Source organism: Vibrio sp. HS-50-1 (assembly GCF_024747315.1).
GTDB lineage: Bacteria > Pseudomonadota > Gammaproteobacteria > Enterobacterales > Vibrionaceae > Vibrio > Vibrio diabolicus.
The window spans coordinates 57,672-111,256 of record NZ_JAMPZF010000002.1 but is presented as its reverse complement, the minus strand read 5'-3'; the positions used below and the strand labels follow the sequence as shown (position 1 = coordinate 111,256).

54 protein-coding genes, 1 tRNA gene and 1 rRNA gene (1 of these 56 only partly in view) are annotated in these 53,585 nt (G+C 43.9%); 27 read left to right on the top strand and 29 right to left on the bottom strand.

Going from position 1 to position 53,585, the window contains the following annotated elements:
- From NDJ01_RS02375 to NDJ01_RS02340, 8 genes are all read right to left on the bottom strand, one after another.
- Positions 1–78, bottom strand: a 16S ribosomal RNA gene (locus NDJ01_RS02375); the annotation flags it as partial.
- Between the two features lie 486 nt (positions 79–564).
- Positions 565–1,818 carry an HD-GYP domain-containing protein gene (locus tag NDJ01_RS02370; protein ID WP_054868202.1) on the bottom strand — a complete coding sequence of 418 codons (1,254 nt, stop codon included), beginning with the start codon at positions 1,816–1,818 and terminating at the stop codon, positions 565–567.
- 128 nt (positions 1,819–1,946) lie between these two features.
- On the bottom strand, positions 1,947–2,945 hold the full coding sequence (locus tag NDJ01_RS02365; RefSeq protein ID WP_046873620.1) for a LacI family DNA-binding transcriptional regulator: 999 nt from the start codon (positions 2,943–2,945) through the stop codon (positions 1,947–1,949).
- A gap of 105 nt (positions 2,946–3,050) precedes the next feature.
- Entirely contained in the window at positions 3,051–3,806 is a 756-nt protein-coding gene (gene chbG, locus NDJ01_RS02360; protein ID WP_006742368.1) for a chitin disaccharide deacetylase, read from the bottom strand.
- A gap of 18 nt (positions 3,807–3,824) precedes the next feature.
- Positions 3,825–5,147 carry a 6-phospho-beta-glucosidase gene (locus NDJ01_RS02355; RefSeq protein WP_005397437.1) on the bottom strand — a complete coding sequence of 441 codons (1,323 nt, stop codon included), beginning with the start codon at positions 5,145–5,147 and terminating at the stop codon, positions 3,825–3,827.
- A gap of 10 nt (positions 5,148–5,157) precedes the next feature.
- Positions 5,158–5,469: a PTS lactose/cellobiose transporter subunit IIA gene (locus tag NDJ01_RS02350; protein WP_031780628.1), complete on the bottom strand. Its 312-nt coding sequence runs from the start codon at positions 5,467–5,469 to the stop codon at positions 5,158–5,160.
- A gap of 51 nt (positions 5,470–5,520) precedes the next feature.
- Positions 5,521–6,855, bottom strand: coding sequence for a PTS sugar transporter subunit IIC (locus NDJ01_RS02345; RefSeq protein ID WP_005397441.1), 1,335 nt, complete (start codon positions 6,853–6,855; stop codon positions 5,521–5,523).
- A gap of 88 nt (positions 6,856–6,943) precedes the next feature.
- Positions 6,944–7,249, bottom strand: coding sequence for a PTS sugar transporter subunit IIB (locus NDJ01_RS02340; RefSeq protein WP_025767645.1), 306 nt, complete (start codon positions 7,247–7,249; stop codon positions 6,944–6,946).
- 247 nt (positions 7,250–7,496) lie between these two features.
- Here NDJ01_RS02340 and NDJ01_RS02335 point away from each other — a divergent pair, with 247 nt between their 5' ends.
- The gene (locus tag NDJ01_RS02335; protein WP_065646884.1) at positions 7,497–8,780 is read left to right on the top strand and encodes a carbohydrate-binding protein; all 1,284 of its coding nucleotides are present in this window, start codon (positions 7,497–7,499) and stop codon (positions 8,778–8,780) included.
- Between the two features lie 329 nt (positions 8,781–9,109).
- Here NDJ01_RS02335 and NDJ01_RS02330 read toward each other — a convergent pair.
- Positions 9,110–9,194, bottom strand: a tRNA-Leu gene (locus tag NDJ01_RS02330).
- A gap of 190 nt (positions 9,195–9,384) precedes the next feature.
- Complete coding sequence (locus tag NDJ01_RS02325) at positions 9,385–10,050, bottom strand: SDR family NAD(P)-dependent oxidoreductase (RefSeq protein ID WP_258586183.1); 666 nt, start codon at positions 10,048–10,050, stop codon at positions 9,385–9,387.
- 227 nt (positions 10,051–10,277) lie between these two features.
- On the opposite strand from NDJ01_RS02325, the gene NDJ01_RS02320 reads away from it, so the two are divergent.
- The gene (locus NDJ01_RS02320; RefSeq protein ID WP_048626860.1) at positions 10,278–11,546 is read left to right on the top strand and encodes a DUF2254 domain-containing protein; all 1,269 of its coding nucleotides are present in this window, start codon (positions 10,278–10,280) and stop codon (positions 11,544–11,546) included.
- Between the two features lie 184 nt (positions 11,547–11,730).
- Complete coding sequence (locus NDJ01_RS02315) at positions 11,731–12,210, top strand: RDD family protein (protein ID WP_005397453.1); 480 nt, start codon at positions 11,731–11,733, stop codon at positions 12,208–12,210.
- Positions 12,211–12,297: 87 nt separating this feature from the next.
- On the opposite strand, the gene lptG is transcribed toward NDJ01_RS02315, so the two are convergent.
- Together lptG and lptF are read right to left on the bottom strand one after the other, a co-directional pair.
- Entirely contained in the window at positions 12,298–13,368 is a 1,071-nt protein-coding gene (gene lptG, locus NDJ01_RS02310) for an LPS export ABC transporter permease LptG (RefSeq protein ID WP_258586182.1), read from the bottom strand.
- 3 nt (positions 13,369–13,371) lie between these two features.
- Positions 13,372–14,472, bottom strand: a complete 1,101-nt coding sequence (gene lptF / locus NDJ01_RS02305) for an LPS export ABC transporter permease LptF (RefSeq protein WP_006742363.1) — start codon at positions 14,470–14,472, stop codon at positions 13,372–13,374.
- A 200-nt stretch (positions 14,473–14,672) separates the two neighbouring features.
- Here lptF and pepA point away from each other — a divergent pair, with 200 nt between their 5' ends.
- The 5 genes from pepA to NDJ01_RS02280 all read left to right on the top strand — a co-directional run bounded on the left by pepA (position 14,673) and on the right by NDJ01_RS02280 (position 21,329).
- On the top strand, positions 14,673–16,181 hold the full coding sequence (pepA, locus tag NDJ01_RS02300) for a leucyl aminopeptidase (RefSeq protein WP_005397459.1): 1,509 nt from the start codon (positions 14,673–14,675) through the stop codon (positions 16,179–16,181).
- Positions 16,182–16,296: 115 nt separating this feature from the next.
- Positions 16,297–16,746: a DNA polymerase III subunit chi gene (locus NDJ01_RS02295; protein WP_258459760.1), complete on the top strand. Its 450-nt coding sequence runs from the start codon at positions 16,297–16,299 to the stop codon at positions 16,744–16,746.
- A gap of 96 nt (positions 16,747–16,842) precedes the next feature.
- Positions 16,843–19,701, top strand: coding sequence for a valine--tRNA ligase (locus tag NDJ01_RS02290; protein ID WP_258586181.1), 2,859 nt, complete (start codon positions 16,843–16,845; stop codon positions 19,699–19,701).
- A gap of 202 nt (positions 19,702–19,903) precedes the next feature.
- Entirely contained in the window at positions 19,904–20,308 is a 405-nt protein-coding gene (locus tag NDJ01_RS02285; RefSeq protein WP_005397464.1) for a DUF2061 domain-containing protein, read from the top strand.
- Between the two features lie 115 nt (positions 20,309–20,423).
- Positions 20,424–21,329, top strand: a complete 906-nt coding sequence (locus tag NDJ01_RS02280) for a bifunctional helix-turn-helix transcriptional regulator/GNAT family N-acetyltransferase (protein ID WP_258586180.1) — start codon at positions 20,424–20,426, stop codon at positions 21,327–21,329.
- Positions 21,330–21,348: 19 nt separating this feature from the next.
- Here NDJ01_RS02280 and NDJ01_RS02275 read toward each other — a convergent pair whose 3' ends face one another.
- Entirely contained in the window at positions 21,349–22,149 is an 801-nt protein-coding gene (locus NDJ01_RS02275; protein WP_046873612.1) for a glycosyl hydrolase 2 galactose-binding domain-containing protein, read from the bottom strand.
- A 578-nt stretch (positions 22,150–22,727) separates the two neighbouring features.
- Here NDJ01_RS02275 and NDJ01_RS02270 point away from each other — a divergent pair.
- Positions 22,728–24,251: an SIR2 family protein gene (locus tag NDJ01_RS02270; protein WP_258586179.1), complete on the top strand. Its 1,524-nt coding sequence runs from the start codon at positions 22,728–22,730 to the stop codon at positions 24,249–24,251.
- 69 nt (positions 24,252–24,320) lie between these two features.
- Here NDJ01_RS02270 and NDJ01_RS02265 read toward each other — a convergent pair whose 3' ends face one another.
- The 3 genes from NDJ01_RS02265 to NDJ01_RS02255 form a co-directional block, all read right to left on the bottom strand.
- Positions 24,321–25,376 carry a hypothetical protein gene (locus NDJ01_RS02265; protein ID WP_258586178.1) on the bottom strand — a complete coding sequence of 352 codons (1,056 nt, stop codon included), beginning with the start codon at positions 25,374–25,376 and terminating at the stop codon, positions 24,321–24,323.
- A 593-nt stretch (positions 25,377–25,969) separates the two neighbouring features.
- Positions 25,970–26,185, bottom strand: coding sequence for a hypothetical protein (locus NDJ01_RS02260; RefSeq protein ID WP_025607576.1), 216 nt, complete (start codon positions 26,183–26,185; stop codon positions 25,970–25,972).
- Entirely contained in the window at positions 26,182–26,535 is a 354-nt protein-coding gene (locus NDJ01_RS02255) for a hypothetical protein (RefSeq protein ID WP_258586177.1), read from the bottom strand. Before NDJ01_RS02255 ends, NDJ01_RS02260 begins: the two co-directional genes overlap by 4 nt.
- Before the next feature lie 577 nt (positions 26,536–27,112).
- Here NDJ01_RS02255 and NDJ01_RS02250 point away from each other — a divergent pair.
- The gene (locus NDJ01_RS02250) at positions 27,113–27,289 is read left to right on the top strand and encodes a hypothetical protein (protein WP_258586176.1); all 177 of its coding nucleotides are present in this window, start codon (positions 27,113–27,115) and stop codon (positions 27,287–27,289) included.
- A 74-nt stretch (positions 27,290–27,363) separates the two neighbouring features.
- On the opposite strand, the gene NDJ01_RS02245 is transcribed toward NDJ01_RS02250, so the two are convergent.
- From NDJ01_RS02245 to rraB, 5 genes are all read right to left on the bottom strand, one after another.
- A complete protein-coding gene (locus tag NDJ01_RS02245; RefSeq protein WP_258586175.1) occupies positions 27,364–28,038 on the bottom strand; it encodes a hypothetical protein in 675 nt (224 codons plus the stop codon).
- Positions 28,039–28,055: 17 nt separating this feature from the next.
- Positions 28,056–30,074, bottom strand: a complete 2,019-nt coding sequence (locus NDJ01_RS02240) for a hypothetical protein (protein ID WP_258586174.1) — start codon at positions 30,072–30,074, stop codon at positions 28,056–28,058.
- Positions 30,071–31,915, bottom strand: a complete 1,845-nt coding sequence (locus tag NDJ01_RS02235) for a hypothetical protein (protein WP_258586173.1) — start codon at positions 31,913–31,915, stop codon at positions 30,071–30,073. The genes NDJ01_RS02240 and NDJ01_RS02235 overlap by 4 nt, the downstream gene beginning before the upstream one ends.
- Positions 31,912–33,546: a site-specific integrase gene (locus tag NDJ01_RS02230; RefSeq protein WP_258586172.1), complete on the bottom strand. Its 1,635-nt coding sequence runs from the start codon at positions 33,544–33,546 to the stop codon at positions 31,912–31,914. Before NDJ01_RS02230 ends, NDJ01_RS02235 begins: the two co-directional genes overlap by 4 nt.
- 141 nt (positions 33,547–33,687) lie before the next feature.
- On the bottom strand, positions 33,688–34,110 hold the full coding sequence (gene rraB / locus NDJ01_RS02225) for a ribonuclease E inhibitor RraB (RefSeq protein ID WP_053809368.1): 423 nt from the start codon (positions 34,108–34,110) through the stop codon (positions 33,688–33,690).
- Between the two features lie 583 nt (positions 34,111–34,693).
- Here rraB and arcA point away from each other — a divergent pair.
- The 6 genes from arcA (at position 34,694) to NDJ01_RS02195 (ending at position 39,282) form a co-directional block, all read left to right on the top strand.
- Positions 34,694–35,914, top strand: a complete 1,221-nt coding sequence (arcA, locus tag NDJ01_RS02220) for an arginine deiminase (RefSeq protein ID WP_006742359.1) — start codon at positions 34,694–34,696, stop codon at positions 35,912–35,914.
- 156 nt (positions 35,915–36,070) lie between these two features.
- Complete coding sequence (locus NDJ01_RS02215; protein ID WP_012841385.1) at positions 36,071–37,075, top strand: ornithine carbamoyltransferase; 1,005 nt, start codon at positions 36,071–36,073, stop codon at positions 37,073–37,075.
- Positions 37,076–37,174: 99 nt separating this feature from the next.
- A complete protein-coding gene (locus tag NDJ01_RS02210) occupies positions 37,175–37,270 on the top strand; it encodes a hypothetical protein (protein ID WP_031780631.1) in 96 nt (31 codons plus the stop codon).
- 87 nt (positions 37,271–37,357) lie between these two features.
- Positions 37,358–38,287, top strand: coding sequence for an aspartate carbamoyltransferase (pyrB, locus tag NDJ01_RS02205; protein ID WP_005397473.1), 930 nt, complete (start codon positions 37,358–37,360; stop codon positions 38,285–38,287).
- 15 nt (positions 38,288–38,302) lie between these two features.
- A complete protein-coding gene (pyrI, locus tag NDJ01_RS02200) occupies positions 38,303–38,764 on the top strand; it encodes an aspartate carbamoyltransferase regulatory subunit (RefSeq protein WP_145473469.1) in 462 nt (153 codons plus the stop codon).
- Positions 38,765–38,892: 128 nt separating this feature from the next.
- A complete protein-coding gene (locus tag NDJ01_RS02195; RefSeq protein ID WP_005381087.1) occupies positions 38,893–39,282 on the top strand; it encodes a RidA family protein in 390 nt (129 codons plus the stop codon).
- Positions 39,283–39,366: 84 nt separating this feature from the next.
- Here the strand turns inward: NDJ01_RS02195 and NDJ01_RS02190 are convergent, their stop codons facing one another.
- From NDJ01_RS02190 to mlaF, 8 genes are all read right to left on the bottom strand, one after another.
- Positions 39,367–40,092 carry a 1-acylglycerol-3-phosphate O-acyltransferase gene (locus NDJ01_RS02190; protein WP_005381088.1) on the bottom strand — a complete coding sequence of 242 codons (726 nt, stop codon included), beginning with the start codon at positions 40,090–40,092 and terminating at the stop codon, positions 39,367–39,369.
- A 146-nt stretch (positions 40,093–40,238) separates the two neighbouring features.
- Positions 40,239–41,504, bottom strand: coding sequence for a UDP-N-acetylglucosamine 1-carboxyvinyltransferase (murA, locus tag NDJ01_RS02185; protein ID WP_046873610.1), 1,266 nt, complete (start codon positions 41,502–41,504; stop codon positions 40,239–40,241).
- Positions 41,505–41,513: 9 nt separating this feature from the next.
- A complete protein-coding gene (gene ibaG, locus NDJ01_RS02180) occupies positions 41,514–41,768 on the bottom strand; it encodes a BolA family iron metabolism protein IbaG (RefSeq protein WP_005396230.1) in 255 nt (84 codons plus the stop codon).
- Positions 41,769–41,771: 3 nt separating this feature from the next.
- A complete protein-coding gene (locus tag NDJ01_RS02175; protein ID WP_258586171.1) occupies positions 41,772–42,092 on the bottom strand; it encodes a lipid asymmetry maintenance protein MlaB in 321 nt (106 codons plus the stop codon).
- Positions 42,092–42,730, bottom strand: coding sequence for a phospholipid-binding protein MlaC (mlaC, locus tag NDJ01_RS02170; RefSeq protein ID WP_258586170.1), 639 nt, complete (start codon positions 42,728–42,730; stop codon positions 42,092–42,094). The genes NDJ01_RS02175 and mlaC overlap by 1 nt, the downstream gene beginning before the upstream one ends.
- A 2-nt stretch (positions 42,731–42,732) precedes the next feature.
- A complete protein-coding gene (gene mlaD, locus NDJ01_RS02165) occupies positions 42,733–43,221 on the bottom strand; it encodes an outer membrane lipid asymmetry maintenance protein MlaD (protein WP_012841383.1) in 489 nt (162 codons plus the stop codon).
- Positions 43,222–43,223: 2 nt separating this feature from the next.
- Positions 43,224–44,015, bottom strand: coding sequence for a lipid asymmetry maintenance ABC transporter permease subunit MlaE (mlaE, locus tag NDJ01_RS02160; RefSeq protein ID WP_258586169.1), 792 nt, complete (start codon positions 44,013–44,015; stop codon positions 43,224–43,226).
- On the bottom strand, positions 44,005–44,808 hold the full coding sequence (gene mlaF / locus NDJ01_RS02155) for a phospholipid ABC transporter ATP-binding protein MlaF (RefSeq protein WP_005396235.1): 804 nt from the start codon (positions 44,806–44,808) through the stop codon (positions 44,005–44,007). Before mlaF ends, mlaE begins: the two co-directional genes overlap by 11 nt.
- Positions 44,809–45,182: 374 nt before the next feature.
- Here mlaF and NDJ01_RS02150 point away from each other — a divergent pair, with 374 nt between their 5' ends.
- From NDJ01_RS02150 to mgtE, 11 genes are all read left to right on the top strand, one after another.
- Positions 45,183–46,148 carry a calcium/sodium antiporter gene (locus NDJ01_RS02150; RefSeq protein WP_258586168.1) on the top strand — a complete coding sequence of 322 codons (966 nt, stop codon included), beginning with the start codon at positions 45,183–45,185 and terminating at the stop codon, positions 46,146–46,148.
- Positions 46,149–46,177: 29 nt separating this feature from the next.
- On the top strand, positions 46,178–47,149 hold the full coding sequence (kdsD, locus tag NDJ01_RS02145; protein WP_005396237.1) for an arabinose-5-phosphate isomerase KdsD: 972 nt from the start codon (positions 46,178–46,180) through the stop codon (positions 47,147–47,149).
- Between the two features lie 86 nt (positions 47,150–47,235).
- A complete protein-coding gene (gene lptC, locus NDJ01_RS02140) occupies positions 47,236–47,799 on the top strand; it encodes an LPS export ABC transporter periplasmic protein LptC (protein ID WP_005396238.1) in 564 nt (187 codons plus the stop codon).
- Positions 47,780–48,274 carry a lipopolysaccharide transport periplasmic protein LptA gene (lptA, locus tag NDJ01_RS02135; RefSeq protein WP_005396239.1) on the top strand — a complete coding sequence of 165 codons (495 nt, stop codon included), beginning with the start codon at positions 47,780–47,782 and terminating at the stop codon, positions 48,272–48,274. The genes lptC and lptA overlap by 20 nt, the downstream gene beginning before the upstream one ends.
- A 1-nt stretch (position 48,275) precedes the next feature.
- Positions 48,276–49,001, top strand: coding sequence for an LPS export ABC transporter ATP-binding protein (gene lptB, locus NDJ01_RS02130; RefSeq protein ID WP_005396240.1), 726 nt, complete (start codon positions 48,276–48,278; stop codon positions 48,999–49,001).
- Between the two features lie 50 nt (positions 49,002–49,051).
- Positions 49,052–50,521, top strand: a complete 1,470-nt coding sequence (locus tag NDJ01_RS02125; RefSeq protein WP_005396241.1) for an RNA polymerase factor sigma-54 — start codon at positions 49,052–49,054, stop codon at positions 50,519–50,521.
- Positions 50,522–50,545: 24 nt separating this feature from the next.
- Complete coding sequence (gene hpf / locus NDJ01_RS02120; protein WP_005381114.1) at positions 50,546–50,833, top strand: ribosome hibernation promoting factor; 288 nt, start codon at positions 50,546–50,548, stop codon at positions 50,831–50,833.
- A gap of 2 nt (positions 50,834–50,835) precedes the next feature.
- Positions 50,836–51,282 carry a PTS IIA-like nitrogen regulatory protein PtsN gene (ptsN, locus tag NDJ01_RS02115; RefSeq protein WP_005381116.1) on the top strand — a complete coding sequence of 149 codons (447 nt, stop codon included), beginning with the start codon at positions 50,836–50,838 and terminating at the stop codon, positions 51,280–51,282.
- A 14-nt stretch (positions 51,283–51,296) separates the two neighbouring features.
- Complete coding sequence (rapZ, locus tag NDJ01_RS02110; RefSeq protein ID WP_258586167.1) at positions 51,297–52,160, top strand: RNase adapter RapZ; 864 nt, start codon at positions 51,297–51,299, stop codon at positions 52,158–52,160.
- Positions 52,161–52,162: 2 nt separating this feature from the next.
- The gene (locus NDJ01_RS02105) at positions 52,163–52,438 is read left to right on the top strand and encodes an HPr family phosphocarrier protein (protein WP_005396244.1); all 276 of its coding nucleotides are present in this window, start codon (positions 52,163–52,165) and stop codon (positions 52,436–52,438) included.
- Positions 52,439–52,586: 148 nt separating this feature from the next.
- Positions 52,587–53,585, top strand: the 5' portion of a protein-coding gene (mgtE, locus tag NDJ01_RS02100; RefSeq protein WP_006742352.1) for a magnesium transporter. 360 nt of this gene lie beyond the right edge of the window; only the first 999 of its 1,359 coding nucleotides appear in the window; the start codon lies at positions 52,587–52,589; its stop codon lies beyond the right edge, outside the window.

Here is a 53,585-nt window from a genome sequence, read left to right as displayed (position 1 = left end):
AACTCGTTTCCGCTCGACTTGCATGTGTTAGGCCTGCCGCCAGCGTTCAATCTGAGCCATGATCAAACTCTTCAATTTAAGATTTTGTTCGGCTCAATGAATACTGAACATTACATAAGTAATGTTTGAATTGACTGTGCTGAATCCGAAGATTCAATGGTCACTTCGTTTCATTGAAACCTAATTTGAAACCGAAGTTTCTAATTGGATTATCATCAACGAGTGCCCACACAGATTGATAGGTCTATATTGTTAAAGAGCTTGCTTTGCGATAACTTTTTCTCTCAAAGCGGAGGTGCATTCTAGCGATTTGGTAGTTAGTGTCAAACACTTTTTTCAACTAATTTTTCGTAGAACCTTTTTACCTCTTCGGCATTGCTGAAGCCTTGTGGTGTCTGCCGTGTCGATGGATGCGCATTATAGGGAGAAGATTTTCTTTGGCAATACTAAAAGTACATTTTTTCTAAAAAAACATGCCAAGTGGATACTTTCCATCCAACCCAAAAATTACCCCGAAATAACACTCAAGATTTCTACAGCTTACCCACAAAAACCTGTGGATAACTACTCATCACTATCGAAGAAGTAAGAAATGCGTGAACGCGGATTAAGATACTCTTTGATTTTCTCCGGCAATTTAGACGGATGAATCGCGTTAACTATCTTTATATCCTTTGATGCAAGATCAATGATTGGCGCCTGCGTCCTTGGCACTGATGGGTCGTAAACCAATACATTTGGGAATAATAGATGCGATGCATTCACTGAGATAACCAAGCCCACCATATTATTGGAAAGCTGAACCACAGTGCCTGGAGGAAACACGCCCATAAACTTAATCAGGATATTCAGGTTTTCTTCTTTATATAGGTGTTTACAGTTCTTATATAAATGAGAGAGTGCGGTATAAGGAATTTTTTGATCTGAGACTATAGGTGTATGACACAAGTTATCAAATGCGTTAGCTACAGCAATAATTTGAGCAAACTCGTTGATCTCATCTCCTTTCAGACCTTTGGGATAGCCAGACCCATCTCTTAGTTCATGGTGCTGTGCAATCACAACTCTTGCAACTTCGGGAAAACCTTCTATTTGGCTCGCAAGGTCTACTCCATATTTGGTGTGCAACTTTAAGTAGTTAGTTTCTGGTTCCGTCAGCGGTGCTTGCTTTCTTAATATTGCGGTAGGAATTTTTATTTTCCCGATATCGTGGAATAGCGCTGAGAATGAAAGCTCTTTCAACTGCGCAGCTGAGTACCCCTTAGCACGGCCAATCATCATGGCGATAACAGCAACGTTCAACGAATGGAAATAAATATCTTCAAACTCATTTTTACCGTTCATCAGGTGTAGAGTGACATTATCATCACACATTAACTTCTCGACGATATCTTCAATAAGAAGCTTCGCTTCATCAACGGCAGCTGTTGGCCGATTACGAATTTTCGTCATGACCGAGCGCATACGCGCAAGAGAGCGCTCAAACTCTTTTTCGCACTGGATAACGCGTCGACGATACGCACTTAACTTTTCTATGCGGTTTTGTTTTTCTTGCCAAAGTTTTTGAGTTTCATGATCTAGCGACGCTTCATTCGTTACTCTATCAGCTTGTATCTGGTCGACTGGAAGTGGTGCGGCATCACTTTGCTCTGGATTAAAGTAAACGAACTTTACACCGAGGTGACGGATCATCTCGACTTGTTCTTGATCTTTAATCTTAAAACTATTGAGTAGAAAAGGGTGATCGTTCCACTTTAGCGGAAGACGGATATGTAATCCGGGTTGAATACGATCGACCGTAAGTTTAATGGCTGCCACTTATTCACTACTGATTTACGTTGCCTAAGAGAGTTAGAATACTAGTAAATTTTGTGAATAAATTCATCAGTAAGTATCAAAACATCAGATGGTCATTTCTAATGACTCATTTAATGAGCAAAAGCAAGCTACTTTAAGGTTCGATCTGCTTTGCGTATTTTAAGCTGAGCCTCGAACGTTGGCTTATCTATTATTTCTTGATCTTTGACTAATCCCATTAATGTTTGTACCGCTACACGGGCCATATCACTGATAGGAAAGTGCACTGCCGACACTGTAGGATAAAGGCTTTCACAAAGGTCGACACTGTCAAAGCTAGTTAAAGAGATTTGCTCCGGTACTGAAATATTGTGCTCGTGTAAGTACTGCATTGCACCGACCGTCATTTCCTCACTGCAAGAAAAGACTGCAGTAACTTCAGGGTGTCGTTGTAAAATTGCAGCCATTGCATCATAACCACTTTGCCGACCATAATTCCCTTCTTCACACCAGCTTTCGTCAATATCGATACCTGCGTCCTTCATCGCATCAACGTACCCAAGCTTTCTTAATAAACTATTATGACGTTGGGATGGACCGGTAATACAGGCGATTTTTCTATGACCACCAGCTAAAAGATGCTCGACGGCAATACGGCTTGCATGATGATGATTAAAAGTAACGCAACGCTCTTCTATTCCTTCAACATAGCGATCCAGAAGAACGAAAGGCGTAGGCTGTTTTGCTAATTCACGTAAATCATCATCTGACAAATAACGACTATGGAGGACATAGCCATCACAACGCAGATCATTAAAACGCTGAATGGCTTCCTTTTCACCTTCTGCAGAATGATGTCCTTGAGCGGTAATCAGAAACTTTTTATGAATATCCAGCTCAGTCTGAACCTGCTCCATCATCTCTCCAAAGAAGCCCCCCGTATAGTAAGTCACCAATAAGCCAACCATATTACTGGATGAGGTTGCGAGTGAACGAGCAATCGCACTCGGGCGATAATTCAGTTGCGCCATAGCTTGCTCTACTTTTTTTCGAGTTTCTTCGCGAAACTTCCCCTCCCCATTAATGATTCGAGAAACGGTAGAGCGATTTACACCGGCGAGTTCGGCGACATCTTTAATCCTTGCCATAATGCTATTGGGTCCAACTGCAATTGTTATTAAATATCCGTTTGTGTAGAACGGCTGCCAGCAATTCGTAAGGTGCTTATAGGGGGCGAAGCTGGCAGCCTTTAATCATACACCGACCATTTGATTGGTAGAAACGAGCTCAGAGTAATCCGTGACAGCTATACCATGTTGAGCTAACTGTTCTTTTAAAATGGGAGAGGTTAGAACTTGTAACTCTAGCTCTCGCTGAAGCGCATAACCACTCTTTAAAATCAGCGCTTGATCGGCCTCTGCCGGGTGGCACATCACCTCAACCAAATCATAGTTTGTCTTTAGACTCAATAAATGCGCCATCAAACCATCTAAACTTACTTTTTGATCGTAAAACTCGTCAGTAAAGACATACCTTGTTGTCATCGATTCTTGACACAAGCCAGTGCCCCGCAGTGGCACTCGGTATTCACTCGCTACCTCTTTAATAACGGGCAAAATTTGAGGGTGAGTATGCGCGTGATGATGGCTATCTAAGTGGCTTAGCTCTAACCCAAGCGATAAAAAATGTTCCACCTGAGCTTTTGCTTCGTCATAAATGACCTGAGTTTCGAAGTCCTGCTTACCCCACAGTTCGTCGTATTTGATAAAATGCGCTCGACCGTTGGTCAAATTAGGGTGCCCAGTTAGAGGCACTCCCGCTGTAAACCTAAGATGAACGCCAATTCTCAAGTCTGGATTATGGCGAGCCAACTCTAAAGCATGTTTCTCAGCATCCATACCGACCATCATGGTGGTTGAATGAACAACACCTTGCTGATGAGCTTTTACGATGCCGTTATTTACACCTCTCGTTAAACCAAAATCATCAGCATTAAAAATGACTTTCATTGGCGCCCTTCCTTAGTACTACAACGTCGTTAGTTTAAATTGAGGTAAATACGGAGCGTTCACCGCTAGGATATCATCCAGAATTGACTTGGCACGACCAATGTCTGGCACCAATGGGTTGTTGGTTAATGCCATGAGCGCTTTGTCATAATTACCTTCAACAGCAGCGTCTATTGTCAACTGTTCATATGCTTTGACTTGATAGAGTAATCCTTTGATATTGTTTGACAGCTCACCAACCGCAAGAGGTTTCGCGCCCCAACTACCAATCACCGCGCTACACTCAATCACAGCATCGTCGGGGAGGCCGTTAATCGCTCCGTTATTTAAGACGTTAACAACATGAATACTATTACGATTGTTATAAATTGAATCAACCAAGTTTAGTGATGCATCTGAATAATAAGCCCCACCCCGCTCTTCTAACTCTTTCGGCTTATGATCGAGATTAGGATCTTGATAGAGCTTGAATAGCGCATTTTCTGTTTCCATTACCTGCTCAGCACGAGTGCCCTTTTCACCCGCGCTTTGTTTCTCTTCAGCGAGCATAGCATCGGTTTGATAGAAATAACGATGGTAAGGACATGGTATCGCCCCCAGCGCTTTTAAAAATGCTGGATCCCACGGTTCTTCCCAGATGTTCTTCATGCTGAAGTTAGCACCATCACCGACTTTCTCTAATACCGTTTGAGTAATATCTTCTCCATTGAGCCATGCTTTGTGCACCCAAACGAGATGGTTTAATCCGGCAAACTCCAGTTGTAGCTCTTTTGGCTCGCACTCCATCATTTCTGCGATCATCATTTCCATCGAAACCGGCACATTACATAAACCAATACTCTTTACTTTGGTGTACTTACTGACGGCTTCAGAGACCAAACCCGCAGGGTTGGTGAAATTGAGCATCCATGCATTGGGTGCCAACTCTTCAATATCTTTACATATATCAAGAATAACCGGGATGGTTCGCAGTGCTTTAGCAAACCCACCAGGGCCTGTTGTTTCTTGGCCGATGACGTCGTATTTAATTGGAATTCGCTCGTCATTAGCACGAGCAGCAAGACCACCCACACGGAACTGCGTCATCACAAAGTCCGCATCTTTTATCGCAGCACGACGATCAAAGTCTGCTTTTATCTCAATCTTTGCACCTGCTTTATCAACCATTCGCTGCGCTAGACCTTTGATAATCTCAAGCTTCTCAGCTCCTGACTCAATGTCCACAAAATGAATCTTCTTAACGGGTAAATATTCTAAGCGCTTAATAACCCCTTCAACCAGTTCAGGGGTATAACTACTACCACCGCCAATAATGGCAAGTTTGATCGCCTCTCTAGACATTTTTCTCCCCTTATTTGTTCGAGATTTTTTTGTTCAGTGCAACGATTTCTACAGCCATTTCTTGAGCCAAAATCGTGGTCATTAAGTGATCTTGAGCATGTACCATCACTAACGTCATCGGGACTTTCCCTTCCCCCTGATCTTCCTCAATCAACTGAGTCTGAATTAAGTGGGCTTTGTTAATGCACTCTCTTGCTTGAGAGAGCTTCTCCTCAGCCGCATCAAAATCTTGTTCTCTAGATAAACGCAACGCCTCGTAGCTCAAACTTCTGGCTTCGCCAGCATTACAGATGATCTCCATCACAACCAATTCTTGTTCCATCATTTTCTCTCCGAAAATCGGGCCGCGGTAATTGCGGCCCATTAAGCACCGTTAAGCAGTAACACCTTCGCCTGAAGGTTGCGCCTCATCTTTAGTTTCTTTCGTCGTCGGTAGTTCTTGCTCCAACATTTGCTTCTCAAACATTTTGAAGAATGGGAAGTAGATAATTAGATCAAGAATCAATAAACCAATGACGAGCAATACTGGAGCAAAGGTCCAACCGCTGCCCCACGAAGCACCTATCAGTGCTGGTGTTGTCCAAGGCGTTGTAGCGACACCCATGCCCACAAAGCCGACATGCACAGCAAAGTACGCAATCGTAGCGTTGATGACTGGAGCGAAGACAAACGGAATAAACAAGGTCGGGTTCATTACAACTGGGCTACCGAAGATCACAGGCTCATTGATTTGGAAGAAGCCAGGCACCGCACTCATTCGACCAATACTCTTGAGGTGAACAGAACGGCTAAATGACATCAGCATAACAAGAGCAAGTGTTGCACCAGAGCCACCGATAAAGATGTAAAAATCCCAGAAAGGCTGAGTAAATACGTTTGGAATCGGTTCACCTGCAACAAAGGCTTCGATGTTGGCACCAATGTTGGTCAAGAAAATTGGAGAAAGCAGCCCCACAACAATTGCAGCACCATGGATACCCGCAAACCAAAGTAATTGGCAAAGCAATAGAGCGCCAATAATGGCAGGCAATGAGTTAGACGCACTAATTAAAGGCTTAAAGACTGCCATGACCGCATCTGGAATCAGCATGTCGTACTGGGTTTGCACGAAAAGGCTAAGTGGATATAAGGTAATAAATATCGCTAAGACTGGTAACAGTACTTCAAATGATCGTGCAATCGCCGGTGGCACCTGCTCTGGCATACGAATCGTAATATTGTGCTTTTTCATAAAACGGTAGAGCTCTACCGAGAAGAATGCACACATCACTGCGGTGAAGATCCCGGTTCCTCCCATGTGTGACATAGACAACGCGCCATCTTTAGCAGGGGCCGCGATGAGTAAAAAAGACATCAGCGACAATACAGCACTCGTGATCCCATCCATCTTGTAAGCCTTAGCTAAGCTATAAGCAACGCCGAGCGAAACAAAAATGGTCATGATCCCCATCGACATGTTGTAGGGCATCATTATGGTATCAAAATGTGTGGTGGCGAAATCGAGCCAAATTCGACCAAAAGTAAAGGTCGTGTCTTCGGCAAATGGTGGGAATGCAAAAATCAAAATGAAACTACCGACAATAATAAACGGCATTGCAACTATAAAACCGTCTCTCATTGCTCGAACATGGGGCTGATTCCCCACTTTTGCTGCTATAGGGGCTATATGCTTTTCGACTGCGCCTATAATTGCGTCATAAAGCTTCATAGAATCCATCCTTATTTTAGGCAAAAGAATCCCGCATCAAATATTTATATTTGATGTACAGTTATCTTTTTTAATTTAAAACTATGGTTTAGTTAATTAATTCTAATGCTTGCTCTAGTACTTCTTCTCCCTTCATCATTCCATAATGCTGAGGAGAAATCGCATCAATGTTTTTACCATGCTCTTGCGCCGTTTTTCTTAGCTCTTCTAGCTGAAAACGTACTTGAGGCCCGAGAAGACAAACATCGTACTCTTTAATTGCATCTTCAAATGCATTCACTGACATCGCGTCAATTTTGCACTCAATTCCTTTATTTTCAGCTGCTTGCTCCATTTTTTTAACAAGCATACTGGTTGACATCCCTGCGCTACAGCATAAAAGGATCTTTTTCATAGCCTTACTCCCGTTGTGTAAATTTCAACCTGCAAAAACTGTAGCAAAAATAACCAAGACAAAAAAGCGCAACCGGTTGCATTATTCGTGAACACAATCCCAATTTAGAAAATACGACCTGTTTTTTAGTAATTATTTAGGTCTAGGATAAAAGTCAGGAAATAAATTAAGACACCACATTAGGTTTCAAATTATCAATATATTACTACTGACAACGTCGTTATTAATTTCTAAAAAGGAATAGAGAATGAAATTTAATAAATTGGCTATTGCAACGCTTGTAAGTGCCGCACTATCACAATACTCATTTGCTCAAACCGACTCTAAAGGCACCATTTATCTAACGTTTGATGATGGACCAATCAATGCATCTATTGACGTTATTCAAGTACTTAACCAAGAAGATATCAAAGCGACGTTTTACTTTAATGCTTGGCACTTAGACGGAATTGGTGATGAGAATGAAGACCGTTCGCTAGAAGCCTTAAAGCTCGCATTAGACACTGGTCATATTGTCGCGAACCATAGTTACGATCATATGGTTCATAACTGCGTTGATGAGTTTGGACCTAATAGCGCAGCAGAATGTAATGCTACCGGCGACCACCAGCTTAACTCGTACCAAGATCCTGTTTACGATGCCTCAATGTTTACAGAAAACTTATCTGTTTTAGAAAAGTATCTGCCTAACATTACAAGCTACCCGAATTATAAGGCAACAGAGTTTGCTAGACTGCCCTACACCAACGGCTGGCGCGTGACTAAAGACTTCAAAGCAGATGGATTATGTGCAACGTCTGATGACTTTAAACCTTGGGAAACAGGCTACGTTTGTGATATCAACGCCCCATCAAACAGTGTGAAAGCCTCAATTGCGGTACAAAACATTCTGGCTAATAAAGGCTATCAAACACATGGTTGGGATGTGGATTGGGCACCTGAAAACTGGGGGATAGCAATGCCAGCCAACAGTCTAACAGAGGCAGAACCTTTCCTAGGTTACGTAGATGCAGCATTGAACAACTGTGCTCCTACCACCATCAACCCTATCAATTCAAAAGCACAAGAGTTTCCATGTGGTACACCTCTCCACGCAGACAAGGTCATTATTCTAACGCATGAGTTTTTGTTTGAAGACGGTAAGCGAGGAATGGGCGCAACCAAGAATTTACCTAAATTAGCGGAATTTATCCGACTAGCAAAACAAGCTGGCTATGTATTCGATACGATGGATAACTACACACCAAACTGGCAAGTTGGTCATAGCTACAACGCTGGCGACTACGTCCTACATTTAGGCACCGTTTACCAAGCAGTGACTAGCCATAACGCACAGCAGGACTGGGCACCTTCCCCAACCTCTAGCCTTTGGACCAATGCTGATCCGGCAACAAATTGGGAAGTGAATGTTTCATATAAAGAGGGAGATGTTGTGACGTACTCTGGCAAACGTTATCTCGTCAATGTGCCACACGTATCTCAAGCCGATTGGACACCTGACTCACAGAACACCTTGTTCACAGCTCTATAAGCTGTTCCCTACTATTATCATGTAGTAGCTTGCGCGAGGGATTACCTCGCGCTTTTTTACTTTTCTAAAAATAAAAATGGAAAGCAGTAAAGAGTTGACTGACTGGGCCTGGCATTCCTGACGCCACTCTGGATTTGAATTCACAAACCCTAGATACAACAAAGCCCCGACTTTCGTCGAGGCTTTATCATATGAATTATGGTACCCGTGGGCAGAGTTGATTGGACAAGCACTCCTACCGCCACCGCAAAGGCAACGCTAACTTTCTTTTGATATTTACAAGCACCTAAAACGACGAAAGGCCGCTATAAGAGCGACCTTTCTATATATGGTACCGGTGGGCGGACTTGAACCGCCACGCCCGAAGGCAACGGATTTTGAATCCGTCGTGTATACCAATTTCACCACACCGGCATCTTTGGGCTATTGCCCTTTGATGGTTGGCATTATACGGAAGCTTTTGACCTGCGCAAGCAGAAATACCTTAAATAACTATCGTTTGCTGATAATTTCGCCACAAAGTGTGACAAAGCTGTACTCATAAGAAACGTACGCTCCATTTCCTACTACTGATCCAGGTGAAAATGTGTATACGTAACTCTTTTTAAATTCTATTCACTGTAATATCAGAAACATAACCATTCCCAATGCTCGACAAAGCTGTATGGAGCATCTCAGCAGCATCTTCCGCTTGCATGAAGTGACTCGTGTCAATCGTGTTGCCGCTTGTTTTCCAGAATTCCGTATCCATTCCACCAGGATAAACCGCGATAATTTTCATTGGCTTTCCTTTTAACTCCAAACGAACCGACTCGATTAATCCTTTGACAGCCCACTTCACAGCGCAATACGTAGACTCTTGCGCTTTAGGCTGTTGCGCAGCAGTAGACATAACCATGACCACTTTTATCGGTTGATCTTTGTAACGCTTTACTAACTCTCTTAATACATGAATGGCGGAATTCAGGTTATTATCAATCAGTTTTTGAATCTCTTCCGGCTCCTGCTCTTCCAGTTCGCCAAAATAACCACTTCCTGCACTATGAATGACCATTTCAGGCGGCTGTTTCATCCCATCAAATAGGTGTTTCACATCTTGATGTAATGAGAGGTTGCAAGCTTGATAGCCGACGTTATGAGAGAGTTGTTTTGCTAGTGCGGATAGTTTTTCTGTGTTTCTTCCTATGATATACGTCTCTTTGTCTTCCGCATCATAACGCTTTGCCAGCTCAGCCCCTAAACCGCTACTTGCACCTGTAATTACAATCATGGCTACCTCTTTTCTATCACATACTTTTAATGCATCTATCAATTAAGGTAACAGAATCTTGGTAATTCACACCTCAAGAACACCATTCTTTGAAGCAAGCGGCTTTCTTACTCTCATGATGCATGAAATACCAAGTAGAACGAGGAAGATTTAACCTATGCTTAAGCAAGAATAACTTTCTGAATTTTCTATCGACTTTCGAGTAAGAGCCTAATAGGAGCATACGAATGACTGGGTCAAAATGGCAATGGTTACTGAAGCAAATGACGCGCAAACTGTGGGTTCGCACGTCACTTTATGCCTTACTTGCTGTCGCCACCGCCCTAATATCCATTGTTTTAAACCAGTTCATTACTCTGCCTCCTGCAATCAACGTCAGTAAGGATTTGCTTAACAACATATTAAATATCCTCGCGACTTCCATGCTTGCGGTGACCACATTCTCGCTCAATATAATGGTCTCAGCGTACAGTGCCGCTAGTGCAGGGGTGACGCCACGGGCCACCAAACTGTTGATGGAAGACAGCACAACGCAAAATGCTTTGGCAACCTTTCTTGGCTCTTTTTTATTTAGCTTGGTAGGCATTATCGCGCTAGGCATTGGTGCCTATCATCAACAAGCACAAATTTATCTGTTCATCGTGACCATCGCCGTAATCGTGATGATCATACTCACTCTGCTACGTTGGATTCAGCACCTTTCCGTACTAGGGAGGGTCAGTGAAACCACGTCATACGTGGAGCAAGCCTTGTTAGATGCGATAAGAAAACGAGGCAAAGAGCGTTGGCTAGGTGCTCACCCGTGGAGCCACCCAGAACATAAACCCAGAGGAAGCAAGCCTATTTTCAGCCAAGAAATTGGCTACTTACAGCATGTTGATATGCATCATCTCGATAGTATTGCCGAAGCAAACCAATGCACTATCTATCTTGAACGACAACCAGGAAGCTTTGTGTATGTGAGTCAACCATTGGCTTGGGTTTGTGGAGCGTTGCCAGACGAAAACGAAATAACGGCGGCCTTCACGATTCGAACGGAGCGTTCCTATGATCAAGATCCTCGTTTTGGATTGGTCGTCATGGCGGAGATCGCCTCACGAGCTCTCTCCCCCGCCGTGAATGATAACGGTACCGCGATTGATGTTCTTGGGCGTTCTGTACGAGCGCTTTCATTATGGGGAGAGTTACTCAGCGAACCTCCCACCAAGACTCGATACCCTAGACTATTTGTGCCCGCATTGAGCTGCCAAGATTTATTTGATGATGTCTTTTTGCCAATCGCGCACGATGGTGCAGCGCAACTCCAAATACAGATTCGCCTACAAAAAGCCTTGCTGGCTCTTTCTAGTATGCACCCCAAGTTGTTTTTATCACCTGCAACCAAGCTATCAGAAAAAGCTTTAGAGCTCGCCTTGAGCCAGCATTATACAGAAGATGAGAAACACCAACTCTCTCATCTGTCTAATCTAGTTACAGACCAAAAAGCTAATGGTTAGGCAAGTAAAATTCAGTTGAAATAGGTTACCGAAAGGCCTTGTACATCATGGTATATATTCATAACACACAGCATAAAAGTCACTTTGTTTATGCATAATTAAAGACTCTGTGCGTTAGGTCTCTTTTCTCTTGGTGAGGGAATCTATATTCTGACGCACAATTTTTAAGGTAAGTGATGGAATAATGACAACGTCTACAACTCTTCCACCTGCTGGTCTCTTTCGTCGACTTGCAGCGTTGATTTACGACACATTGATTATTATCGCAATTGAAATGATGGCCGCAGGTATTGTTATGGCCGTTGTATTTGCACTAAATGCAGCAGGGCTGTTGAGCTACGGCGAGTACGCAGATGCCGCTGATATGCTCGGAAAGCACCCTGTATTAAGCCCTCTATTTACACTGTATCTTGCGGTTGTATGGATTTACTTCTTTGTCTTCTTCTGGACGCGAGCAGGGCAAACACTTGGGATGCGCGCTTGGAAACTTCGAGTTCGCAATGCCAAAGACGGTGCGCCGATTACAGTCACTCAAGCCCTGATTCGCATTGCAACATCTGGCTTTGGTTTGGCAAACCTGACTGTACCGATTGATCCAAAGAAACGTGGGTTCCACGACATTTGGGCAAAAACAGAGGTTGTTGTGCTGCCTAAGGCAAACTAACTTATCCGGGAATACAAAAAAGGAAGGCATAATGCCTTCCTTTTACATTTAGTCCGATGAAACATGGTTTATTCGGTGATACTTCAGCTACAACTTTCTTCTCAGCAGCGCAATCGCAATGGCTAAGAACACCAGACTCGGGGCCAATGCACCAAACACAGGGGATATGCCATACACCAAGCTTAATGGGCCAAAGAACTCACTGGATATATAAAAAGTAAACCCAGCAACCACGCCCGACAATACCCTTGCCCCCATGGTCACACTTCTGAGTGGACCGAAAACAAACGATAGCGCCATCAACATCATCACGGCAATTGAAAGCGGCTGTGTCAACTTACGCCAAAACGCCAATTCATAGCGAGACGCATCTTGCTCAGATGCTTTCAGATAGGTCACGTAATCATACAAACCGCTCAGTGACAGTTCTTCAGGCTTTACCGTCACCACAGCTAGCTTATCTGGAGCCAATGACGTATGCCATTCCATCTGTTCGATGTCTTGCTTCGAAATCACGTTTTCATTTTTCATATCCGTGATTTGTACGTCTCGCATCAACCAATTGTTATCTTGTTGATAGTCGACCTCTTCAGCAAAGATAACCTTTTGTAGATTCTTATCATCATCAAAACGCCACATATTTAAAGCATAAAGCTTGTCGTCTTCAACTTTACCAATGAAGATAAAGTCGTTTGCGTCACGAGCCCAAACTCCAGAACGAACTGAGACAATACTACCTCCCGATATCGCAAACGCACGTAAGTCACGCGCCATCTTTTGTGCTTCTGGAGCGCCCCATTGCCCTAACGCCATGACGATAAGCATAAGTGGCACCGCCGTTTTGAGCACGGATAACCCGATATCCAACTTTGAGAAACCAGCAGCTTGCATCACCACCAGCTCAGAGCTTGACGCCAACATCCCCAAACCAATCAGGGCACCGAGTAATGCCGCCATTGGGAAGAACATTTCGATATCACGGGGCACACTGAGCAACACAAAATACAATGCATGAGTGAGGTCATACACGCCTCGCCCTACTTTACGTAACTGTTCTACGTATTTGATGATGCCCGATAAGCCAACAAACGTCGCTAAAACCAAGGCAGTGGTAGAGATGATGGTTCTACCGATGTAAAGGTCTAAGATTTTGAACACAGCTTACGCGAGCCTCTTCTTACGGAATTTGTCTTTTATTCGTCGAGCAGCAACGCTGTCCATCATATTGGCCATGATTGCGACAATCAGTAACATCGCATTAATTGGCCACATGCCGATTGCCGCCGGAATGTCACCATCTTCTAATGCAGATTTTGTTGCACTAATCGCCAGGAAATACGCTAGATAAATAAGAATCGCGGGCCCCATTTTGGCAAATCGTCCCTGACGCGGATTCACCGCCGACAAAGGAATAACCAGCATCGTTAAGAGTGGAATACACACAAATAACGAAATTCGCCATTGCAGCTCCGCTTGCGCTTCTGGGTCTGGGTGTCCAATCAAATCAACCGTTGGGTACGCTTCCCAATCTCGCCCTTTCTTTTTGACCTCACGCTGGCCGATAACGCCTTCGTATTCATCGAATTTTGTGATCATATATTCAACGCGAGTCGGCACACCTTCATAACGCGTGCCTTCTTTCATGGTGATGACCTGACGGCCGTCCGACAGTTCTTTTACTTCACCAGAGGACGAGAACATCACACTCGGCAATACTGAATCTCTCGGGCGCATCTGCGCGACAAAAACGTTGCTCAATGTATTGTCTTTAATGTCATCAATGAACACAACCGATGAACCATCTGGCGTGCCTTGGAATTGCCCTTTCTTTAGCAAGTCAACGCTGTTTTCTGCCGCCACTTGTTCATAAAGTTGCTCTACACGGTCTTGAGACCACGGCGATAACCACAATGCATTAAAAGCCGCCACAGCAGAAGTAATCAGCGCTAAGTACAAGGCCGCTTGTACCAAGAATTTGTTACCAATACCTGTCGCGTTCATCACGACAATTTCGCTCTCTGCATACAGACGACCAAATGTGATCAATATGCCGATATACAGACTTAAAGGCAGCATTAATAGACCCATTGCTGGCATATTCAAACCAACAATCGAGAAAATCAATCCAGCAGGAATATCCCCATCAGAAGCATCAGCAAGAACACTTATGAATTTCTGGCTTACAAACACCAAAAAAAGTACGAAAAAAATCGCAAATTGGCTCTTGAGTGTTTCGCGGATCAAATATCTAACAATAATCACGCTGAAATTACCTATACAAAACTTGTTTTTTTGGTCGAATCACTATAGTTTCCCGTTGAACCATTTATTTTTTTAAAAATTATAAACTAGATGTTAGTCGCTTAATCAGCTCTGCATGTAAGCCTGGAGCTAAAATTCAACAAGTAAGCGATCATTATCTAACATTTAGAGCAATTTGTCTTCAGGATGTAGGAGTACGCATGGAGTTCAGTGTAAAAAGTGGCAGTCCAGAGAAACAACGTAGCGCATGTATCGTTGTTGGTGTGTTTGAACCACGTCGCCTTTCTCCAGTAGCCGAACAACTTGATAAAATCAGTGACGGTTACATCAGTTCACTACTTCGCCGTGGTGATCTAGAGGGTAAACCTGGTCAGATGCTGCTACTGCATCAAGTACCAGGTGTTTTGTCAGAGCGCGTTTTACTTGTCGGTTGCGGCAAAGAGCGTGAACTTGGCGAGCGCCAGTACAAGGAAATCATTCAAAAGACGATCAGCACACTTAACGAGACAGGCTCAATGGAAGCGGTATGTTTCCTAACTGAACTGCATGTTAAGGGTCGCGATACATACTGGAAAGTACGCCAGGCTGTAGAAGCGACTAAAGATGGTCTATACACATTTAATCAATTCAAGAGCGTTAAACCTGAAACTCGCCGCCCACTGCGCAAGCTTGTTTTCAACGTACCAACGCGTCGTGAATTAAACTTGGGTGAAAAAGCAATCACTCATGGTCTAGCTATCGCATCAGGTGTCAAAGCTTCAAAAGACCTTGGCAACATGCCGCCAAACGTAGCTAATCCAGCTTACCTTGCTTCTCAAGCTCGTCGTCTAGCGGACGATTACGAAACCGTAACCACCAAAATCATTGGTGAGCAAGAGATGGAAAAACTGGGTATGACCTCTTACCTAGCAGTAGGCCGTGGTTCTAAAAACGAATCTATGATGTCTATCATCGAGTACAAAGGTAACCCTGACTCAGATGCAAAACCGATTGTGCTAGTAGGTAAAGGTCTAACCTTCGATTCAGGCGGTATCTCTCTAAAACCGGGCGAAGGTATGGATGAGATGAAGTACGACATGTGTGGTGCGGCATCGGTATTCGGTACAATGAAAGCGCTAGCGAAGCTAAACCTACCAATTAACGTTATTGGTGTTCTAGCTGGCTGTGAAAACATGCCTGGCAGCAACGCGTACCGTCCAGGTGACATCCTAACGACAATGTCTGGTCAAACTGTAGAAGTTCTGAACACGGATGCGGAAGGTCGTCTTGTTCTTTGTGACGCACTGACTTATGTAGAGCGTTTCGAACCAGACTGTGTTGTTGACGTTGCAACGCTAACCGGCGCTTGTGTTATCGCACTAGGTCACCACATCAGTGGCGTTATCTCTAACCATAACCCACTGTCTCACGAACTAGTGAATGCTTCTGAGCAAGCAAGTGACCGTGCATGGCGTCTACCAATGGCAGATGAGTACCACGAGCAATTGAAGAGCCCGTTTGCGGATATGGCAAACATTGGTGGCCGTCCTGCTGGTACTATCACTGCGGGTTGCTTCTTGTCTAAGTTTGCTAAAAAGTACAACTGGGCTCACGTCGATATCGCAGGTACCGCGTGGAAATCAGGCGCAGCGAAAGGCTCAACGGGCCGTCCTGTCTCAATGCTTGTCCAATTCCTTTTGAACCGCAGCGGCCAAGAGACAGAAGAGTAATTTCTGAACAACATCTAAAAGGGCCGCAAGGCCCTTTTTTATTATCCTAATTTTCTAAAATGAAAATGGGATTTAAGATGGTCTTAGGAAGAGACCCAAGGCAAGTGAGAGAATGATGCAAACTGCAACCTTCTACATCATTAACGAAGAGAGCCCGCAAGCAACGGTGGCTGGCTTTGAAGAGTACATTGTGTTTTTGGCGCAGCACTTTGCCTGCCAAGGCGCTAAAGTGTATTTAAACTGCCAAGACAAACCACACTCCGAGCAGCTCGCTGAAGCCTTTTGGCAAGTTGATGCAGACAAGTTCATGGCACATAACCTCGTAGGCGAGGGACCGAAATACGCCACCAATATTGAGATCGGCCATAACGGTGTAAAGCCGTCTTGGAATCGTCAATTGGTAATTAATTTGGCGGAAAATGAGACAACCTTTGCGAACAAGTTTGCTCAAGTGGTAGACTTCGTGCCCTGCGAAGAAAAAGCTAAACAACTCGCAAGAGAAAGATATAAAATTTACCGTCAAGCAGGTTACCAGCTGCAAACGATCGAAATTCAATATCCTTAACGGTCAATCCTTATAGTTAAGGCGATCTTGTTAAGATCCCTCACTTATAAAGATTGACTAAGATTCAACCATCAACGTATCCATTAAAAGAGCGCTATGGAAAAGACATACAACCCAACTTCAATCGAACAAGCTCTGTATCAGACTTGGGAAGAGAAAGGCTACTTTAAGCCACACGGTGACACTACTAAAGAATCATACAGCATCATGATCCCGCCACCGAACGTCACTGGTAGCCTACACATGGGCCACGCGTTCCAAGATACGATCATGGATACGCTTATCCGTTGTGAACGTATGAAGGGTAAAAACACCCTTTGGCAAGTAGGTACTGACCACGCTGGTATCGCAACTCAGATGGTTGTTGAGCGTAAGATCGCAGCAGAAGAAGGCAAAACAAAACACGATTACGGTCGTGAAGCTTTCATCGACAAAATCTGGGAATGGAAAGGCGAATCTGGTGGCACTATCACTAAACAGCTTCGTCGTCTTGGCGCATCAGTAGACTGGGACCGTGAGCGCTTTACGATGGACGATGGTCTATCTAACGCCGTTCAAGAAGTCTTCGTACGTCTATACGAAGACGATCTAATCTACCGCGGTAAGCGTCTAGTTAACTGGGATCCAAAGCTACACACAGCGATTTCAGATCTAGAAGTAGAGAACAAAGACACTAAAGGCCACATGTGGCACTTCCGCTACCCACTAGCAGATGGCGCTAGAACAGCGGATGGCAAAGACTACATCGTTGTTGCAACGACTCGTCCAGAGACCGTGCTAGGCGATACGGGTGTTGCAGTTAACCCAGAAGATCCACGTTACAAAGATCTTATCGGTAAAGAAATCATCCTTCCTATCGTTGATCGTCGCATCCCAATCGTGGGCGATGAGCACGCCGATATGGAAAAAGGTACTGGCTGTGTGAAAATCACACCTGCGCACGACTTCAACGACTACGAAGTTGGTAAGCGCCACCAGCTACCAATGATCAACATTCTGACTTTCGACGCGAACATCCGCGACGCAGCAGAAGTATTCAACACTAACGGCGAAGCAAGCGACGCTTACAGCACTGAGCTACCAGCTAAATACCACGGTATGGAGCGTTTTGCCGCGCGTAAAGCTATCGTTGCTGAATTCGACGAGCTAGGTCTACTTGAAGAAGTGAAAGATCACGATCTACAAGTTCCTTACGGCGACCGTGGTGGCGTGGTTATCGAACCAATGCTAACTGACCAATGGTACGTACGTACTGCGCCTCTAGCGAAAACAGCGGTTGAAGCAGTAGAAAACGGCGACATCCAATTCGTTCCTAAGCAATACGAAAACATGTACTTCTCTTGGATGCGTGACGTTCAAGACTGGTGTATCTCTCGTCAGCTATGGTGGGGTCACCGCATCCCAGCTTGGTACGACAACCAAGGTAATGTTTACGTAGGTCGCACTGAAGAAGAAGTTCGCAAGAACAACAACCTAGAGTCAGTCATTGAGCTGCACCAAGACGAAGACGTACTGGATACATGGTTCTCTTCTGCGCTATGGACGTTCGGTACTCAAGGTTGGCCAGAGCAAACTGACGATCTGAAAGTATTCCACCCTTCAGACGTTCTAGTAACTGGTTTCGACATCATCTTCTTCTGGGTTGCCCGCATGATCATGATGACCATGCACTTCGTGAAAGACGAAAATGGCAAACCACAAGTACCATTTAAGACAGTTTACGTTACCGGCCTAATTCGTGACGAAAACGGCGACAAGATGTCGAAGTCGAAAGGTAACGTACTTGACCCAATCGACATGATCGATGGTATCGACCTAGAGTCTCTAGTAGAGAAGCGTTGTGGCAACATGATGCAGCCTCAGCTAGCGAAGAAGATTGAGAAGAACACGCGTAAGACGTTTGAAAACGGTATCGAAGCATACGGTACAGACGCACTGCGTTTCACTCTTGCAGCAATGGCATCAACAGGTCGCGATATCAACTGGGATATGAAGCGTCTTGAAGGTTACCGTAACTTCTGTAACAAACTATGGAACGCAAGCCGTTACGTAATGATGAACACAGAAGAGCAAGATTGTGGTTTTGGTGAAGGTGAGATCGAGTACTCTCTAGCAGACAAGTGGATCGAGTCTCAGTTTGAACTCGCAGCGAAAGCGTTCAACAACCATATCGACAACTTCCGTCTAGATATGGCTGCAAACACACTTTACGAATTCATCTGGAACCAATTCTGTGACTGGTACCTAGAGCTAACTAAACCCGTTCTATGGAAAGGTACTGAAGCGCAACAGCGTGGTACTCGCCGTACACTAATCACGGTACTTGAGAAGACGCTACGTCTGGCTCACCCAGTGATTCCTTACATCACAGAAACTATCTGGCAAAGCATCAAGCCACTCGTTGAAGGTGTTGAGGGCGAGACAATCATGCTACAAACTCTGCCTCAGTTTGACGAAGCGAACTTCCACCAAGAAGCGCTAGACGACATCGAGTGGGTGAAAGCGTTCATCACTAGCATCCGCAACCTACGTGCTGAGTACGACATCAACCCAGGCAAGCCTCTAGACGTTATGCTGAAAGCAGCGAATGAGAAAGACGCCTCTCGTCTAGAAGCAAGCAAACAAGTATTGATGTCTCTAGCGAAGCTAGAAGCAGTACGCGTGCTTGAAGCTGGCGAAGAAACCCCAGCGTGTGCAACGGCACTGGTTGGCAAGTCTGAGCTGATGATCCCAATGGCGGGTTTGATCGACAAAGATGCAGAGCTTGCTCGTCTAGATGGCGAAATCAAGAAGACGCACGGCGAAATCAAGCGTATCGAAGGCAAACTGGGCAACGAAGGCTTCGTGGCGAAAGCACCTGAAGCGGTTGTTGCTAAAGAGCGTGAGAAGCTTGAAGGCTACAAAGAGACACTAGCTAAGCTAGAAGAGCAGAAGACAACGATCGCTGCACTTTAAGCCTCAGTGAAAGAGAAGAACTAACACTTCTCACTTTGAATCCAAAGGTTGGCCATCATGGTCAACCTTTTTTGTATATCTTTCACCAAAAACCATCATCAATAGCTTTCCCCTATCGCAACAATACTCATCATCCATTAGCATTAATGAGAATTATTATCGATAATGAACTCATCGAAACAAACACGATTGAGTAATTATCATGAAAAAGACACTAACTTTCGCAGCACTGCATTTTACTATCGCATTTAGTGTCGCTTACGTACTCACAGGCGACATTTTAATTGGTAGTTTAATTGCCATGATTGAGCCTTCAGTGAACACCGTAGCCTTCTACTTTCATGAAAAGGCATGGGCAAAAGTCCCAGCACTTAAAGCTCGTCAGTGGATGACCAAATTAAAAACCGCAAGCTTTGCGACCGTGCACTTCAGCGTCGCTTTTACCGTGGTTTACTTACTAACAGGTGATGCATTTGTCGGCGGCGTAATGGCGATGCTAGAGCCGAGTTTGAATACGGTGGCTTACTACTTCCACGAGAAAGTATGGATGCGTAAATCATCAGCAAAAACTCCAGCACCGCAGTTTTGTTTACATCACCACGCTTAAACATGGAGGCTCACTACGTCTCCTAACGAGCCAAATGACATTTATCATTGACAAAGTTGCGCACCGCAATTAATTTAATTGCGGTGCGCAACTTTATTTTTAGAGGTAAGTGATAATGAACGCTCGTCAACTCCGACACTACTCCCGTCAAGCCGTCCGATTGCTTGGTATGCTCGATAAACAATGCGGCGATGTCGCTCTTACCCCGGTACAAGCGCACGCATTAGGTGAAATCCAATTGCAACCATTGACCATCAACCAACTGGCGCAGCAGCTTAGTGTCGACAAGTCCAATGCAAGCCGCACCATTACTGGTTTGATTAAATTAGGTTTGGTTGAGAGCATCGAAAACCCGAAAGATAAACGAAGCCAACTCGTAGTGCTCACAATTCAAGGACAGCAGGCGTTAGCGCAACTAGACCAACAGCAAAACAGCTTTTTTGAGCAGTTGCTTACACAACTTGATAACTGTGAGCAAGAACAACTCAAACTTGGTCTAGAGACTTACCTAAAAGGGCTAACAAAAGTGTGTCAGGCAGAGGAATACACCCTTCGACCTCTTACCAAAGCAGACAATCCGCAAGTGGCAGACGTAATTCGTAAAGTCTCCGCAGAATACGGCTTAACCGCAGACAGAGGTTATGGTGTGGCCGATCCAACGCTTGATGATATGTATTCGGTGTATAATCAAAACGGGGCCGCCTATTGGGTCATTGAACATCGCGGAGAGATCGTTGGTGGCGGTGGCTTTGCCCCTTTAGCTGGTGAGCCAAATGTGTGTGAGCTGCAAAAGATGTACTTCTTACCTCAAACACGAGGACACGGTTTAGCCAAACGCATCGTCGCATTGAGCTTACAACTGGCGAAACAGCTTGGGTATCAGCAGTGCTATTTAGAGACAACAGAATGTCTAAGAGAGGCGGTAGGCTTGTATGAAAAGCTAGGCTTTGAGCATCTCGATGCCCCGCTTGGGCAAACAGGGCATGATGCATGTGAAGTCGTAATGCTTAAGGTACTGTAATAAAAAATATTATCAGACGTTAAAGCACAACATGGGTAACGCAAAGCTCCTGGCTCAATGCAACAGTGAAGTTTTGGCGTTGTCCATCCAATTCAACAGACAACTGATAGAGATCATTTGGATCAGGGTCATTAAGATCAGCATACTTTGGCGCTTCAATCTGGAATAAAGCGCTCGCATGCTCCGCTCGGACATCAATAGGAATATGGTAAGTCATGCCATTAAACTTTACCGCTGCTGACACTAGCCCTGGTGCAAATGTCTGGTAATACAAATCGACCTTAAATTCACACCCGCCACCATGGTGCCAAATCTGCTCGGTTGCCACGCGATCTAAACGCACGTTGCGAATAAACTGCAAGTACGGTTCTTGCCACACGCCCAGTCGCTCATCACTTTTCTTATATTGATGTTCAGAAAGCGGGCACAGCTCTGGCTTATCCTCATCGAATAAAAGATCTTCTTCTTCCTCTAGGAACAATATCTCAAAGCGATTACGCCCCATTTGCATGTATGGGCGAATGTCTTTCTTATACACACTTTGCGAGCCATCACAATCAAACACAGCCACGCCGTTCAAACGTACCTCCGCATGGTAATCAACACCACCCATTACCATTTCCACTGCAGGAAATGCCATCATCGCCTCATCCACTTCAATATCGTGCATCAAGTGCCATTCTTGTTGACGAATCGCTTCTTCCGTCAATTCATCAGGCAGGACCAGACTTAAAGGGGCGGGAAAAGTGATGTCATCCTGTGGAATCGAGAGGTCCGTCAGTGGAGAGACTTGCCATAAACCGGCGAGTGAGAGTTGCATATACACCTTGCGCTAGATCAATTTTCACGCATTATAGGGAGAAATCCCCTATAAACTCAATGTGAATTATTTATCACCTCCACATTCATCTGTTGTTGGATGCCATTTTCAAGGTATAAAAAAACCAGCGTTAAACGCTGGTTTTTCTAAAAGAGGTGAGCTTTGATTACTCGTCGTCTTCATCTTCTTCAGGGTAAAGCGCATCTTCGCCATTAAACACCCTTACACTTTTATTTCTTAAATTAGTATGAGAAGCCTGTTTATAAAAGGCACCTAACACCATTTACACAATTTTTCCCGATTCGAGGCTATCACTTACAAAAAGTGAGAATCTTACAATTATAATTCTCACCTTTTGTTATTAACAGATCTGGTGAAAAGCTATAATAGAAATGTCTTTTCTGCTCTCCACGTACACTCGTTTTAGTCTTTATACTCACACCTTTCTGGGGATTAACAGAAAGCATTCGTAGGTTGTGTATTAGCTAGTTGTGATAGCTAACACAATTGAACAGCTTGCCCTAATATAGACGGTCTGGTTTAACTGGTTGAAAATGCTAAGATGTCAATAACATTAGTTGACTGGATTACAAATGAACATACAAGAATTCATTGGCCAATACCGCAACCACCCAGTTCTATTCGTTGGGGCTGGTGTAAGCTTGCGTTACCTTAATAATGCATTTACGTGGGATGGCTTATTAAAACACATTGCGTTCGAACTCAAGGGTAACAATGAGTTCTATCTTGATATCAAAGCGGAAAGTCGAGAAAACGGAAAGTACGATTACACAAAAGTTGCGACTAAGCTGGAACAAGAGTTCAACACGGTCTTGGGGCAGGATCGTAATGGTAAATTTGAAGACATTAACGATGTTTTCTATCGTGAGATGGAAACTGAAAACTATCTGAGCCGTTTCAAAATCTATATAGCTAAGTTGGTTAAACAACTTGACTACAAAGAAGATATGCTTGATGAGTTGAGTGAACTCAAAAAAATCCGTAAGAACATCGGCTCAGTGATCACGACCAACTACGACAATTTAATTGAAGATGTGTTTGGCTTTGAAGAGCTTGTTGGTAATGACATCCTGCTGAGTAATCCTTATGGTTCGGTCTATAAAATTCATGGTTGTTGCGTTGACCCGTCTAAAATCATTATTACAGAAGAAGACTATAAGCAGTTTGATGAAAAGTATGAGCTTATTCGAGCACAATTACTCTCTATTTTCATCCATAACCCAATTATTTTCCTTGGTTATGGTATTGGTGATGAAAACATCAAGAGCCTATTAAAGACCATTTTTACTTATGTAGAGCCGAATTCTGAAGATGCGGAACGAATTCGCAACAACTTTCTATTGGTTGAATATGAACAGGGGTCAATGTCACACGAAATATCTGCACATGACATTGATTTAGAAGGATTTTCAACCATTAGAATCAATAAGTTGAAAACGGATGATTTCAAGGAAATCTATAAATCACTTTCCAACCTTAGCTTACCTGTATCTGCAATGGATATCAGAAAGGTTCAGAGTATTGTTAAGGACATCTATTCAGGTGCAAGTGATGACGGGACAAGCATCAAAGTTAACATCACAGAAGATATCGATGCCCTAAGTAATAGTGACAAAATTTTAGTAATCGGTTCAGCGAAATCCATCTCCTATGAGCATAAGAACTCATCTAGTTTCAACTCTGAGTACTTTGATATTGTCGAAGAGTCTAATCACAACCTGATTAAACTCATTGATAATATTAACATATCTGTACAGCAGTGGTTTCCAGTCTATGCTTTTGACACTATTTACCCAGATTTAAGAAAGGCGGCAACTTTAAAAGAGCAACAGGTTCGCAAAATTAACGATTACCTTGCTTCTCAACCAGCAACCGTTGAAACAGAGCACACTACGTTACAAGAAATTTTTGATGATGAAGCTGTAACAAGACCAAATGAGTTAAATGCGATTATGTGGTCAACTTGGAATGACAAAATTTCACTTGATGAAGTTGAGAGCTTTTTGAAGAAAATGCCAGACAAAAAGGGAACGGGTTATCGCAGATTACTCTGTGCTTATGATTACAAGCGATACGCTTAATAGCCAAATACGAGCCACCTTAGGTGGCTTTTGTTTTAGGTTGTAACTTAGGACTTCCCTTCTCCCAACCTACTCATAATTCAAATCACCAAACAAACCTATCATTAGATCATCTTCAAGCACCTCGAAAGGAAGCTCCACGAACTCTTTTGGGTGTCTTGGCTTGGCCTTTCCATCATGAGGAGCATTCTTGGTATGACCCTGAACGAACTCTCCATTTTCCTTTACATATGGAAGAACAACTATACGTCCGTGATTCGTTGATAAAATAGTCCCTTCCTTCCAAAGAGTATTTCCAGATGAATCCACTTTTGAATAGCTAGCTTCTTTTACAATCCATCCAACACTATCTTTGTCTTCAAACCAGAAGACAAACCCAGAAGCAACAACGACCTTCTTTCCTCTGAGTTCTGCTTCTGAGAGCATTCGCTTTACGCTTGCTAGCTGAAGTAGTTGATTTGCTCTCGGTAGTAATATTTCTCTTATCTTAGCTTTAGTTTTCCCCCAGTGCTCAGCACCGTTCAAACCATATGCAGCCGCTATTTTTTCCCGATAAAAATACTTTGCTGTTAATTGCGTATGCTTTGCTCTCGTTGACCAATCATGATTTCCCTCCCTGAGCAAACTGACCCCAAAACGCCTTAGTCTTACGAAATTGACATATGGTGTTTGCTGTAAGACTTCCATCAATGGTTCTAAGAGCGATTCACACTTTTCAGGCAAGACTATGTCACTTTCTAGAGGGCGTGGTGAGTTGGCATGCCTACGTATCCCCTCCGATAGCATAAGTTGCTCTTCACCGAAAAGTCGGCTTTGTCCGGTGACGGCTTTGTCAACTTTTAATGATAGAGACGCCTTCTTGCTAGGTACGACATCGAGTTTATCAAGCGTACCTTTCAACTCATTATTTCTTTTTTCAGCAACTATTTTGGCATCATCATAGGACTCATAAACATCAGCTTTAGCATGACCTACAGAGTTCTCTAAGTAACTTTTATACCACCCCAACGAGCCATCTTCTCGTAGTTTTAAATCGTTCATTTGCCATAAGCCAGTTTCATACCAAGGCTTAGGCCACACAGCTAACGTTGGGAAAAAGTATCCGGGCATTTGTTCTAATCGCATACTAACCTCACCTTCACAAGATAACTTCCAGTTTATCTGAAACTAATATACATAATGTTGATCACCATCCTTGTATAGATGCATATACCCAAAGCGATTTAGATAAGCGGAAAGGGATAAATGAAATGTTTATGATCTTTCAATTTCCTGCACAAATAAGCAAATCTTCAATCCAATCGATAATCGTCCAGACTGATTACACTGCCTTTAGATTCTCCCACCTTCTCTTCAAAATCATCTGGCAATGGAAGGCTCCTCGGTCTGTTGTTATACAGGCAAACCTTAACTCCTGCTCCTGTCCACATACCAACGGTATAGCACTTCCTAAAATTGGATATTTCGCAAAACTTGGAGAACTCTCCATCAGGTGAAAATGCCTCAACATAAAGGGTTTTTACAAACTGCGCCCCTAAAGGATAAACGTTGTCTAGGTGTATAAACCCATGAAATGGAAATGACCGTATTTCGCCATTGCGCATTAGTACATGAAGGTGCTTGTGCAGCTTACTACTCGACGACAAATCTTCTCGTAATATCAGTGGAGACATACCAGAGCGAGTTCGGATACAAAACATATTCAGGCATACTCTACATTAACCCTTTTGGGTTTCGGCGATAATGCTTAGCAGTTTAGCAGCAAGGTCAGCCGAATTATCTCGACTGTAGACCGTGATGCTATCGCAATATTGAACAACCACATTTCCGCTCTCACCCATCACTACAGACGCTACTGCTTTTTCCTTAAGGATTTCCTGCATAAATTGTACAGAACCTTCCTCTGGCACATCAGGTTGCTGGTTGTCACTCATCTTTGTTCCTCTTGTTTGATAGCACGAATTCTCCGCAATAGCTGTGGGGTAGCGCCTTTATCCGATGGACTTTTTAGATGCAAGTGCTGTTGATGCTTGAATTCCCAGTAAAACAGGTCACCACAACTGCGCCAATCTTTCACTCCAGCTAACTCTGCGTGTTTGCGTATACGTGCAATGTGGCTGTCACTACCCATTCTTAATGCACCAGTCCAATCAATATCCGGTGCTAGAGCTGAGCGACTAAAAATATCTCTATCGATAATAAAACTTCTGATACCTCTAGGCTCGACAGGATAGATCAACATGCCAGCCGATACGGCAGCCTGCTCCAACAATTTAGCTGACATTACATCATGTGGAATGCACCTCATAACATCTAGAGGTGTTCGGTATTGTCCAGACTGGTATGTGGCGAAAACAGATTCATTGCTGCTTATATAGCGCTTTGAGTATAGAAGTGAGAAAACATTCACATACAAAACCCTCATCAAAAACCTCACTTCTGCGACAGAATTATCAAACCAATATCATAGCAGTGATGTAAAATATACTGTATATTTAAACAGTATATCATGGAGGGTAGGAAATGGAATTCTGGATTATGGATGCGGACAATTTGGGGCCTATACGCATAAATAGGGCACCAGAAGGCGTTACGGTAATTGCAGTATCAGTACATTCGAACAAATTGCCCATTATAGGAGGGCGTCGAGTTGGCAAGATCGTTCCCATCGGGCGACAGGCTTCTGATTTCAGGCTTGTCGCTGACACCGCTGTAATGTTGGCATCCAACAATATCTCTAGAGACAGCATTTTACGTGTGTACACAGGCGACAAGGGGCTAGCCAATGGCATTAGGATGTTGGCTCTACAGCACCAAATAACATTTAAATGGCATAAACGATACAATATGTAGGAGGGCATATGGATCAGCAATTTATAATTAACGCAAAGGCGAGAGCACTAGGGATCAGCGTTAGGGAGTTATTGCAGTTGGTGGCGGATAGAATTGTTGCCGACGATAGTAGTGTGGAACACGACGTAAACACGATTGTGATGGAGCTAACGGAAAATGACATTAAACAAAGCGCAAATTCTTAAAGTTAGTTGTTAGCCCTAGGCAACTCGTAAGGGTTCCTTACCAGTTGCCAGCTACGCGCCTAACCTAAGCGTAATTACTTTTTGTGGTGCTCAAATTCTACAACTTCAGCCGAAAGCTGCTCCTGAAGCTCGTAAACACGAAACATCAAAGATTTATTGAGAGTTTCGAGTTCAGTATTGATCGCAATCGCCTCATCTCGTTCTCGCCGATACTCGACCTTAAGTTCTCTCTCTCGGTTTAATTCGGCTCTGAGCTTATCAAGTTCACTCATATCCTTTGAGCCTGAAGTCATTTGCTCAGATTGTTCAGAGTAACCCAAGGAACCGTTGTATTTTTCGATTGCTGGGTTAGCAACATTTTCAACGAAATCCTTAAACTTATGGATATAGCTTTGCTCTAAATCCGCTTCATTGTTGATTTGATTCAGGGTTAGACGGCCTTTTTTTGCTTTGGTTCGAACAGGGTTACCAGCCAGAAGCCGCTCTAGTGCCTTTTTAAGCTCATCCAAGGCATGGTTGTATTCTTCGATTGCTGGTTTAGCGTCCTTTTCAACGAAATCCTTAAACTTATGGATATAGCTTCGCCCTAAACCCGCTTCATTGTTGATTTTATTAAGTGTTAACTGCCCCTTTGCTTTGGTTCGTAGAGGCTTACCATTCTGAAGGCGGCACAATGCCTTTTGCAGTTTTTCCAAAGCAGTAAGGGATTTATCTTCTTGCTTCAGTTTTTTTAGTTCTTCTGTATTCATAATATCGGCTCAACCTTTTAACTAGCGCTATTCAAAATAATGTCATCGTTAAATGGCTGGTACGGGATTTCGTGTGCTTTCAGCGTCAGCTCCTCAACCTGAATTTTCTGTTTTAAACCAGTTAGAATCGAGCTTTTCAATACGTCACCAGTGTTCAAGTGCGTAAACTTAGCAATCAGTCGATCTCGTTGTTTAGCAATCACTTTAGCACCTTTATCCGAAACCACCTTATGCTCACACTCTTTGATTTCTGCGCGAAATGACAAAGTCCCACACACTCGGTCACAAGAACCATTCGTGCAATAGGCACCACTAGGGAGTTGCATTATATGGAAGTTGCCGCGACGAAGGTTTTCCTCAATTTCCTCACGAGTCATGAAGATACTTTCTCCAGCCTCTAGCTTCTTCATTCGGTCTTGCATAATTACTTCACCTTTAGCGCCACTCAAGTGCTCACTTTGGTTAAAGATTTCATCATAAATATCAACACCTAAATCGATACCTGCCTCTTTCAAGTCTTCAAGGATGTCTTCATCCATCAGAAGGTCATTCATCTGCGCAAGTTCAGCATTGTTAGCATAGTAGCCCGACATGTTGATATTTTCGTGCTTGAACTGAAATTTAATTCCAGAGGCAGTACCAAACCCGTACCGAACAAAAAACACCGCAAACGTTCGTCTAAAGTCGTGAGAAGACAACCCTGCGTATGTACCACCAATTTTTAGCTCTCCCTCTCTTGTTGGGTTGAGCATATTAAACTCTTCAACATCTTCAGCAGTTGCCTTGTAGTCTAAATTTTTAATAAATCTTTTCAGTGCCTTACATGGGTCGAATATGTAGTTATTACTTGTCTGCCTTGTCGCTTGCGTCACTAAAAACGCTGACTCCAACTGCCTTCTCATATGTTTAATATTTTTTTTGGTTTCACCTTGTCTTTCTTTTTCATCAACACCTTTCTGATAAAACGCTCGGTTAGCTGCCATCATGTCGTAGGCTAGCTCTAGTGCAACTTTAGCGACGGGATGTGATTGCCACGTAACTGTCTTAGGCTTAGCATTATTACCTTTGGTTGTTTCCCCTGTAAGGACAGTGACCTTCCTACTGTTAACTGTGACTTCATCAGCACTATTGGCATTAAGGCTTGCCGCCTCACCAATTCGAACACCCGAGAACCCCTGAGTAACAATTAGACAACTGGCTAGAATATCAGAAAGCGCTGTACCATCTAACCTCACATCAAAGTCAGGAATATCATAGGCTATGCTATTTATAGCGCGTTTAATTCTCCGGCTAATAGCCGCAGGTGACATTGATAGTTCATCACGCCCATTACCACGACCGTCAGTAGCAAGTCTTTCTCCTGATTTTACTCGCTCATAAATATCATACGCCTGACTCATCACATGAGAGATGTCATGCCGATAGGGGTGATATTTTTCAACCACTTCTAGGGCACGAGACAAGATACGCTGATACAATCGATGTGGAATAGCGACATGCTGTTTTGATTCATTACCGGATGCACACTTCCGCAGCGCCTTTGAATCAATGTAGACGTTTAACTCCCCACATTCCGTCAGTTTGTTCAATGATTGAAGAATAATTGAAATACTGCCAAAGCGGAGTTTCTTTTGTTTCAGATGACGAAGGAAGGACTTACACTCACGGCTACTTTCTAGGTTGTGCCATTCTGTCCCCCCCAAACAGTCTGAGACATGCTGCAATCCAGTTTTTAGGCTATCCATATAACCGACTGATAAACACGATGAGTTTTTATCCTTGTAATGGTGGGATATCTTATAGAGCGCGTCCTGTATTCCGTTAACATATTCAGGCTTGGTTGCACGAAAACTAACGGTTAAACCATCTCGAACTCCACCCGTATTCGAGGGGGAGAAATCCCATACCTCAACGTGGTATGGCTTATCTGTAGCATCGAGTTTATCTAACCCTTCGATTAAGAAAGCCGTTTCAGACTTCTGAAAAGGCGCTAGTGAAGTCACGTTATTGTGGGTGTTGTGTTTGTGATTATTCATGAAAATGCCTCCAGCAAATCCATTAGGCTGTATCCATCACTGTAAAGCGGGTGAGGAGATTCGCTGTGTTTTTCCTGAGCCTGAGCATAATTATCAGGGGAAACCGCTTTAAATCGCGTTAAAATCGATTCTATGGTGTTGCACAGCTTGTGAAACTTATACGTTGGTAGGGTATTAATTGCTGGATAATCTTTCATTTGCTCTAGCGTGTCATTGAAGGACATCATCAACCAAATGTCTTCTGTTTCAGACACCAATCGATGAAACTCACATTCAAAACACCCAAGAAAGTCAGTACACCTTTTCTCTTCTGGCTGTTTAATGCCCATTTTTTCTAAATTTTTCCTAACGGTATTTGCTGCGCCTCTCGTCGCATCTTTACAGCGAACACCAAGCGGCGTTTGTGCGTCATTTTCGCGCTCTTCTTTGCGTAGGCGCTGATAATCATAATGACTCAATACATCGGCGTAGCTGTACTTTGCCTGACTTGCTGCCTCATTAGGAGCCGTTCCATTTTTCACAACGTCATACAGGGCTTCATTTGACGCAGCAAGACCCCGTTTATGGTCACTTTCGTTGCCATGAGCATAACTAGCTTTAATCGTTTTAACGTCGTTATTCGCCGACATCGAGACCAAGTAAATATCTTCAGTCACCCTCATTAATGTGTCGATTTTTGTTTGGCGCAATATCGAGGAAGTGATATGGGCAAGCCCTAATTTTTTGGTAAGCGTATTAATTCTCGTTTGAGGCCTAGTTTGCCCAGCTTCAACACAACCGTTTATTTCACCCGACTCCATAAAGTAAGGAAAAACCCAATCCGTGCCTGACTGCTTCTGAAGCGCTTTAGAAATTTCCAACCATTGATGAAAGAACTCTTGAGTCTTTTTATGAAAACCCATTGAGGTGTCAAAACCTAGGTGTTTGGCGCGAGCTTTAGTCATATCAAAGTACACCTTTCCATAGGATTCCTCTGTAAACCTCACATCGCTAAAGCGAAGATTTAAGAGAGGAGTCGTGTTCTGTCCTGTGAAACAGAATGCCAATATGGAAGCCAATCGAGAAAAATGATTACGTGTTGTATTATCGTTGCGTACCGCATATTTAAAAGCCCTCTTTTGGTACCCTTTCTCTCTGGCACTCCACCCCTTCTCTTCTGCCAACTCATTAAACCTCGCTTCATCCCAAAAAGGATGGATCTCAGGCCGAGTTCCCTCAATAAAGTGCTTCCTAAATTGACCAAAAGCCGCAATGAAACATCGAACTAACGGCTTGAACTCACCAGAAACATCAATCCCTTTGTGGGATTTAGTCTCTTTTTTTTGCCCTTTGATGGACTTTAGTCTCTTCGCTTCTAGACTGCGGTTCTGGGATGTAAGAAAGAAACTCAACATCTTCTTTGCGCTAGCCCACATTGCTAACTTTTGCTCACCTCGGTTACATTTCTCTTGGTGATAGTCCATGTAGGCTTGATAGAGGTCTGGGTGAAAATAGTCGCCTTCAATCGGCTCTCGTTGAGTGGTATCGAGCCAACGAATATAAATCTTCAATTGTTCAAAATTCGTTTTCTTAGTGCTATTAAAGTCTGTTTTTAGCAGCAGGTAGACATCCCGAACAAAGCGCTCTCTACTCACTACAGGGATGTAGTCCACCCCATTTATTTTTTCAGCTCTTCTGGAGTAGTTAGGTACACCTTTATAAACAAGTTGATCAATATAGGATGTACCCCTACCACACTTCAGTTTTAATTCTGACAAATTAAGCGGCTCAACCGTAGCGGCGGGTTGCCCATAAAAATCGTCATCAAGTTGAACGGATTTAGAGCGATTTTTGCGACTCATTGAGATGCCTCATGTTTGTAAGTTTGTTCGACGTCAGGGAGGTTATCTAACTCTTCTTCCTCATCGAACACACCAAGATAATCCAGTACATCCTCCCAAATTTCATCACCTGTTGGCTGATCTTGGGCTATTTGCAAGTAAAGTAAGGTGGTAGATAGGTCTTCATGTCCAAGGAGTGCTGACACTCGTGCTAGCGCATCGTCAGAGTTCATTTTTTTCAACAACGTCCGAAAAATAGAGACAGCAAAGGTAGCGCGAAGGTTATGAACCACTGCGTCAATATCATTGACCAGATTAACCCCTGCGGTCTTTCTCACTTCATTCCATCGGGTGTTGATTTCTTCTAACTTCTTAAAGAGCGGCACTCCTGAGTTGCTAATAAATAGATACTGTTTGCCCTCATCAACACCATCAACACCATCAAAATACGCATCATTGCCAGCCTCTCTCTCGATCACACACCTCTCTCTAAACTTCTCTAGGCGCTTTTTGTATCTTGCTGAATGACTGTATTCGTAAAGTTCAAGCATCAATGAGCTAGGGATAATCGTACGGCGAGATTTATTGTTATATCCGCCATTAGGATCTTTAGTCAGAGAGCCATATTGATTACCGACACCCAGCCTCAACATAGCATCTTTCGTATTAGGTCTAGGTCGAATAACTTGCCCTAAGTGCAAACTCGTGCCCTCTTCCTTACGAAGACCTGTGTACCGAAGAAGACGAAATAACAAACAATATTCCTCAGGTAGACTTACGAGCTTCTCCTCACCCTTAACGTTCTTGAGGACTCGCCTAGTTTGAACAAGAATGTTCTTAATTTCCCTCCACTCACTATTCGTAAGCGGCTTTAACTCGCGATTAGAATTAGGTAGTTTTCCACCGTCATTCTTTTTCGACCTAGGAAAAGTCAATTTAAGATCGGTAGTTTGAATCTCCTTGCGTTTGCGAGCTTTCATGTCCGTACCGCTGGTCTCCAAGTCAATCAGGAGGGTTTCAAATTCAAATGGTGGGTTGTTAAATCTCATGCCCTGCCTGAGGTGATACTTGTAAAAATCAACCATTGAGCGCACGTATGACATTGCAGTAGTTTTAGCCAATCCTGTGCCATCGAGCGTGGCCTTTTTGACAGCATTTCTATACATAGTGGTGACACGTAGGTTTTTTCTGGGAGAAAAGCTATCCCAAGCAGGGCGAGGAGGGTCAATTATAGGATCGTAATCTTCGTTATCGTATCTATCGTCCCATTTCGCCTGAGCGTCCAATATAAACCTGAAATAATGGGTGAGAGCCTTAGAGGCTTGCTGAGCATCTTCCTTTTCATCGACAACATGTTTAGCAAGGATGAACTCATTTACGTAATTCATTGGTTCGTAGGAAACCAAATCCCCTTTAACGAAAATCGGATTACCGTGTTCATCCTTAATTGGTTTATCGTTCTCATCTAGCAGATTTACCTTCTCGTAACCAACTAGACTCAGGAAGATAACCTTCTTAATGTGAGTATGATTGTCTTTGTTTGGAGAGTATTTGTATTGAGGCTCACCATTTTCATCAATGAACACTGATGGTTTTCGATAAGTGAAGTGCTTTATTGTTTTTGTTTTTATGTCGTAAATGATTTCAGCCATTTATTAGTTGCCATTTTTATTCCTAGACTGATATTTACCTTATCACACATTCTCACCACTAAAAGGTGTGTGGTTGCATTAATCAGCAAAAAGACAAAAAAAAGCCTCACCATGTGGTAAGGCTCTCATTTATTCTCACTTTTATTCATCATCAAAATCGTCGGGTTCCACATATTCTTCAGAATCGTAGGGGTGTTCGTAGTACGTACCCCAACCGTCGTAGATGATGTCGTATTTTTCTGCCAAGTGAATCAGTTTTTCAACTTGCGCATCAATGGCTTCTGCGTCTAATGCTGATTCCATGGTTGCGTCACAGCAAAGCAACTTGTTGCCATCTTCATCTTCAGTTTCTTCCGCTTCAAGCACTTCAAAGCCCATCTTGAATGCTTCAACTACCGCTTTTTCTAGCGTGTCAAAATCTTCTGCAAACAGGTGGTGCTCGATTTCGTATAGCGAATCTGGATCGCTGCCATCTTCTAGCAATGCTGCAATGATATCGCGAGTCTCTTCCTTTTGAATCTCAATTAATTCTTCTACTGATAGATATTCATCTTCGTGAGACATGTTTTGGCTCCAGATTAGTTACTTGATAGAAACACTATACCCGATACTGAGTATGCTGATCCGGTGAAATATGGCATGGATTGCGATGAAAAGCCACAAACAAACATCATACCACCGCGATTCTTATCGGTTATTTGAATATAAATATTAAACCGACCACGCAAAGAAACAAAAAATTAACAAAAAATGGCATTTTTTAATATTCAGAACATCCTAACTGACACTTAATGCGGTTATTTTCTCTTTCTGTGCGTGTTTATGGCGCTTTCTTGAATACACTCACGTGTAAAACGAAGAAGCATAACGAATAAATTCACTTTAATAATGCATAATTGAGAATAAAAATGCACGTTTTATGCACTATGCATGTATTCTTTCTCAACGGGGAAATTAGAATAAAAACGCACGCTCTCCACATTTCACAAAATAGAATTTAAACCTAAACCAAGACTTCATAAGAAAAACACCCAAAACTAAAATCTAAAAAACAATAAAAACTCAGAATATAGACAAAGTGTAGTGATTTGCATCTTTCTAGGAAGCTTGTCATAACTAACGGCTGGAAAATTTGTAAGGATACAAAATGAGCAAGCTGTACGTTGGATCAGAAGTTGGTCAACTTCGACGAGTTCTATTAAATCGCCCAGAGCGCGCCCTAACCCACTTAACTCCATCAAACTGTCATGAGTTACTGTTTGATGATGTTCTTGCTGTAGAAGCGGCCGGTGAAGAGCACGATGCGTTCGCACGCACGCTACGCGATCAAGATGTAGAAGTGCTTCTCCTCCACGATTTACTGGTCGAAACCCTCGCCGTTCCAGAAGCAAAACAGTGGCTGCTAGATACTCAGATTTCTGACTTTCGTTACGGGCCAACCTTTGCGCGAGACCTACGCCAATATTTTTCAGAAATGGATGATGAACACCTTGCCAGCATCTTTTTAGGTGGCTTAGCTTACTCAGAGCTGCCGATCACCTCATCTTCTATGCTGCCAAAAATGAAGCGTCCGCTGGATTTTGTTATTGAGCCACTACCTAACCACCTATTTACGCGTGATACCTCATGCTGGGTTTATGGTGGTGTATCGCTCAACCCAATGATGATGCCTGCACGCCAACGTGAAACAAACCACTTACGTGCGATTTATCGTTGGCACCCAATTTTTGCTGGCCAAGACTTTATCAAATACTTCGGTGATGATGATCTGCATTATGATAATGCGAATGTCGAAGGCGGTGATGTGTTGGTTATTGGTAAAGGTGCAGTTCTGATCGGTATGTCTGAGCGTACGACCGCGCAAGGCGTAGAGAACCTTGCAGCGAGCCTGTTTAAGGCAGGACAAGCGACCGAAGTGATTGCTATTGATCTACCTAAACACCGTTCATGCATGCATTTAGACACCGTTATGACCCATATGGATGTAGATACTTTCTCTGTTTACCCAGAGATCATGCGCAAAGATCTCGACACATGGCGCTTAACACCAAAAGGCAATGGTGAAATGCATGTTGAAGCATCTCATAACTACCTACATGCGATTGAATCTGCTCTTGGCTTAGATCAGCTGAAAATCATCACCACGGGTGGTGACAGTTATGAAGCTGAGCGCGAACAATGGAATGACGCCAATAACGTTCTTACCGTAAAACCGGGCGTTGTGATTGGTTACGAACGCAATGTATACACCAACGAAAAATACGACAAAGCTGGTATCAAAGTACTGACAGTCCCAGGTAACGAGCTTGGCCGTGGCCGTGGTGGCGCCCGCTGCATGAGTTGTCCGATAGAACGAGACGATATATAACCAATTCGTCCTTTTACATTAAATGAATAAAAACTAAGGTTGATGTGAATGCATCAACCTTTTTTAGTTTCACGTAAAAATAATTATTCACAAATAAAGCATTTATATGTTTTAATGCATTCTATTAATTCAATCACACGTACTAAGGGACGAGCTATGGCTTTCAATTTACGTAACCGCAACTTTTTGAAGCTATTGGATTTCTCAACCAAAGAAATCCAGTTCTTGCTCGAACTGTCTGCAGAGCTAAAAAAAGCAAAATATGCAGGAACAGAGCAGAAGACACTTCAAGGTAAAAACATTGCACTCATCTTTGAGAAATCTTCGACTCGTACCCGATGTGCGTTTGAAGTCGCAGCTTTTGATCAAGGCGCTCAAGTCTCTTACATCGGCCCTTCTGGTTCTCAGATTGGCCATAAAGAATCAATGAAAGACACCGCACGCGTCTTAGGTCGCATGTATGACGGCATCGAATATCGCGGTTTTGGCCAATCCATTGTTGAAGAGCTTGGCACTTATGCTGGTGTTCCAGTGTGGAATGGTTTGACTGATGAGTTCCACCCAACCCAAATCCTTGCTGACTTCCTGACCATGCAAGAGCACGGACGCGGTAAGCAGCTGCATGAAATGACCTTCGCTTACCTAGGCGATGCACGCAACAATATGGGCAACTCGCTCATGGTGGGTGCCGCTAAAATGGGCATGGATATTCGCCTTGTCGCGCCAAAAGCGTTCTGGCCTGAAGAAGATCTGGTGGCAACTTGCCAAACTATCGCGCAGCAAACTGGTGCAAAAATCACATTAACTGAAAGCGTGGAGGAAGGCGTGAAGGGTTGTGACTTCCTTTACACCGATGTTTGGGTATCTATGGGTGAATCCGCTGAGGCATGGGATGAACGTGTGGCTTTAATGACACCATATCAAATCAATATGGACGTGATTAAACAAACGGGTAATCCACATGTGAAATTTATGCACTGTCTTCCGGCTTTCCACAATGATGAAACTACCGTTGGCAAAGAAGTCGCTGAAAAATACGGCATGAAAGGCCTTGAAGTAACAGAAGAGGTATTTGAGTCAGAATACTCCATCGTATTCGACGAAGCTGAAAACCGTATGCACACTATCAAAGCCGTGATGGTAGCAACATTAGGAAGCTAAACTAGCAAGCAAAAACAGCCGCTAAAAACCATGATGTAATCGCTTGCGCTCACGAAAGTTAAGCGTATAATGCTCGGCAATTTGTCTGAGGATTAAGAAATGACCAAGCTAATTGCCGACATGAAAACGCGATTTGCTCTAGCTAAGCGACTACGCTTACGTGGTGTTATTTTCGTTAATTCTATTGAATTTTAAAACCTCCCCATTTGGGGAGGTTTTTTTATGTCCAAAATTCCTTTCGGCAATTTGGATGTAGTCATCAATGTTATAGGGAAGAAGATCATGGCGAACTCGCTTTACCAGAAGCACATCATCTCTATTCCAGAGCTTTCACGTGAAGAGCTGGAACTTATCGTAGAAACAGCAGGCAGCCTTAAAAAAGCACCTCGACCAGAACTGATTAAAAACAAAGTCGTTGCCAGTTGTTTCTTTGAACCATCAACACGTACACGTTTATCGTTTGAAACAGCGATTCAACGCATTGGTGGTGACGTGATTGGCTTTGATAATGATGGTAATACCTCTCTGGCGAAAAAAGGCGAAACACTCGCAGATTCAGTACAGGTCATCTCTTCTTACGTCGATGCCTTTGTGATGCGCCATCCACAAGAAGGCGCCGCTCGCTTGGCCTCTGAATTCTCAAATGGCGTGCCAGTGATCAACGCTGGTGACGGTGCAAACCAACACCCAACTCAAACGCTACTCGACCTATACACCATCGCGGAAACACAAGGTCGTCTAGACAACTTGAACGTAGCGTTCGTCGGTGACCTAAAATATGGCCGCACGGTGCACTCACTGACTCAAGCATTAGCAAAGTTTAATAACATCCGCTTCTTCTTTGTTGCACCAGAAGCATTGGCAATGCCAGATTACATCTGCGAAGAGCTAGACGAAGCTGGCATTCAATATAGCCTACACACGGACATGGAGAGCGTGATTCCTGAACTGGATATTCTGTACATGACACGAGTACAGAAAGAACGTTTTGACGAATCGGAGTACGCGCACATTAAATCGGCGTATATTTTGACAGCTGCATTACTTGAAGGGGCGCGCGAAAATCTAAAAGTACTCCACCCACTACCACGTGTGGATGAAATCACAACCGATGTTGATAAAACGCCTCACGCTTACTTCTTCCAGCAAGCTCAAAATGGCGTATACGCTCGCCAAGCACTGTTGGCGCTTGTTCTAAACGAAACACTGTAATCGAGGAGAAAACCCATGACTAAAGAAACTCAATTGCAGGTAGAAGCAATCAAAAATGGCACAGTCATCGACCACATCCCTGCGCAAATCGGCATCAAAGTATTAAGACTGTTCGATATGCACAATTCATCACAGCGCGTTACGATTGGTCTGAACTTGCCATCATCGGCACTCGGTCATAAAGATCTACTGAAAATAGAAAATGTGTTTATTAATGAAGAGCAAGCGAGCAAGTTGGCGCTGTATGCTCCGCACGCGACCGTGAACCAAATCGAAAACTATGAAGTGGTGAAAAAGCTCGCGTTAGAGCTTCCAGAGCGCATCAATGATGTCTTCGAATGCCCAAATTCAAACTGTATTTCTCACAATGAACCAGTAGAAAGCAGCTTTAGCGTATTCGAAAAGAAACAAGAAATCCGCCTAAAGTGTAAGTACTGCGAGAAAGTGTTCTCACGTGAGATCGTAACCGAACGATAAACACACCGTACGACTAGGCGTGATACGTTTAAAATACCCCGCAATGCCGGGGTATTTTACTCTTTACCTACCACGGGTTTAGAGGCAAACTGAGAATCTTTATTCCCTACAACTGATGGAAAAATCAAATGACGAAAGTACTTCACACTGAATCTGCACCAGCAGCAATCGGTCCTTACGTTCAAGGCGTAGATCTAGGTAACATGGTTCTTACTTCAGGCCAAATCCCAGTAAACCCAGCGACAGGTGAAGTGTCTGCTGATATCGCAGAGCAAGCTCGTCAGTCTCTAGAAAACGTAAAGGCTGTGGTTGAATCTTCAGGCCTTAAAGTGTCAGATATCGTGAAGCTAACGGTTTTTGTTAAAGACCTAAATGACTTTGGCACGGTGAACGAAGTTTACGGCAAGTTCTTTGATGAGCACGGCGTAGCAAACTACCCTGCACGCTCTTGTGTAGAAGTGGCTCGCCTACCAAAAGATGTTGGCATCGAGATTGAAGCAATTGCAGTTCGCAAATAATTGCACTTGCTGACAAACATAAAAAACGGGTAGCTCAGGCTACCCGTTTTTTATTGTCTTTTCGTGATGATATCGCAGTAAAACTTAAGCAGCATTACGTTGTTTGACTTCTTCATCTAACGATTCAAGCTTCTCTTTCATCTGTTCACGACAGATATTCGCTAGCTCGCGAATGCCCTCTTTACCATAGCCTTCTGTACTGATTGGAGGTAGCATTTCAACAATCACATGACCATTGTTCCAACGGTTCAGCTTAATTTTATTCGTCGAGCTACATACGATAGGAATTATTGGCACGCCTGCTCCAATTGCTGCATGAAAAGCACCTGTTTTGAATGGCAGCAGACCACGCCCACGAGAACGCGTGCCTTCAGGGAACATCCACACCGAAACATCACTTTCTTTCATGCTGCTCACTACCTGATCGATAGTACCTTTTGCTTTAGAGCGATTCGCTCGGTCAATCAGAATGTTACCCGTAAGCCAGTAAAGCTGACCAAACAGTGGCATCCAAGCCAAGCTCTTTTTACCTACTGTCACAACTTTCGGAGTCACAGCAGCAGAAACAGTAAACATGTCCCAGTTGTTCTGGTGGTTAGCAATGTAAACATGTTGGCCGCGTGAATACGCATCTTCAGGGATACGCAACTCTAACTTAATCCCAAACACACGAGACATCTTGGCAAACAAGCGGCCAAAAGTGAAAACGTGCTTAGGGTTTCGGGGGCTTAACAGGCAGTAACCACAACCACCAATAAACATAACAATCGCAAAGATAGCGACAGCAAATACACGTAACAGTGCAATCATTCTTGTTCTCCAGGAACCGGCTTTTGCCAGATACAGCTATTAATTTCTCTCTTTCCATAAAGGATAACTATGGTCATGAGAGTGATATAAAAAAGCCGAAACTCAGGTTTCGGCTCTCTTGATATCCAAGTTACCTGCGGTGCAGTTTAACTTGCCTCGCTCACTCGCTCAATATTTGCGCCAAGTGCAGCCAGTTTATTTTCGATTTTGTCGTAACCGCGGTCGATATGGTAAATACGATCAACGATGGTTTCGCCTTTAGCAATACAGCCCGCAATTACCAAACTAGCCGAAGCTCGCAGGTCGGTTGCCATGACTTGCGCACCACTTAATGACTCAACATCACCACAGATAACGGTGTTGCCTTCAATCTCGGCTTTCGCGCCCATACGCATCAATTCTGGTACGTGCATAAAGCGGTTTTCAAAGATAGTCTCAGTGATTACGCCGCCGCCTTTAGCCATCATGTTTAGTAGCGTAAATTGCGCTTGCATATCGGTCGGGAAGCCTGGATGCGGTGCTGTACGTACACTCACTGCTTTCAGCTCGCGATCGGTCATATCAACTGAAATCCAATCTTCACCCGTTTCGACAAGCGCGCCAGCTTCTTCTAGCTTGGCTAAAACCGCTTCAAGCAAATGAGCGTTAGTATTACGACATACTACTTTACCGCCAGATACCGCAGCAGCGACAAGGAATGTTCCCGTCTCAATACGGTCGGCAACCACGTTGTGTTTACAACCACCTAGGCGCTCAACACCTTCAATCGTGATCGTATCTGTGCCTGCACCAGAAATTTTTGCACCAAGCTTATTTAGGAAATCCGCTGTATCTACAATTTCAGGTTCACGCGCCGCGTTGTCTAGCGTTGTAGTGCCTTCAGCAAGTGCTGCAGCACACATGATGGTGATCGTCGCGCCTACGCTGACTTTATCCATCACGATGTGCGCACCTTTTAGACGACCATCAACCTCAGCTTTAACGTAACCATCTTCAAGCGTAATCGTTGCGCCAAGCTGCTCTAGGCCAGAAATATGCAGATCAACAGGACGAGCACCGATAGCACAACCGCCAGGTAGAGAAACCTGACCTTGACCAAATCGCGCTACGAGCGGACCCAAAGCCCAAATAGAAGCACGCATGGTTTTCACCAAATCATACGGTGCGCAGTATTCAGTAATGCTACTTGGATCGACGTGAACAGAACCATTACGGCTTACTTTCGCGCCTAAACGCTTAAGCAGTTCCATGGTTGTATCGATATCACGAAGGTGTGGCACGTTTGCCACTTCTACAGGCTCTTCCGCCAAGATAGACGCAAATAAAATCGGCAGTGCTGCGTTTTTTGCACCGGAAATGGTCACTTCACCAACGAGTGGTTTATCTGACCCAATAACTCGAAACTTTTCCATCAATAAACCTTAAAGCGACATCAGTTTCTTATCACGAGCCCACTCTTCTGGTGTGAACGCTTTAATTGATAATGCGTGAATGTCGTTACGCTGGATGTATTCCATCAGAGGACCATAAATTAACTGCTGCTTCTTAACGCGGCTCATTCCATCGAAACAAGCATCAACAGCAACCACCTCATAGTGGCTACCTTCACCTTTTACATGCACTTCTTGAAGGTTTAGTGCTTCTTCTAATAACTGTTGTACTTTTGCGCTATCCACAATTTACCCCTGATAATTCTGTATGTGTTTGGCCACTAAAGATTCAACATTGCTCAGTTGAAACAAAGTGCGCAGTTGCGCCGGCACGAAACTGAGCATTATATGACAGTTTTGCTTTTTTGCATGCTCTAATAAGTGGATTAACATCACCATTCCTGCAGAGTCGACGCGCTCTATCTCTTTTAACGAGCATTCCAGCTCATCTTGAGCTGGTTGCCATTGCTGAGCATACGCCCACAATGAGGGCACTGTATCTCTATCAAGTGCCCCTGTTAGCTTAAGAATGTTTTGATCTAATTGCCACTGAGCGGGAGTCTGGGCCATTATTTCTTCGCCTCAAAGCGAATCGGTTCCGCAGCTAATTTTTCTAGATCTTTCGCGACAGATAGAATGCCTTCTTGACGAATTTTGCTATTCCATTCTGACTGTTTGCTAGAAAGTAAACTGATGCCTTCCGCAATCATATCGAACGCTTCCCACTCACCAGATTTGTTGTCTTTACGCAATTTGAACTCTAGCTTGATGTTTGGACGCGGCGTATCGATGATATCAACTTTAATACTGGTGATACGCTTAGAGTCATCAATGCTAGGCTCAGGACCAAATTCAATTTGTTGGTCACTGTATTGCGTTAGCACTTGGGCATAAGAAGCAATTAAGTACGCGCGAAATGCATCGATAAACTCAAGTACGTCTTCACGTTTCGCTCCTTTTAGGTTTGGACCTAGGAGCTTTAACCCAGCATAGCGGTAGTTGACGTAAGGCATTAGCTCTTCTTCGACAATCACCTTGAGTAAATCTGGGTCTTGTTTGATTTTCGGCTGCTCGGCTTTTAATCTTTCGAAAGTGACTTCAGCCACTTGCTTCATCATCTTATAAGGTTCAGTTTTATCCACTTCTGTTGCACTTGTACCAAACGCGCTAAACACAGCACAAACTGAAAGTAATAATCTCGCTAACATAGTTATTCCTTACTTGAATCGTCTGAACCACCTACGCTGTAAAGCACTTGACCAATTAAGTCTTCAAGCACGAGCGCTGATTTGGTGTCTTCGATGGTATCGCCATCGACCAGCATGACTTCATCGTCAAAAACAAAGCCTGGTACTAAACCAATGTATTGCTCACCAATCAAGCCAGACGTCAAAATTTGTACGCTCGACGTTTCTGGGAATTGATTGTATTTGCTATTGATCGATAGAGTTACAACAGGTAATAAGTTATCTGGGTTAAGTGAAATATTGCTTACCCGGCCAATCACAACCCCACCCACTTTTACTGGCGAGCGAACTTTTAAACTACCAATATTATCGAACTCAGCCTTGAGGGTGTAAGTATCACCAGAGCCAATGCTTTTTACGTCAGCAACTTGAAAAATCATCACAAGAATCGCGCAAATTCCCGCTAATACAAAGCTGCCAACCCATAATTCAGTTTTACGTGTTTGTTGCATGATTAATTCCCAAACATCAATGCGGTCAGTACAAAGTCTAGTCCTAGTACTGCTAAAGAAGAATGCACAACAGTGCGCGTAGTTGCTCGGCTGATCCCTTCCGAAGTCGGAATAGCATCATAACCATTAAATAGAGCGACCCAAGTAACCGTAATTGCAAACGCAAAGCACTTGATCATACTGTTACCAATATCCTGTCCTAGTTCAACTGAGGACTGCATCGCTGACCAAAAACTGCCATGGTCAACACCTTTCCAGTCAACACCAACAAGCTGGGCGCCCCAAATACCCACTGCCATGAAAATCATAGCCAGTAATGGCATTGAAATAGCACCAGCCCAAAAACGTGGCGCGATCACTCTTTTCAGAGGATCTACCGCCATCATTTCAAGGCTAGAGAGTTGCTCCGTCGCTTTCATCAAACCTATCTCTGCAGTTAACGCAGAGCCTGCACGACCAGCAAACAGAAGTGCAGTGACAACGGGCCCTAATTCACGTAGCAATGAGAGCGCCACCATTTGCCCCAAACTGCCCTCTGCGCCGTAATCCACCAGAACAACATAGCCTTGTAGGCTCAAGACCATACCAATGAACAACCCAGATACGACGATAATCGCCAGAGACTGGACGCCTACGGAATAAAGTTGTTTAACGAGCAAAGGAAAGCTTTTAAGCGGTTGTGGCTTAGTAAACAGTGCCCCAATCAGCATGAAAGCCGCACGACCAAATGCTCCGCAGATGGAGAGCGTTCGTCTACCTAGTGAGGCGACAAAATGCATAAAGTTATCGACCATCAAATAAGTCCTTTTCGATACTTTGAGAAGGGAAGCGAAACGGTACAGGACCATCTGCATCACCTTGTAAGAACTGCTGAACGCGAGGGTCAGGATTCTGATTAAGCTCTTCTGGTGTGCCAAAAGCGATAATTTTGCCATCGGCCATCAGATAAACCCAATCAGCAATACTCATCACTTCAGGCACGTCGTGAGAAACGACTATAGAAGTTAAACCTAACGCTTGATTTAGATTACTAATGAGCTCAACCAAGACACCCATGGTGATTGGGTCTTGTCCGACAAATGGTTCATCATACATGATTAAATCAGGATCCAGGGCGATCGCACGCGCCAACGCAGCGCGTCTAGCCATGCCACCCGATAGCTCGCTCGGCATCAATTGTGCCGCGCCGCGTAGACCGACGGCTTCAAGCTTAAGCAACACCATGGTACGAATCAGCTCTTCAGATAAATTCGTATGCTCTCGCAATGGGAAGGCGACGTTATCAAAGACATTCAAATCAGTGAATAAAGCTCCTGATTGAAACAACATGCTCATTTTCTTTCGAGCATGGTAGAGCTTTTTACGCGAGAGAGAGGGAATATTGTCGCCATCAAACCAGATCTCTCCTTGCTCGGGATACAACTGACCACCAATTAAACGCAGCAGTGTAGTTTTACCTATTCCCGATGGTCCCATAATGGCCGTCACTTTGCCCTCAGGAACATGCAGATCAATACCATCAAAGATCTTGCGCTCTCCCCGTGAAAAAGTGAGGTTGTTCACGGTGACTAAATCGTTGTTCGACATATCATCTCTTCTACTGTCGGAGCGTTGCAACTCACGGCATCATCAACCAGACACACAACGGAGTTGAATTTCACGTTTAATAAAGTAACGTCGGTACATTTATTAGGCTGCAATCATAAGCACATTGGCTTTGAATTTAAAGCACTGTTCAATTAAATAAAGTCGAGTATATACCTGCAATTTTTTGTGGATTACGATCAAATCAGCGCAAAGTGTTTAAATCCTAGACAAGAATTGCTGATTTAAATGAACGACATTTGCATACATTTTCGTTACTAACCTTTAATTTATTCGTCGTTTATCTTCCATTTTAGGCCGCAAAAGGTCAAAATTAGCGGTTATTCATTTTACTTATTTAATACTTAGGAATTCTCATGCTCGAAGCCGTAGCGTTGCTTATAGTCGGTCTTGTTTTGCTCGTATGGAGTGCAGATAAACTTGTTTTTGGTTCTGCAGCGATAGCCCGCAACGTCGGTATTTCACCTCTTGTCATCGGCATGACAATCCTTGCGATGGGCTCTTCTGCGCCAGAGATGATGGTTTCTGCAACCGCAGCCTGGGACGGAAAAACCGATACTGCAGTGGGTAACGTTTTAGGCTCAAACATCGCGAACATCGCTTTAATCCTAGGTATTACAGCACTCATCAAGCCTCTGTCGATTAGCTCCGCGGTCATCCGCCGGGAACTGCCATTAATGATTGCAGTAACAGTACTCGCCGGTATTCTGCTTTGGAATAGTCATCTCGGTTTTTATGAAGGTGTCTTATTGTTTGTACTCTTTGGGGCATTTTTATTTGCTATGTTGCAGATCAGCCGCAAAGAACAAAAAGCAGGTGATGTTTTTCTTGATGACCAAGAGTCAGAAATCCCAGAAGGCGTCAGCAACCCTAAAGCGATCATGTGGGTGGTTATTGGCCTGATACTGCTTCCTTTGGCAGCAAGCATGCTAGTGGATAACGCGGTGATTATTGCAAAGTATTTTGGCATGAGCGATCTTGTCATCGGTCTGACTATCATTGCCATCGGTACTAGTCTACCTGAGCTCGCAGCATCGCTTGCTGGTGTTTTAAAAGGTGAAGACGACATGGCCGTCGGTAACATTATTGGCTCGAATGTGTTTAATATTCTGGCCGTAATGGGCATTCCTGGCATCATTAATCCATCGGTGCTGAGTGAGTACGCGATGGGACGTGACTTCTGGGTCATGTTAGGCGTTTCACTGTTACTTGTCGCGATGTGTTTGGGTAAATCACGCAGTATTAACCGTATTGAAGGTGCAATCTTGTTTGCATGCTTCCTAGGTTATCAAGTGTACTTATTCGCAAACATGGCCGCTTAATTACCACGATAAATAATTAGAGAACTGATATGTCCAATCAATTTGATTTTCGCGCTGCTGCTAAACAAGTTCTTGATATCGAAGTTGCTGCTCTGCAAGAGCTGGATACCTACTTTGATGATCAATTTGAGAAAGCGTGCGAACTGATCCTTTCCAACAGCGGCAAAGTAGTCGTTATGGGTATTGGCAAGTCAGGCCATATTGGTAACAAGATTGCTGCGACTCTGGCAAGCACGGGGACTTCTGCGTTTTTCGTTCACCCTGGCGAAGCAGCACATGGCGACTTGGGCATGATCAGCCCTGGAGATATTGTGCTCGCAATTTCTAACTCTGGTGAGTCAAACGAAATTCTGTCTCTATTTCCGGTATTAAAACGCCTGAACATCAAGATAATTAGTATGACAGGCAAGCCAGAATCCAATATGGCAAAACTGTCTGACTTGCACCTGCAAATCACGGTACCTCAAGAAGCTTGCCCACTAGGGTTGGCACCGACCAGCAGTACCACGGCCACATTAGTAATGGGAGACGCATTAGCCGTAGCCCTACTTCAAGCGCGTGGTTTTTCTGCCGAAGATTTTGCCCTATCTCATCCAGGTGGCGCGTTAGGGAGAAAACTGCTGCTTAAGTTGTCTGATATTATGCACTTTGGAGAAGCGTTACCTAAAGTTTCTCCAAACGCATTGATTCGCGATGCCCTGCTTGAAATTTCAGAAAAAGGGCTAGGCATGACCGCTATCGTCGATGAACACGATGCTATGCTTGGTATATTCACCGATGGTGATTTACGTCGCACCTTAGACAAACGCATTGATATTCATACGACCGCGATTGGCGAAGTCATGACGACAAATCCAACCACAGCGCACCCTGATATGCTAGCGGTTGAAGGTTTGAACTTGATGCAGAATAAAAATATTAACGCTCTGATTTTATGTAAAGACGAAAAAATTGTGGGCGCACTGAACATGCACGATTTACTAAAAGCTGGCGTGATGTAATATCAGCACAAACATTTAAATCATTTATTACACAAATAAAGGCAATGGTCAGGGAAGTACTGAGCTAAACGATAGGCCTTCATTATATGAGTTTTACTCGCCTTATTTATTTGCTCTTGATCTTCGTTGTCGCATGGTGCGGTTATTACCTACTGACCCCAAAAGGCAACGACGCAATTCAAGTAGCACCAGATTCTGAACTGCCCATGTTCAGTGGTACTGGACTGGAAAACATCACCTATGGTGAAGATGGTGTCCGCAGTTACATCATCCGCTCCACGAACTTAGACCATTATGCTAAGAGTGGAGATACCATTTTTAATAACCCGACTTTGATGGTTTACCGTGAAGGTAGCGTCATTGAATGGAAGGTGACGGCCACAAGAGCCGTGTTAGATGAAGACCAAGTCTTAACGTTATATGACAAAGTCTTAATGCAAAATCTTCTGCCGGGTGCGAGTTTTGATACCATGGCAACAGACAAGTTAGTCATTAATCTAACCAATCGTGATTTTAAAGCTGATCAACAGGTCATGTTGGTTGGGCCACAATTTGAAACTACTGGAGGCGCAATGCAAGGCAACTTAAAGCAGCATACCGCAACTCTGACAGACGAAGTTCAAGGTCGATATGAAACCGTTACACCTTAGCCTACTGGCACTGGTATTGGCGGCGCCTCAAGCGCTGGCACTTAAGTCGGATACTCAACAACCGGTTTACATTAACTCTGACACCCAACAAGTGGATATGAAGAGTAACCAGGTTATTTTTAAAGGCGATGTATCTCTTAAGCAAGGTAGCATCAATATCGATGCTGATAGAATCGTGGTAACGCGCGATCCTAAAACCGAAGCCATCAAACAGATTCAAGCATTTGGTAAACCTGCGAAGTTTTCTCAGCTGATGGACGATGGTAAGACACTGAGTGGTCAAGCTGTGGAGCTGGATTACCGTATTTCTACAGACGAACTGACCATGAAAGGTCAAGCGCAACTGGCACAAGACAACAACACCATCAAAGGTTCTTCGATTCGTTACCAAATTGGTAAACAAAAGCTAGTCGCTGATAGCTCTAAGGAAGAGCGCGTTACGACCATTTTGCAACCCAATCAGATAGAGAACTAATATGGCAGTACTGAGTGCGAAAAACTTGGCGAAAAGCTACAAAAAGCGCAAAGTCGTAACCGATGTTAGCTTGGAAGTTGAATCTGGTCAGATTGTTGGGCTGCTAGGCCCAAACGGCGCAGGTAAAACCACCTCGTTTTATATGATTGTCGGCTTGGTGCCACGAGATGAAGGCACCATCACCATTGATGATAAAGATATCAGTATTCTGCCGATGCACAGTCGTTCGCGTCTCGGGATTGGCTACCTTCCGCAAGAAGCGTCGATTTTCCGTAAGCTGTCGGTAGAAGATAACATCATGGCTGTACTCGAAACTCGTCAAGAAATGACACGTGAAGAGCGCCAAGATAAGCTGGAAGATTTGTTAGAAGAATTCCACATTCAGCACATCAGAACCAGTGCGGGTATGGCACTATCAGGGGGTGAGCGACGCAGAGTGGAAATCGCTCGCGCTTTAGCAGCCAACCCTCAATTCATTTTGTTGGATGAACCTTTCGCTGGTGTTGACCCAATCTCGGTTAATGACATCAAGAAAATCATCGAGCATCTACGCGATCGCGGCCTCGGAGTGTTAATCACTGACCATAACGTGCGTGAAACACTGGACGTATGCGAAAAAGCCTATATCGTAAGCCAAGGGCACCTAATTGCATCGGGAACTCCGGCAGAAGTTCTCAATAATGAACAGGTGAAACAAGTTTATCTCGGCGAACAATTCCGTCTATGATTATATTAGGAACGGGAAGATTCTGAGCATTACAAGGTAAGTAACACTGAATGAAACCTTCATTACAACTCAAGCTAGGTCAACAGTTAGCCATGACGCCACAGTTGCAACAAGCGATTCGCTTACTGCAACTGTCGACACTCGATCTTCAACAGGAAATCCAAGAAGCCTTGGATTCAAACCCATTATTGGAAGTTGAAGAAGGCCAAGATGAGCCTCTAGCAAACGGTGAAGATAAATCAGCGGTCGAGGCTGCTGATAGCAACAGTGCTAACGAACCAGCAGACATTGACGTTCCAGACAGTTCAGACGTAATTGAGAAGTCAGAGATCAGCTCTGAACTTGAAATCGATACCACTTGGGATGACGTCTACAGCGCGAATACCGGTAGCACTGGCTTAGCTCTTGATGATGATATGCCTGTCTACCAAGGCGAAACCACGGAATCATTGCATGACTACCTAATGTGGCAGCTTGACCTAACACCATTCAGTGAAACCGATCGTACGATTGCATTAGCGATTATTGACGCTGTTGACGACTACGGTTACCTAACCCTATCTCCTGAAGAAATTCATGAGAGCTTCGATAACGAAGAGATTGAGTTAGACGAAGTAGAAGCCGTTCGTAAACGTATTCAGCAGTTCGATCCGCTCGGTGTGGCATCACGCAACTTACAAGAGTGCCTACTGCTACAGCTAGCGACTTTCCCAGAAGACACACCGTGGCTTGCTGAAGCCAAAATGATTCTTGCGGATCATATTGATCACCTGGGGAACCGTGACTACAAGCTCGTCATCAAAGAGACTAAGCTGAAAGAAGCCGATCTGCGTGAAGTCTTAAAGCTTATCCAACAGTTAGATCCTCGTCCAGGTAGTCGCATCACTCCTGATGATACCGAATACGTAATTCCAGACGTATCCGTTTTTAAAGACAATGGCAAATGGACCGTTTCTATAAACCCGGATAGCGTGCCCAAATTAAAAGTAAATCAACAATATGCTCAATTAGGCAAAGGTAATAGCGCGGATAGTCAGTACATCCGCAGCAATTTGCAAGAGGCAAAATGGTTAATTAAGAGCTTAGAGAGTAGAAACGAGACGCTACTCAAAGTTGCAAGATGTATTGTTGAACATCAACAAGATTTCTTCGAGTATGGTGAGGAAGCCATGAAGCCAATGGTGCTCAATGATGTCGCTTTGGCTGTGGACATGCATGAATCCACGATTTCTCGTGTAACAACGCAAAAATTTATGCATACACCACGTGGTATTTTTGAATTGAAGTACTTCTTCTCTAGCCATGTTAGTACTGACAACGGCGGAGAATGTTCGTCAACAGCAATTCGCGCACTCATTAAAAAACTGGTCGCAGCAGAGAATACTGCTAAGCCATTGAGTGATAGCAAGATTGCTGCTCTTCTGGCTGACCAAGGGATTCAGGTCGCGAGACGTACGATAGCCAAATATCGAGAATCCTTGGGAATTGCCCCTTCAAGTCAGCGTAAACGCCTATTATAAGGCACTAACTGAAAAGGAAAGTCTATGCAAATCAATATTCAAGGCCATCACGTTGATCTTACCGATTCAATGCAAGACTATGTAAATTCTAAGTTTCAGAAGCTCGAAAGGTTCTTCGACCATATCAATCAAGTACATGTTGTACTAAAAGTTGAAAAAATCACTCAAATCGCGGAAGCTACGCTTCATATAAATCAAGGCGAAATCCACGCATCAGCTGATGACGAAAATATGTATGCCGCGATCGATTCGCTGGTAGATAAATTGGTTCGCCAACTCAATAAGCACAAAGAAAAACTAAACAGTCATTAATCATGCAACTGAGCGAAATACTGTCATTGGACTGCACCAAGAGTGCGGTCCACTGCACGAGTAAAAAACGCGCCCTTGAAATGATCAGCCGCATCGTGGCTGATCAAACGGGCCAAGATTCTACCGAACTGTTCGAGTGCATGCTCAACAGAGAGAAAATGGGCAGTACTGGTATCGGAAACGGTATTGCGATCCCACACGCTAGAATGCAATCGAGCGACAAGGCTATTGCTGTCTTGCTGCAATGTGATGAAGCCATTGAATTCGATGCGATTGATAATCGACCTGTCGACCTTCTTTTTGCGCTCCTTGTACCAGAAGAACAGTGCAAAGAGCACCTCAAGACTCTATCCTCTATGGCAGAACGTCTGAGCGATAAGCAAGTATTAAAACTACTGCGTAATGCTCAGAGTGATGAAGAACTTTACGACATCATGATTCACCAATAAGCAGGACTAACTCCATGCGACTAATCGTTGTTAGCGGGCACTCAGGTGCCGGTAAAAGTATTGCGCTTCGTGTACTGGAAGACTTAGGTTACTACTGTGTTGATAACCTGCCAGTTAACTTGCTAGACGCATTTGTTCATTCTGTTGCTGACAGCAAACAGAATGTTGCAGTCAGCATTGATATTCGCAATATTCCTAAAAAGCTAAAAGAACTGACGAGTACACTAGAACAGTTAAAAACTGAGCTTGATGTGACCGTGCTTTTCTTGGACGCCAATAAAGAAACGCTACTCAAACGCTACAGCGAAACACGCCGAATTCACCCGTTATCTTTAGGTGGCACCTCCCTCTCCCTTGACCAAGCCATCGAGCGTGAGAAAGAAATTTTAACGCCACTTAAAGCGCATGCCGATCTTGTACTGAACAGCAGTGGACAATCTTTGCATGAGTTGAGTGAAACCGTGCGTATGCGTGTTGAAGGCAGGGATCGCAAAGGGCTTGTTATGGTATTTGAGTCTTTTGGCTTCAAATATGGCCTGCCTTCCGATGCCGATTACGTATTCGACGTTCGCTTCTTGCCCAACCCACATTGGGAACCAGCGTTGCGCCCACTTACGGGTTTGGATGCCCCTATCGCCGCATTTTTGGAGCAGCACCAATCGGTGTTAAGTTTGAAATACCAAATTGAAAACTTTATAGAGAATTGGTTACCTCTGCTCGAGAAAAACAATCGCAGCTATTTGACCGTTGCAATAGGTTGTACCGGTGGTAAGCACCGTTCGGTGTACTTAACTCAGCAAATCGGTGAGTACTTCGCCAATAAAGGACACCAAGTGCAAATTCGTCATACCTCACTAGAGAAAAACACTAAGGAGTAGCTGTGGAGTTAAGTCGTAAAGTATTGATTCAAAATCGCCTTGGCTTACATGCTCGCGCAGCCGTCAAACTGGTCGAACTGGCCCAGAGCTTTGAAGCGGTCATCACTATCGACAATGAAGAAGACAAAACCGCCACAGCAGACAGCGTAATGGGTTTATTAATGCTTGAGTCTGCTCAAGGACAGTACGTCACAATCCACGCTGCGGGTGAGCAAGCAGAAGAAGCACTGGATGCCGTTTGCCACTTAATCGAAGATAAATTTGATGAAGGCGAGTAATTTACTCGCTTTTTTATTACCTCTCACTCTCCTTCCCCTCACAGCTCCAAGAAATAAATTTGCTTAGTATCATAAGTTGTTATTAAAAGGCGCCTAGAATTAAGTTATTATTCAACGCATTGTAAATATCAGGAATTGGGAGGAATGAATGGCAGAGCAAATTGAATTCGACCAAGCTCACCAAGCCCTCCAAGAAGTCACAGAAGCGCTAGAAAATGGCCGCTTCGTCCATGTTCGTCGTCAGTTACAGGACATGGAACCTGAGGATATCGCTCACCTTTTAGAAGCCTCTCCACGAAAAAGCCGTGAAGTTCTCTGGCAACTCACCGACCCTGAAGACTACGGTGAAATTCTCGACGAACTGAACGAAGACGTCAAAGATAGTCTCGTATCCAAAATGGCACCAGAAGCGCTTGCAGAAGCGACAGAAGGCATGGATACCGATGACGTAGCTTATGTACTGCGTAGCTTGCCAGACAACCTGTCACGCGAAGTCCTGTCGCAAATGGACTCCTCTGACCGTCTGCGTGTCGAAACCGCCCTGTCCTACCCAGAGGACACTGCAGGTGGACTGATGAACACCGACGTTATCACGATTCGTGGTGACGTAGATGTGGATGTGGTTTTACGTTATCTGCGTATGAAAGGTGAACTACCAGAAGCAACGGATGCACTTTATGTCATTGATGAAGAAAGCAAACTGATTGGTGAACTACCCATTACTCTGCTGATCACGACCCAGCCTGATGTCAAAATTGTCGACATCATGGAAGATGCTGACGAAGCGATCACTGTCGATACCAGTGATTCAGATGTTGCTAGTCTGTTCGAACGTCGTAACTGGGTCTCTGCTCCTGTCGTAGACGAGAATCAGCATCTCGTTGGCCGTATCACTATCGATGACGTAGTTGACGTTATCCGTGAAGATGCCGAGCACTCGATGATGAGTATGGCAGGTATGGACGATGACGAAGATACCTTCGCACCCGTTGTAAAATCAGCTCGCAAACGCAGTATCTGGCTTGGGGCCAACGTGTTGGCCGCACTCGCTGCCGCTTCTGTTTCTAACATGTTTGAAGCCACGCTAGACCAGATGGCGGCCATTGCCGTATTGATGACGATTGTTCCTTCCATGGGTGGTGTCGCT

Excerpts from the sequence above, each read along its gene's own strand:
- NDJ01_RS02240 (WP_258586174.1), bottom strand. The coding sequence starts at position 30,074 with ATGAATAATCACAAACACAACACCCACAATAACGTGACTTCACTAGCG.
- NDJ01_RS02150 (WP_258586168.1), top strand. The coding sequence starts at position 45,183 with ATGCTCGAAGCCGTAGCGTTGCTTATAGTCGGTCTTGTTTTGCTCGTA.
- NDJ01_RS02355 (WP_005397437.1), bottom strand. The coding sequence starts at position 5,147 with ATGTCTAGAGAGGCGATCAAACTTGCCATTATTGGCGGTGGTAGTAGT.
- hpf (WP_005381114.1), top strand. The coding sequence starts at position 50,546 with ATGCAAATCAATATTCAAGGCCATCACGTTGATCTTACCGATTCAATG.
- pyrB (WP_005397473.1), top strand. The coding sequence starts at position 37,358 with ATGGCGAACTCGCTTTACCAGAAGCACATCATCTCTATTCCAGAGCTT.
- NDJ01_RS02255 (WP_258586177.1), bottom strand. The coding sequence starts at position 26,535 with ATGTCAGCTAAATTGTTGGAGCAGGCTGCCGTATCGGCTGGCATGTTG.
- NDJ01_RS02235 (WP_258586173.1), bottom strand. The coding sequence starts at position 31,915 with ATGAGTCGCAAAAATCGCTCTAAATCCGTTCAACTTGATGACGATTTT.
- chbG (WP_006742368.1), bottom strand. The coding sequence starts at position 3,806 with ATGAAAGTCATTTTTAATGCTGATGATTTTGGTTTAACGAGAGGTGTA.
- mlaE (WP_258586169.1), bottom strand. The coding sequence starts at position 44,015 with ATGGTCGATAACTTTATGCATTTTGTCGCCTCACTAGGTAGACGAACG.
- lptB (WP_005396240.1), top strand. The coding sequence starts at position 48,276 with ATGGCAGTACTGAGTGCGAAAAACTTGGCGAAAAGCTACAAAAAGCGC.
- lptC (WP_005396238.1), top strand. The coding sequence starts at position 47,236 with ATGAGTTTTACTCGCCTTATTTATTTGCTCTTGATCTTCGTTGTCGCA.
- arcA (WP_006742359.1), top strand. The coding sequence starts at position 34,694 with ATGAGCAAGCTGTACGTTGGATCAGAAGTTGGTCAACTTCGACGAGTT.
- pepA (WP_005397459.1), top strand. The coding sequence starts at position 14,673 with ATGGAGTTCAGTGTAAAAAGTGGCAGTCCAGAGAAACAACGTAGCGCA.
- NDJ01_RS02335 (WP_065646884.1), top strand. The coding sequence starts at position 7,497 with ATGAAATTTAATAAATTGGCTATTGCAACGCTTGTAAGTGCCGCACTA.
- rapZ (WP_258586167.1), top strand. The coding sequence starts at position 51,297 with ATGCGACTAATCGTTGTTAGCGGGCACTCAGGTGCCGGTAAAAGTATT.
- NDJ01_RS02280 (WP_258586180.1), top strand. The coding sequence starts at position 20,424 with ATGAACGCTCGTCAACTCCGACACTACTCCCGTCAAGCCGTCCGATTG.
- NDJ01_RS02260 (WP_025607576.1), bottom strand. The coding sequence starts at position 26,185 with ATGAGTGACAACCAGCAACCTGATGTGCCAGAGGAAGGTTCTGTACAA.
- murA (WP_046873610.1), bottom strand. The coding sequence starts at position 41,504 with ATGGAAAAGTTTCGAGTTATTGGGTCAGATAAACCACTCGTTGGTGAA.
- NDJ01_RS02125 (WP_005396241.1), top strand. The coding sequence starts at position 49,052 with ATGAAACCTTCATTACAACTCAAGCTAGGTCAACAGTTAGCCATGACG.
- lptA (WP_005396239.1), top strand. The coding sequence starts at position 47,780 with ATGAAACCGTTACACCTTAGCCTACTGGCACTGGTATTGGCGGCGCCT.
- NDJ01_RS02320 (WP_048626860.1), top strand. The coding sequence starts at position 10,278 with ATGACTGGGTCAAAATGGCAATGGTTACTGAAGCAAATGACGCGCAAA.
- pyrI (WP_145473469.1), top strand. The coding sequence starts at position 38,303 with ATGACTAAAGAAACTCAATTGCAGGTAGAAGCAATCAAAAATGGCACA.
- NDJ01_RS02175 (WP_258586171.1), bottom strand. The coding sequence starts at position 42,092 with ATGGCCCAGACTCCCGCTCAGTGGCAATTAGATCAAAACATTCTTAAG.
- NDJ01_RS02345 (WP_005397441.1), bottom strand. The coding sequence starts at position 6,855 with ATGAAGCTTTATGACGCAATTATAGGCGCAGTCGAAAAGCATATAGCC.
- NDJ01_RS02365 (WP_046873620.1), bottom strand. The coding sequence starts at position 2,945 with ATGGCAAGGATTAAAGATGTCGCCGAACTCGCCGGTGTAAATCGCTCT.
- NDJ01_RS02265 (WP_258586178.1), bottom strand. The coding sequence starts at position 25,376 with ATGCGATTAGAACAAATGCCCGGATACTTTTTCCCAACGTTAGCTGTG.
- NDJ01_RS02250 (WP_258586176.1), top strand. The coding sequence starts at position 27,113 with ATGGATCAGCAATTTATAATTAACGCAAAGGCGAGAGCACTAGGGATC.
- NDJ01_RS02195 (WP_005381087.1), top strand. The coding sequence starts at position 38,893 with ATGACGAAAGTACTTCACACTGAATCTGCACCAGCAGCAATCGGTCCT.
- ptsN (WP_005381116.1), top strand. The coding sequence starts at position 50,836 with ATGCAACTGAGCGAAATACTGTCATTGGACTGCACCAAGAGTGCGGTC.
- NDJ01_RS02325 (WP_258586183.1), bottom strand. The coding sequence starts at position 10,050 with ATGATTGTAATTACAGGTGCAAGTAGCGGTTTAGGGGCTGAGCTGGCA.
- NDJ01_RS02295 (WP_258459760.1), top strand. The coding sequence starts at position 16,297 with ATGCAAACTGCAACCTTCTACATCATTAACGAAGAGAGCCCGCAAGCA.
- NDJ01_RS02290 (WP_258586181.1), top strand. The coding sequence starts at position 16,843 with ATGGAAAAGACATACAACCCAACTTCAATCGAACAAGCTCTGTATCAG.
- NDJ01_RS02275 (WP_046873612.1), bottom strand. The coding sequence starts at position 22,149 with ATGCAACTCTCACTCGCCGGTTTATGGCAAGTCTCTCCACTGACGGAC.
- NDJ01_RS02190 (WP_005381088.1), bottom strand. The coding sequence starts at position 40,092 with ATGATTGCACTGTTACGTGTATTTGCTGTCGCTATCTTTGCGATTGTT.
- NDJ01_RS02230 (WP_258586172.1), bottom strand. The coding sequence starts at position 33,546 with ATGGCTGAAATCATTTACGACATAAAAACAAAAACAATAAAGCACTTC.
- mlaF (WP_005396235.1), bottom strand. The coding sequence starts at position 44,808 with ATGTCGAACAACGATTTAGTCACCGTGAACAACCTCACTTTTTCACGG.
- mlaD (WP_012841383.1), bottom strand. The coding sequence starts at position 43,221 with ATGCAACAAACACGTAAAACTGAATTATGGGTTGGCAGCTTTGTATTA.
- NDJ01_RS02245 (WP_258586175.1), bottom strand. The coding sequence starts at position 28,038 with ATGAATACAGAAGAACTAAAAAAACTGAAGCAAGAAGATAAATCCCTT.
- NDJ01_RS02340 (WP_025767645.1), bottom strand. The coding sequence starts at position 7,249 with ATGAAAAAGATCCTTTTATGCTGTAGCGCAGGGATGTCAACCAGTATG.
- mlaC (WP_258586170.1), bottom strand. The coding sequence starts at position 42,730 with ATGTTAGCGAGATTATTACTTTCAGTTTGTGCTGTGTTTAGCGCGTTT.
- NDJ01_RS02215 (WP_012841385.1), top strand. The coding sequence starts at position 36,071 with ATGGCTTTCAATTTACGTAACCGCAACTTTTTGAAGCTATTGGATTTC.
- rraB (WP_053809368.1), bottom strand. The coding sequence starts at position 34,110 with ATGTCTCACGAAGATGAATATCTATCAGTAGAAGAATTAATTGAGATT.
- NDJ01_RS02210 (WP_031780631.1), top strand. The coding sequence starts at position 37,175 with ATGACCAAGCTAATTGCCGACATGAAAACGCGATTTGCTCTAGCTAAG.
- kdsD (WP_005396237.1), top strand. The coding sequence starts at position 46,178 with ATGTCCAATCAATTTGATTTTCGCGCTGCTGCTAAACAAGTTCTTGAT.
- NDJ01_RS02315 (WP_005397453.1), top strand. The coding sequence starts at position 11,731 with ATGACAACGTCTACAACTCTTCCACCTGCTGGTCTCTTTCGTCGACTT.
- NDJ01_RS02285 (WP_005397464.1), top strand. The coding sequence starts at position 19,904 with ATGAAAAAGACACTAACTTTCGCAGCACTGCATTTTACTATCGCATTT.
- NDJ01_RS02350 (WP_031780628.1), bottom strand. The coding sequence starts at position 5,469 with ATGGAACAAGAATTGGTTGTGATGGAGATCATCTGTAATGCTGGCGAA.